The following is a 57671-nucleotide window of genomic DNA, read 5'->3' as shown; positions in this document are numbered from 1 at the left end:
TCACAGCGATGAATGCCTATGATTATGATAAGTATACAGAGAAGGATGTCCGCAGAGCACTGGAACATGACAATCGGACGGTTGAGGACTTCCAGGCACTTCTTTCTCCTGCGGCACTTCCACTTCTGGAAGAGATCGCGCAGGCGGCGAGAGTGGAGACAAGAAAACATTTTGGAAACAGTGTATATATGTTTACACCAATCTATATCGCAAACTACTGTGAAAATTACTGCATCTACTGCGGTTTTAACTGCCACAATAAAATTCGCCGTGCACAGCTGAATGCAGAGGAAATTGACAAAGAGATGGCAGCAATCGCAAAGACCGGCCTCCAGGAAATTCTGATTCTTACCGGAGAGAGCCGTGTAAAGTCCGATGTGAGATATATTGGTGAGGCGTGTAAGATCGCAAGAAAATATTTCAAAGTGATCGGGCTGGAAGTTTATCCGATGAATTCGGATGAATATCATTATCTGCATGAATGTGGAGCCGATTATGTGACTGTTTTCCAGGAAACTTACAATTCAGATAAGTATGAAACACTTCATCTGGCCGGACATAAACGAATTTTTCCATATCGCCTGAATGCACAGGAACGTGCATTGAAAGGTGGTATGCGCGGTGTTGGTTTTGCTGCACTTCTGGGACTGGATGATTTCCGTAAAGATGCCTTTGCTACCGGTTATCATGCCTGGCTTCTTCAGAGAAAATATCCACATGCTGAGATTGCATTTTCCTGCCCGAGACTGCGTCCAATCATTAATAATGACCGGATCAATCCGATGGATGTGCATGAACCTCAGCTTCTGCAGGTAGTCTGTGCATATCGGCTGTTTATGCCATTTGCCAGTATTACGGTTTCCACCAGAGAGTGCGAAAGAGTTCGTGATAATCTGGTTAATATTGCGGCAACCAAAATTTCCGCCGGGGTTAGTACAGGTATTGGAAGCCATGTAGAGGATATCGAAGACAAGGGAGATGACCAGTTTGAAATTTCAGACGGAAGATCTGTGGATGAAGTATATCAGGCCCTTTTGAATCATGATCTTCAGCCGGTCATGAACGATTATGTTTATCTGTAAAGAAAAAAATGGTGCCAGAAATGAAAATGCTGGTGCTGCAGAATATAGAAATATAATAGCAGTAACGAACCGAAAACTCTGTGAAAGACCTTTTCTTGAACAGGTGGAGAGAATCTGCCAGATGCATCCCAAAGCACTGATCCTGCGGGAAAAAGATCTTTCAGAGTCTGCATATGAAGCAATGGCAGGACAGGTTCTTAAGATCTGTGGCAGATATGATACACCATGTATGCTCCATAGCTTTGGAGAAGTGGCCCGGCGACTGCACCATCCATATATTCATCTGCCTCTTTTTTTACTGGAAGAATATTGTGGAAAACTCAATGATTTCCGAATAGTAGGTTCGTCCATCCATTCTCCGGAGGAAGCGGTCAGGGCACAGAAAGCAGGCGCAGCCTATGTGACGGCGGGCCATGTTTATGTGACAGACTGCAAGAAAGGGCTTCCACCACGTGGACTTGAATTTCTGAAAGAAGTCTGTACAAAGGTAACAATTCCGGTGTATGCTATAGGAGGAATTCATGCAGGAACCGGACAGATACAGGAAGTAATGGACTGTGGGGCATCCGGCGGCTGCATCATGTCGGAGATGATGAAAATTTGATAGAATATGAACTGATACGTTCCAACAGAAAGACATTGACGATTCAGGTAAAACCAGACGGAAGTGTTATCGTACGGGCACCGGTCCGGCTGGCGAAATACAGGATTGCGAAATTTGTAAAAGATCATGAAACGTGGATATTTGCACAGCAGGAGAAACTGGAGAAATATCGTGAGAATATGCATGTGATCACAGACGAAGAGCGTCAGGAAGGAATTTTGCAGGCAAAAAAGATCTTTCCTGAACATACCGCATATTTTGCAGAAAGAATGGGAGTTACTTATAACAGAATCACGATCCGGGAACAGAAAACCCGTTGGGGAAGCTGCAGTTCTGCGGGAAATCTCAACTTCAACTGGAAGCTGGTACTGATGCCATCGGAACTTCTTGATTATGTGGTTGTCCACGAACTGGCACATCGTAAAGAAATGAATCATTCGCCGCGTTTCTGGGCAGTTGTGGAAAAAGAACTGCCGGATTACCGCGAACGAAGGGAAAAATTGAAAAAAATGGGAAAACAGCTGGGATAAAACCCGGCTGTTTTTTTGCCATTCATGCAAAAGTAATGTATAATATAAGGCAAGGAGGCGGAACACGATGAAAAATATGGTCATATATTTAATGGCAGTCAATTTCATTACTTTTCTGTTGTACGGAGACGATAAGAGCAGAGCACGGCGTCATGCCTGGAGGATCCCGGAGAAAGTTCTGATGGGGGCTGCAGTTATAGGCGGAAGCATCGGAGCTTTATTTGGGATGAGTATTTTTCATCACAAAACAAGAAAACCGAAATTTTATATAGGTATTCCGCTGATCATGCTCATAGAATTTGGCCTGGCAGCCTGGGTTTGGTATACAGGTGGACATTTCTGAGCAGACTGTAGAGAACAATAGTGAAAATATGCAAGAAAAGAGGATAAAAACATGCCAGGAACATTGATCTGTTATGGAGATTCCAATACATATGGATATGATCCGCATGATACAAATGAAGGAAGATATCCCAAAGAGGTCCGATGGACAGGAATAATGGATACAGAGACAGCCTGGAAAGTCGAAAATCATGGTGTAAATGGACGAAGCATACCACATACGGTCAGCACTGTAAAATTTGCCTGTCAGCAGGTTCGAGACTGGCATCGAAAGCCGAATTCGGTATGGCTTCTGGTAATGCTCGGAACAAATGATCTTCTGGAAAATCCGGATTTTACAGCAGCGGATGTGGCAAAGAGGATGGAACGCTTTCTGAAGCGAATGATGGAAGAAGCAGGACTTGCAAGCAGAAAGATGCGCCTTCGTCTGATCGCACCGCCGGCAATGCAGGAAGGACAGTGGGTGGACCGTCCGGAACTTCTGACGGAATCTCGCAATCTGGGAAAAGAATATAAAAGGATTGCAAAGCGCCTTGGGATTGCTTTTACAGATGCCAGTGGATGGGAAATCCCGACAATTTACGATGGAGTTCATTTTACGGAAGAAGGACACCGTATTTTTGCAGAAAACATTCGAAAAGAATTAAATATTTAAGAATGATAAGGAAAAAAGACAATGGTAAAGGTAGATTTGATCACGGGCTTTCTTGGCTCTGGTAAGACCACATTTATAAAAAAATATGCCCGTTATCTGATGGAGCAGGGACAGAACATCGGCATCCTTGAAAATGATTTCGGAGCCATCAATGTGGATATGATGCTTCTTCGTGAGCTGGAAGGTGAGAACTGTGAGCTGGAAATGGTAGCCGGTGGCTGCGATAAAGACTGTTACAGAAGACGTTTCAAAACAAAACTGATCGCAATGGGAATGTGTGGTTACGACAGAGTTCTGATCGAACCGTCCGGAATCTTCGATGTAGATGATTTCTTTGATGCACTTCATGAAGAACCACTGGACCGCTGGTACCAGATTGGGAATGTGATCACAGTTGTGGATGCGAGTCTGGAAAAAACACTTTCAAAGGAAGCGGATTACGTGCTGGCTTCGGAAGTTGCCAACGCAGGATGTGTACTCTTAAGCAAAACACAGGATGCATCTGCAGAAGAAATTCGACAGACAGTTGCACATCTGAACCGTGCATTGCAGGAGATTCACTGTTCGAGAGTTTTGAAAGACGAAGTGATCTGCAAGGACTGGGAAGATTTCACAGAAAAAGAATTCAAAAAAATCCTGGAGTCCGGTTATTTGGTCGAGGATTATGAGAAACTGTATGTAGATCAGGACGAAATTTTTCAGACATTATTTTTTATGGATGAGAAGATTGCTGTATCAAAAGCAAAACATGCAGCCAAAAAAATCTTTGAAGATCCTGCCTGCGGTGGAGTTTTGCGTATTAAAGGATTTTTGCAGGATGGAGAAAACTGGCTGGAACTGAATGCAACTCAGCACGAGATAAGCTTAAAACCGATCGGTGCAGGACAGGATGTGCTGATCATCATCGGCGAGAAATTAAACGAGGAGAAAATTAGATATTATTTGGAATGATCTGCTGTGTTAAAGAATACAGCATAGAGGAAGTATGGAGGAACAATACAAAATGTCTGTTGAAACAAGAATACTATTTACGGATCTGGATGGAACTTTACTGAATGATCATAAGGAAGTGACATCGGGAAACCAGGCGGCAATTGATGAAGCTCTGGCATGTGGACATAAGATCGTAGTCTGCACAGGGCGTCCTCTGGCGAGTGCGCGTGTCTGTGCGGCAAAAGCCGGACTGGATAAAGAAGGCTGCTATGTGATCTGCTTTAACGGAGGACAGATCTATGATCCATATCATGAAAAGACCGTTTACGGTAAAACCTTCTCAAAGGAAACTGCGGCAAAGATCATCGGGGAAGCTATGAAGCGTGATCTGCATATTCAGAGTTACTCAGATACACATATTCTTTCTGCCAGGGATACGGAAGAACTTCACAGATATGCAAAGATCAATCAGCTGCCCTACAAGGTTGTAGAATGTGCGGCAGATGTTGTGCCGGAGGATCCGTATAAACTGATCGCGATCACACCGGCAGAACAAAAAGAGAAAAATATTTGTTTTCAAAAAGAAGTGATCTCGCAGTATGCAGGAGAAGTACACAGCTTTTTCTCTAATGACTGTTATCAGGAAATCGTACCAGAGGGAATATCCAAGGGATTTGCGGTTCGATGGTTCTGCGATTATCTGGGAATCCCGATTGAGAATTCTGTAGCTGCCGGAGATGCACAGAACGATGTGGAAATGCTGAAAGCGGCCCATGTGGGAGCTGTCATGTGCAATGCTTTTCCGGGAATTGCGGAATATGGAAACTATGTGACGGAACACGATAATAACCATGACGGAGTGGCGGAGATCATTCATAAATTTATATTGAAAGATGCCTGAGAAATCAAAGTAGAAGATATCATTGCAATTCGGAAATGATCCCCCGGGGGTAACTGTAAGCAGGATATCGGATTTATGGGGATATAGACTTTTTTACACATGTGTGATAAGATTGAATAAGTATGAAATCTAATAAAATAACGAAATGGAGAACTATAGAGAAATGAAACTTGGAATTGTAGGACTGCCAAATGTAGGAAAAAGTACACTGTTTAATTCACTGACAAAAGCCGGAGCAGAATCTGCCAATTATCCGTTCTGTACCATTGATCCGAATGTTGGGGTTGTTACTGTACCGGATGAGAGACTGAAACTTCTGGGAGATTTTTATCACTCAAAGAAAGTAACACCGGCGGTGATCGAATTCGTTGATATCGCCGGACTTGTAAAGGGCGCTTCCAAAGGTGAGGGACTTGGAAACCAGTTCCTGGCAAACATTCGTGAGGTAGACGCGATCGTACATGTTGTACGCTGTTTTGAAGATCCGAATGTCATTCATGTAGACGGAAGCATTGATCCGCTCAGAGACATTGAGACGATCAATCTGGAACTGATCTTTTCTGATATTGAGATCCTGGAACGTCGAATCGCCAAAGTTACCAAAACAGCCCGTATGGACAAAGAGGCTGCAAAAGAACTGGATTTCCTTCAGAGAGTGAAGAAACATCTGGAAGACGGCAATATGGCAATCACTATGGAACTTGAAAATGAAGATGAAGAAGCATGGATGGGAACCTATAATCTGCTTACCTGGAAACCAGTCATTTATGCTGCCAATGTAAGTGAGGACGATCTTGCAGATGACGGAGAATCCAATGCTCATGTACAGGCGGTACGTAAATATGCAGCAGAGCAGAAGAGTGAAGTATTTGTGATCTGTGCAGAAATTGAGGAAGAAATTTCTGAACTTGATGATGATGAGAAAAAAATGTTCCTCGAAGATCTGGGGCTGAAAGAGTCCGGTCTTGAGAAACTGGTAAGGGCAAGCTACAGACTTCTGGGCTTGATGAGCTTTCTGACATCAGGAGAAGATGAGACTCGTGCATGGACGATCAAAATCGGAACAAAGGCGCCACAGGCAGCCGGTAAGATTCATACAGACTTTGAAAGAGGATTTATCAAAGCAGAGGTTGTGAATTATCAGGATCTTCTGGACTGTGGTTCTTATGCAGGTGCAAGAGAAAAAGGACTTGTCCGTATGGAAGGTAAAGAATACATCGTACAGGATGGAGATGTGATCCTGTTCAGATTCAATGTATAAAAATCGATAGCCTTAAAGGTATATCGGTTTCTGTACAACATATCCGATAATACGAAGTATATGATAAAGGGGTTTTATGGAGATAACAGTAAGATTTCCGAATCTGGGGTTTTTGTTTGAATATGAGGACAGAACTTTTTCTGTTCTTGGATTTGATATCACAATATACGGGATACTGATGGCTGTAAGTCTGCTTATTGGGCTGGGGATGATTCTTCTCTGCGCCAGATGGCAGAAATTGAATCTGAATCTCTGCCTGGGGGCGTCAATCTCGGCACTGGTCGGTGGAGTGATCGGAGGCAGGCTTTATTACATTGCTTTTTCATGGAGTCAGTTCAGTGGTAAATCCTGGAAGATCCTGTGTGATATACGCAGTGGCGGTATCTCTATTTATGGAGCAATTCTGGGGGGCGTGCTTGTGGCAGCTCTCTTCTGCCGGCTCAGTAGAACGTCATTCTGGAAAATGGCAGATATTGTATGTATGGGACTGCTCAGCGGACAGATAATAGGTGTATGGGGAAACTTTTTTAATAGAGAGGCTTTTGGCGAGTACACAGACAGTCTGTTTGCAATGGGACTTCCGATGGATTCCGTACAGAAGAGCGCAGTGACAAAGCTGATGAAACAGCATCTGGTAACTTTCAGAGATATGGATTACATTCAGGTACATCCACTGTTTTTCTATGAAAGTATCTGGTGTCTGCTGCTGCTTCTGATTTTGCTGCTTTATACCTGGAGAAAAAAATTTGAAGGTGAGATCTTTCTCAGATATCTTGCAGGATACGGGCTGGGCAAGTGCGTGATTGAATGGCTTCGCACGGATAAACTGTATATTCCGAAGACAAAGATACCGGTTTCCCTGCTTGTGTCTGCTGCACTTTTCCTGATCTGTGGCATTGTTGCGACAGTGCGAAGGATTCTTTCAAAGAAAAGAGAGAAGGTCAGCAGACGCAGGAGAGAGGAGCGTAATGCCGCAGAAGAGAAAAATGATGGCAGCAGACTGGAAGACATTCATAACTTTGAGAATGTACAGGATGAGTTCAGAGACATTCTTGAAGAACTGGATAGAGCGGGAAAGATGGTGGCTGAAGAAGATACGGAATCAAATGAGTCGGAAGATTCAAAATCCGCAGAAACTGCTGAAACGACAGAAACGGAAGTTTCAGAGTCTGTCGAAGATGCGGAAGCGGCAGAAGCTCCGGCGTCTGCAGAAACTGTTGAATCAGAGAATAAGGGAACGGAGGGATCTGCCGAATCAGCTGAGGCTGAGCCAGAGGCTGGACCGGATGATCGCGAAGATGTATAAATAATAAACGGGTAACATGAAAATAGACATGTGACAGAGTTAAAGGGGGTTCTCCAAAGGGAGGACCCCCTTCGCTTTTTAAACAACTTTGAAAATTAGAAAATCTTCTGTAATACTCTCGTAAAATATGGCAATTTTCCGCTTAAAATGTATAAAATTGTTCAGAAAAAAACTACGATTCCCACTTGTATTTTCAAGGTAAATAGGTTAGAATGACTTTATAAGTGGTAGAAAGTGGTGAATAGTGGTGGTGAATGGAGGGAATGTGGCATATTTATCCATTTCCGCCGGCAGATACGAAGGGGAGAATCGTATCTCACGAGAGTAGGTGAGTTTATATGTTCATGGGCGAATACAATCATACAATCGACGCGAAGGGGCGTCTGATCATCCCTTCCAAATTCAGAGAACTCCTGGGAGAGGAGTTTGTTCTGACAAAGGGACTTGATGGTTGTCTCTCTATTTATCCTATGGATGAATGGAATGCCTTTGAAGAAAAACTCAGAGCCTTACCACTTACAAACAAAAATGCCAGAACCTTCACACGTTTCTTTGTAGCAGGTGCGACAAACTGTGAACTGGACAAGCAGGGGAGAATTCTTGTACCGCAGACGTTACGGGAATTCGCTGGTCTGGAAAAAGACGTTGTGCTCACCGGAAACCTCAACAGAATTGAGGTATGGAGCAAAGAGAAGTGGAGCGAGAATTGTGATTATGATGATATGGACAGTATTGCAGAGGGTATGCAGGACATGGGTATCATCATCTAAGCATTACGCCGGAAAGAAATCCAACAGGAGACGGATATGGAATTTAAACACAAATCTGTATTACTGGAAGAAACCATCGATGGTTTAAGGGTAAAACCTGATGGTACTTATGTGGATGGAACTCTGGGAGGAGCAGGGCACGCACAGGAAGTGTGCCGCAGACTTTCTGCCAAGGGGAGATTTATTGGCATAGATCAGGACCAAGATGCAATAGTTGCTGCGAGTGAACGGTTGTCCGCCTATGGTGACAGAGTTCAGATTATTCGCAGCAATTATTGTTACATGGCGAATGAGCTGAAGAACCTGGGAATTCAGAAAGTTGATGGAATTGTTCTGGACCTGGGAGTTTCGTCTTATCAGTTAGACAATGAAGAGCGTGGATTTACCTATCGTGTGGATGCACCGCTGGATATGAGAATGGACCAGAGACAGAGCCGCACAGCTGCGGATATCGTGAATGGTTATGATGAAAGAGAACTGTACCGTATCATTCGTGATTACGGTGAAGATAAATTTGCAAAAAACATTGCAAAACATATTGTGGCTGCGAGAGCCAAAGCACCGATTCAGACAACCGGAGAACTGACCGAGATCATACGACAGTCGATTCCGATGAAAATCCAGGCAACTGGAGGACATCCTGCAAAGAGAACTTTTCAGGCAATCCGAATTGAACTGAACCGGGAACTTGATGTTCTGAGAGAATCACTGGATGGGATGATCGATCTTCTGGATGATGGCGGAAGAATCTGTATTATTACCTTTCATTCTCTTGAGGACAGGATTGTAAAAACAATTTTCCGAAAAAATGAAAATCCATGTACCTGTCCACCGGATTTCCCAGTATGTGTATGTGGCAAGAAATCCAAAGGAAAAGTGATCACGAGAAAACCGATTCTGCCAAGTGAGACAGAAATGGAAGAGAATCCGAGATCTAAGAGTGCAAAACTCAGAATCTTTGAAAGAAGATATCTTTAATTAAGTATAGAAGTAGAAAGTTGTGAGATGTAGATGGAGAGGACGAACAGAGCAGTCACATCCAGAAAAAACAGAACAAATGCCAGAAATGCCCGTGGAATGTATGTGGATGGGAATGCGGTGCGAAGACTGCAGGAAGTTCCTGCGAGACCGTATCAGGCTCCTGGAGTGCAGACCGCGCGGCGAGTTCGTGAAAATATGCCGGAGAGACCGGCAGCTCACCCGAGACAGCTCAGTCGGGAAGCACAGAGAAACAGAGAAAAAGCAAAGAGCATGGGACGCGGTTTTGTGGTGTTCCTTGCAGTGGTAAGTGTTGCCGTACTTTTTTGCTGTGTCAATTATCTTCAGCTGAAATCGGAGCTGACAGGTAAGATAAAAACAGTTGCTTCTCTGGAAACAGAACTGTCACAGATTAAAGAAGACAACAATGCATATGAGAGTCAGGTAACTTCAAATGTGGATCTGAATACGATCAAGAAGCTTGCCATAGGGCGTCTGGGAATGAATTATCCGAAAGATGACCAGAAAAAGACTTATACTATGCCGAGTAACAGTTATGTAAGACAGTATCAGGAAGTTCCTGAGTCCAAGAGGTGATAGATCATTGAGCAATACCAATACGAGGAATCGAAGAAGACCTCAGAAAAAAATTAATCACAAAATGAGAGGAAAGCTAGTAGGACTATTCGCTGTAGTGCTGCTAGCTTTAGTTGGTTTACTGGGCAGAATTACTTATATTAATGCTACCAGTGGCAAAAAATACAAAAAACAGGTTCTGACACAGGCACAGCAGAAGTATCAGAGCAGTACTCTTCCAGCGAAAAGAGGAGATATTTATGACCGTAACGGTAATATTCTGGCGACAAGTCAGAAAGTGTATTCTGTGATCCTTGACTGCAAGACCGTCAACTCTGATGAAAAATATGTAGAACCGACAGTAAGAGCACTGACAGATGTGCTGGGACTTGATGAAGACAAGATTCGGTCGATCCTTTCCGCCGAGGATACGAAGAACAGCCAGTATCAGATCCTGAAGAAGCAGCTCTCCATGGATGAGAAAAAAGCTTTTGAAGATTATGAATCTCCGGCTGAAGACAGCGAGCTGTCAGATGCACAGAAAGCAGAGCGGGCAAATATAAAAGGGGTATGGTTTGAAGAAGATTATCTGAGAAGCTATCCGTTTAATGAGCTTGCAAATGATGCGATTGGATTTACACTTTCCAGAGATACGGCAGACGTAGGGCTGGAGAGTTACTATAACAGTACGTTGATGGGGACGGATGGCCGTCAGTATGGATATATCAATGACAATGCAGATGTGGAACAGACGATCATCGATCCGAAAGACGGACAGAGTATTGTAACAACCTTGGATGTGGGTGTACAGCAGATTGTTGAAAAATATGTTAATGGATTTAAAGAAGCCATGGGAGCAAAAAATATCGGTGTGATCGCAATGAAGCCATCTACCGGTGAGATCATTGCCATGGATGGCGGGGACCGCTATGATCTGAATGATCCGCGAGATCTTTCCAGCAAGTGTTCCGAAGAAGAAATTGCGGCAATGAGTGATGAAGATACAGTGACAGCGTTGAATGCCATGTGGAGTAATTTCTGTGTTACTGAGACATATGAACCGGGATCTGTTGTGAAGCCGATCGTTATGGCAGGAGCATTGGAAAAAGGCAAGATTTCAGAAACAGATACTTTTGTCTGTGATGGTGGACAGACGTTTGGTGCGAATGGTGATACGTATATCAAGTGTGCGGTATGGCCGGATGCGCATGGTACAGAGGCACTGCGGGATGTTATTGCAAATTCCTGTAATGATGCGATGATGCAGATCGCAGCAAAAATGGGAACAGAACAGTTCCTGAAGGCACAGACATTGTTCAACTTTGGAAGCCGCACGGGAATCGATCTTCCAAATGAGGGATCAGGTGTTATTCATACGGCAGATACCATGGGTGAAACAGAACTTGCCTGTTCTGCATTTGGACAGGGATTTACCTGCACGATGCTCCAGGAGATCAATGCAATGTGTTCTGTTATCAATGGAGGCTCCTATTATCAGCCTCATCTGGTAAGTGAGATCAAAGACAGCAGTGGTTCAACTGTAAAGAAATTTGATCCGATTTTTATGAAACAGACAGTTTCTTCAGAGATATCAGCAGATATCCGTTCTTACATGCAGGCCAGCGTGCAGGAAGGTACCAGTGGTACATCCAAGGTACAGGGTTACAGTTCCGGTGGTAAAACAGGTACTGCCGAAAAACTTCCGCGAGGAAATGGTAAATATCTGGTTTCATTTATTACATTTGCTCCGGTAGATGATCCGCAGATTCTGCTCTATGTAGTTGTGGATGAACCGAATACAGAGGACCAGGCCGACAGTAAATATCCGCAGTATATCGCGCAGGGAATTCTGTCAGAACTTCTTCCGTATCTGAATGTTACTCCGGATGAATCTGAAGACGGCAGTGTTCCTGAGACAGAACTCTGGGAAGGATTTAAAGGCCACCTGGTAGATGTATCCGGAAGTAGTGTGGATGAAAAGGGAAATCTGGTGGATGGCAGTGGAAACCGCGTGGATCTTGAAGGAAACCGTATTGATGAAAATGGCTATCTTTTAAATGACAACGGAGAACACAAGCTGGATGATAACGGACAGTATATCATGTCCACATATCTGATTGCGTCTTCTTCGGATTCAGACACTACGTTGAAGGAAGCGATTTCAGATACCAATGTTCCTGCACCACCGGAAGAGGATGAATCGGACACTACAGAAAATAACGATATGGAAAGCGAAGGCATCACAAACGAAGAGGCCGGGCTGGACTAAATAAAGAGTCGTACACATCTCCTCTGGAGAACAGTCATATATTGTTAAGACTGTTTTCCAGAGGATTTTTTTATGAAAAAAAATTATACATTTCATAAAAGGAAAGTGTGGATCGTTTTCTTTTTGTGTCTGCTGATGATCTTGTGTCTGATTGGCAGACTGATCTATCTTATGGGCTTTCGTTCGGATTATTATTATGAAAAAGCGGAGGATCTTCATGAACGGGAAAGAGACATTAAGGCCGCACGTGGTGAAATTGTGGACGCAAAGGGAAAAGTACTTGCTGCAAATAAAACAGTGTGTACGATTTCTGTAATTCACAGTCAGATAAAAGAGCCGGAAAAAGTGATCGCTCTTCTGACAGAAAAACTGGGGATATCTGAGCAGACTGTACGGAAAAAAGTAGAAAAAATTTCTTCCATAGAAAGAATACGTACAAATGTGGAGAAAGAAACAGGAGATGAAATTCGAAATGCAGGATTTGCGGGGATAAAAGTAGATGAAGATTACAGGCGTTACTATCCGATGGGGACACTCGCGTCGAAGGTGCTTGGGTTTACAGGCGGGGATAATCAGGGAATCATTGGACTGGAAGTGGAATATGATGATATTCTAAAGGGAAAACCTGGAAAAATCCTGACAACAACGGATGCGAGAGGGATTGAACTGGACGGAATCGGTGAAAACAGAGAAGAACCACAAAAAGGCTATACACTGAGAATAAGTCTGGATGCAGATATACAGAAATATGTACAGCAGGCGGCACAGAAAGTGATGGAAGAAAAACAGGCCGAAAGGGTTTCCATACTCCTTATGAATCCGCAGAATGGAGAAATTTATGCCTGTGTAAATGTTCCGGAATTTGATCTGAATGAGCCTTTTGAACTGAATTCAGGCATGGATGCAGAAGGGATGAGTGAAGAAAAAAAACAGGATCTTCTGAATCAGATGTGGAGAAATCCGTGTCTGAATGATACATATGAACCAGGATCGACTTTTAAGATCATTACGATGGCAGCCGGCCTTGCGGAAGGAGTAGTATCATTGAACGATTCTTTTTACTGCCCGGGATATAAGCTGGTGGAGGACCGGCGAATCCACTGTGCAAACCGAAGAGGCCATGGAGCACAGAATTTTGTGAAAGGTGCGGAAAATTCCTGCAATCCGGTGTTTATTGAGGTGGGATTACGGCTTGGTGCGGATAAGTACTATCAGTATTTTCGACAGTTTGGACTGATGGAAAAGACCGGGATCGATCTTCCGGGAGAGGCGGGAACGATCATGCATCAGGAAGAAAATATGGGAGAAGTGGAACTTGCGACGGTATCGTTTGGACAGTCTTTTCAGATCACACCGATTCGTCTGGCAGCAACTGTGAGTTCCCTGATCAATGGTGGAACGCTGATCACTCCTCATTTTGGAGTGGCGATTGAGTCATCAGATGGAGAAACAGTAAAGGCGCTGGAATATTCCAATGGCAGAAAGATTCTGGATGGCAAGATCTCTGAAACTGTCCGGTATATCCTGGAGCAGGTAGTTGAGGAGGGATCCGGGCGCAATGCAGCAGTGGAGGGATATCGGATTGGCGGAAAGACTGCAACATCACAGACGCTTCCCAGAAGTGCAAATCGCTATATTTCTTCGTTTCTGGGATTCGCACCGGCAAATGATCCGAAAGTTCTTGCATTGTGTATTATCCATGATCCACAGGGAATTTATTATGGAGGAACGATCGCAGCTCCCGTTGTGAGAAGTATCTTCGAAAATATACTCCCGTATCTGGGAGTTGATAAATCAGACGAAAAGCCTTATAATCAAACGTAATAAAAAACGAAAGAATGATAAGAGGTGTGAGGATGAATATTCAAGTTGTATTCCCGGTACTGATCTCATTTGCGATCAGTGTGATCCTGGGACCAGTCATCATCCCGTTTCTGAGAAAACTCAAGATGGGACAGACAGAACGAGTGGAAGGTGTGCAGTCGCATCTGAAAAAGGCAGGAACTCCGACAATGGGTGGAGTGATCTTTCTGATCGCTGCAGTGGTTACTTCTCTGTTCTATGTAAAAGACTATCCGGCAATTATTCCAGTACTGTTTCTGACACTTGGATTTGGAATCATCGGTTTTCTGGATGATTATCTGAAAGTTGTACTGAAACGTTCAGACGGACTGCTGGCATGGCAGAAATTTGGACTGCAGGTCGTTGTGACCGGTATTTTTGTTTTTTATATCCTGAACTATACAAATATTGATCTTGCAATGCGTATCCCATTCTGGCCGGATCATTATCTGAACCTTGGATGGCTTGCGATTCCGGTGCTGTTTTTTGCTGTGATCGGTACTGTAAACGGTGTGAACTTTACAGATGGCCTGGATGGACTGGCTTCCAGCGTGACTTTGATCGTAGCGGTATTTTTTACCGTAGTTTCCATTGGAACAAAGAGCGGGATCGAACCTGTGACAGGAGCCGTTGTCGGTGGACTGATGGGATTCCTTCTGTTTAATGTATATCCGGCAAAAGTGTTTATGGGAGATACCGGTTCTCTGGCACTGGGCGGATTTGTGGCAGGTGCTGCATATATGATGCAGATGCCGCTGTTTATTTTGCTGATCGGTCTGATTTATCTGGTAGAAGTACTTTCTGTCATGATTCAGGTAACTTATTTTAAAGCCACTCATGGCAAACGTATCTTTAAAATGGCGCCAATCCATCATCATTTTGAACTGTGTGGATGGTCAGAAACAAGAGTTGTAGCAGTATTTTCTGTAATTACTGCTGTTATGTGCCTGATCGCACTTCTGGCGTTATAAGATGTCCGGACAAAAAGGTCAAAATCCACATGAGCTTGCTCATAGGTAATAAGGAGGAAATTAAAATGAATTTACAGGGGAAAAAAGTGCTTGTATTTGGTTCCGGAAAAAGTGGAATCGGTGCAGCAGAGCTTCTGGCGAAAGTAGGGGCGCAACCTGTCATTTATGATGGAAATAAAGATCTTGATAAAGAGACTGTAATAAAAAAAGTTCCAGATTGCAACAATATTGAAGTATATGCAGGAGAACTTCCAGAAGAAGTGCAGAAGAGACTGGATCTGGCAGTGTTGAGTCCTGGTGTACCGACGGATATTCCGCTTGTAAAGAGCTTTTATGAACAGGGACTTCCGGTATGGGGTGAGGTAGAACTTGCGTATCGTACCGGCAAGGGAAGAGTACTGGCAATTACAGGAACAAATGGCAAAACAACTACAACAGCTCTTCTGGGAAAGATTATGAGTGATGCAGAAGATTCTGTTTTTGTAGTAGGAAATATTGGAACTCCATATACATCAAAGGCACTGGAAATGAAAGATAGCTCCACAACAGTGGCCGAGATCAGCAGTTTCCAGCTGGAAACGATCGAAGAGTTTGCACCGAAGGTAAGTGCAATCCTGAATATTACGGAAGACCATCTGAACAGACACCATACGATGGAAGAATATATCCGCGTCAAAGAACTGATCGTCAAAAATCAGACAGCAGAGGATTACTGTATCCTGAACTATGAAGATGAAGTGCTTCGTGAGTTTGGCAGACACATTGTTCCGAAAACTGTGTATTTTTCAAGCGTGAGAAAACTGGACGAGGGTATTTATCTGGATGGAGATCTGATCGTACTGAAAACAGCAGACGAAGAAATCCCTCTGGTACATACAGGAGAACTGAAACTTCTCGGACAGCACAATTTTGAGAATGTTATGGCGGCATCTGCAATGGCATATTATGCAGGTGTGTCTGTGGAAAATATCCGTAAGAGCATCTGTGCGTTCACAGCAGTAGAACACCGCATTGAATATGTCATGGAGAAAAATGGTGTTGCATATTATAATGATTCCAAGGGAACCAATCCTGATGCAGCAATAAAAGGAATCCAGGCAATGAACCGTCCGACGCTCCTGATCGGTGGTGGTTACGACAAAGGTTCCAGTTATGATGAGTGGCTGAATTCTTTTGACGGGAAGGTAAGATATCTGGTGCTGATCGGCCAGACGCGTGACAAGATCAAAGAGGCGGCAGAACGTCTTGGTGTCTGCCCATGCATTCTCTGTGAAAATCTTGAGGAGGCAGTAAAGATATGTGCCGAAAAAGCCAATCCTGGTGATGCGGTACTTCTTTCACCGGCATGTGCAAGCTGGGGACAGTTTGATAATTATGAACAGCGTGGAGACATGTTCAAAGAATATGTAAGAGCATTGTAATATAAGACCAGACTTCTGTGACGGAAGTCTGGTCTTTGCATATATTAACTGTAAGAGACTCTGTGGGAGTGGATCATTTGGATGAAATTCACGTGATTGGGGGAAACTGTCTTAAGGGCAGCATAACTGTGCAGGGATCAAAAAATACAGTACTTCCGATCATGGCTGCATCACTGCTTCAGAGGGAAATCTGTGTTCTGAGAGGCTGTCCGCGTATTCTTGATGTCTGTTATATGGAAGAAATCCTTCACATTCTGGGAGTCGTTACCTGGTGGAAGGGCCATGATCTGTATCTTGACTGCAGCAAAGTCTGTGGAATGGAAATTGCCTCGGAATATACAGGAAGAATGCGTTGTTCTGTGATTCTGCTGGGAGCACTTCTCGGCAGAAACCAAAGAGGTGTGATCGGTTATCCGGGCGGCTGCGTGATCGGAAAACGTCCGATAGATCTTCATCTGTATGCGCTGAAAAGTCTGGGTGCGATAATTTCAGAAAAAAACGGAAAAATTCAGGCAGATTGCAAAAAGCTGAAAGGGCAGGAGATAAATTTTCCTGACAGAAGTGTAGGGGCCACGGAACAGGCACTGCTTGCAGCTGTTCTGGCTGAAGGAGAAACCGTACTCAGAAATTGTGCAAGAGAACCTGAGATTACATGGCTTTGCAGATTTCTGCAAAAGATGGGAGCACGGATCTGCCATGAGAAAGAAGGGTGCATCCGGGTTCAGGGAGTGACCTCTCTTCACGGGACAGAGATGCTGATACCGGCAGACCGGATCGTTACAGGAACATATCTTTGCGCGGCTGCAGCTTCGCGTGGATCAGTGACTGTGGAGAATGCACCTGAGGGAGAAATGGAGGCGTTCCTTGAAGTATATCGGAAAATGGGTGGACAATATGAATGGAAGAGTGGTAAACTAATAGCGAATGGAGCCGGAATACAATTTTCGGTTCCGTTTCTGGAAACAGAAGCTTATCCGGGATTCCCGACAGATCTTCAGTCACCACTGCTGGCAGTACTGACTACAGTTCCGGGAATAAGCCGCATAAGGGAGAATATATTTGAGAACCGGTTTAAGATATGCAGTGAACTTACAAAAATGGGGGCACACATAGAAGTCAGGGGAAGCGAAGTAAAAATTTGTGGAAGCAGATTAAAGGGATGCAGGCTGCGGGCAGAGGAACTGAGAGGTGGAGCAGCGCTAGTGATTGCGGCTCTTGCAGCAGATGGAGAATCTGTGATAGAGGGTGTTCCTTTTATCCGAAGAGGGTATGAAGACATTTGCAGAGATTTGAGGTACCTTCAGGCAGAAATCTATATGGAGGATATCTTATCGGTTTGAGTTAATATGAGTTCAGAGGATACAGGTATTAGTTTTTTATGAGAACATCCAATTACAGGAAATTTAAAATAACAAAAAAACAGGCGAAACTGGTCGGAGGAGCTGCTGCTGTTGCTGTTCTGGCCGGGATTATTTTTTTCTTTGCTTTTTTTCATGTGTCAAAGGTGGAAGTGATGGAAAGTAACCACTATACAAAAGAAGAACTGAAGGAAATGGTTCTTACAGGAGCTTTTTCTTCTAATTCTGTTCTGGCACCGATCACGTGTTCAAAAAATAATGTGCAGGGTGTGCCATATATTGAAGGATATTCCGTCAGCAGATCCGGTCGGAACTCGATCGTGATCAGTGTCCGTGAGAAAAGTGTAGTGGGTTGTATCCCATATCTTGACAGCTATGTGTATTTTGATCGAAATGGAATGTTTGTAGAAGGCGACAAGACCAGGGATGAGTCTGTCCCCTATTTTGAGGGTATTCAGGTAAAAAAAGTTGTTATGAACGAAAAACTTCCGATTAAGGATGCTGTTCTAAATACTGCGGTTGCACTTTCTACGATTTTTGCAAAAAATGATCTCCAGCCAGATTATATCCAGCTGGAGGATGATTCCACCATAGACCTTATTTATGGAGACATCACGGTAAAACTTGGAAAAGATAAATATCTGGAAGATAAAATGTCCAGAATGGTTGCGATTCTTCCACAGATTACGGGTGAGAAGGGGATCCTTCATATGGAGAATATCACAGAAAGTTCTAAAACAGTGACTTTTGAAAAAGAGGAAGAGGAAGTAACTGCAGAGAACTGGACCGGAGGTTATGATGAAAATGGTGATTATACCGGTGATGGTGAATACGATGAAAATGGCAATTATGTAGGAGCAAAACCAAAGACGGCACTTGATTATGCAAAAGAAAACTGGGTAGGCGGTTATGACGAAGAAGGCGATTATACAGGTTCCGGTGAATATGATGAAAATCTGAACTATGTTGGATCGGAGCCGACGCAGGAACTTCTGGACAGCTTTGGAGACTGGACAGGCGGATATAATGAATCCGGTGGCTTTGATGGTGTTAGCGAGTATGACAAAGATGGCAACTACGTGGGACCTATGCCGGATAATGACGGCACTTCTTCAGGTGATACTTCGGAGGAAGATTCAGAAGAAGACAGTTCTGATACGAATACAGATTCCTCGGATGAAGATACTGAGAGCTACAGTGATGAAGAGTCGGATGGCTGGGATCAGGGAGATACAGATGAGGAATCTTATGAGTGATGGAAATGGCGAATAATAGTGAAAAAAGTATAAAAAAACAAAAATAGTAGTTGATTAATTCGAAAAAAAAATATATGATATATCTATATGCAGCCTGATACGCTGATATCAGGTAAATAAAGGAGGAAGTACATTGTTAGAGATTATGTCAAATGAAGCTGAGTCCTCTGCAAAGATTATTGTAATCGGTGTAGGCGGGGCTGGTAATAATGCAGTTAACAGAATGGTGGAAGAAGCCATCGGAGGAGTTGAGTTTGTTGGTGTAAATACTGATAAACAGGCCCTGACACTTTGCAAAGCTCCAACAGTACTTCAGATTGGTGAAAAGATTACAAAAGGCCTTGGCGCCGGTGCACAGCCGGAAGTTGGTCAGAAGGCCGCTGAAGAGAGCATAGAAGAAGTAAAACAGTTGATCGAAGGTGCTGACATGGTATTTGTTACCTGTGGAATGGGTGGTGGTACCGGTACAGGTGCAGCTCCTGTTATTGCAGCAGCAGCTAAGGAAATGGGAATCCTGACCGTTGGCGTTGTAACAAAACCTTTCCGTTTTGAAGCAAAAACACGTATGAACAATGCTCTTACAGGAATCGAGAATCTGAAGAAAGCTGTTGATACATTGATCGTTATCCCGAACGATAAACTGCTCGAGATCGTAGACCGTCGTACAACTATGCCGGAAGCACTTCGCAAAGCTGACGAGGTTCTGCAGCAGGCTGTCCAGGGAATTACAGACCTGATCAATCTGCCGGCACTGATCAACCTTGACTTCGCGGATGTTCAGACAGTTATGACAGATAAAGGAATCGCACATATCGGTATTGGTGAGGCCAGAGGAGATGACAAGGCTATGGAAGCTGTTCAGCAGGCTGTATCCTCTCCGCTGCTTGAGACAACCATCAAAGGTGCTACTCATGTGATCATCAATATTTCCGGAGATATTTCTCTTATGGATGCAAATGATGCAGCAAGCTATGTACAGGAGCTGACAGGTGAAGATACAAACATCATCTTTGGCGCTATGTATGATGATTCTGTTGCAGACTATGCTAAGATCACAGTTATTGCAACCGGATTATCCGATACAGCTGCAAAGACCACTCCATTTGGTACAAGAAGCAATACAACACCATTTGGTGTACGTAAACCGGCAGCAGGTACATCTGCACCGTCTTCCAGTACAATGTCCATGCCAAGCTTCAGTCTGCCGACTATGAACAATGGTTCTTATACAGGCAAAGTTCCGACCAGCACAGTACAGAAGAAAGATATCCAGATTCCGGATTTCCTGAGAAACAGATAGGAAGCGACAGGATTAGAAACTGAATGATTCAGACATAAAAAAGACGCTGTTTGATGCAGCGTCTTTTTGAGCGTCAGGATCAGCATTTGCAGGAGAAGGTATTACATTTTGTTTCGTTACATCCGTCTGTGCTGCATCCGGCCACATCAATGGCAGAAGCCGTACATTTGCGCTGATCGTTATAGGTACATTCCTGAGCTTTACAGTCGATGTTGATTTTTTCACAGCCGCAGTGATGAGCTTTGCTGTTTGTCATACCGGCAGTCGCGCGGTCACGAAAACTTCCACAGTTTGTTTCATCTGCACGATGAGCATTATCTCCTGTAATCTCAATATCGCCTCTGGAACAGAGCTCATTTTCATTGTAAAGACATTTTGTGGCACTACATTTCAGAATTGTCATAATAGAAGCCTCCTTCTTATATAATGATATGATTATGCATAACAGCAAACGTCATGCAGGAATAGTATGCGCTGAAAAAATAAAAATATGTATAAAAAATAACTTGACATTATATAAAAGACATGATATCTTTTTAAAGTACGTGGAAAACAAAGCAGAGTTTCACTCTCACCTCAGCGCATATAATGCGGCTCGGGTTGATATATCGTAGCAGGCTGATCTACAGAGATCAGGGAATGCACAGAGATAAAAATGAAAAAGAGGTTTCATTTGGTTATCCCTGGATATAGCAGAGTGTGGAAACTGTCCATACTCTTTTTTGTTTTCATAAGACAGGGTGGAGTTACTGTTCCTATACAGTAGCTGAGAGATTCAGGTTTATCATTTATTTAAATGTATGGAGGTGTACTACAATTAGCAATTTAATGATTAACGAACAGATCAGAGACAAAGAGGTACGTTTGATCGGACCGGATGGAGCACAGCTTGGAATCGTTTCTTCAAGAGAAGCATTTGCAAAGGCTCAGGAAGCCGGACTTGATCTTGTTAAAATCGCACCGCAGGCAAAGCCGCCGGTTTGTAAAATTATCGACTACGGCAAGTATCGTTATGAGCTCTCCCGTAAGGAAAAAGAAGCTAAGAAAAAACAGAAGACAATTGACATCAAGGAAGTACGTCTTTCTCCAAACATTGATACCAATGACCTGAAGACGAAGGTCAATGCAGCAAGAAAATTTCTTTCTAAAGGAGACCGTGTTAAGGTTACATTACGTTTCCGTGGAAGAGAAATGGCACATATGGCAAGCAGCAAACATGTACTTGATGATTTTGCAGAACATCTTGCAGATGTGGCAGTTGTTGAGAAAGCCCCTAAGATTGAAGGCAGAAGCATGACAATGTTTCTCAGCGAAAAGCGTTAAGCAGTTATCACAGACAGCGTGTTTTGGCACGTGTTCTTGATAATAAGAAATAAAAAACAGTACCACGAATTAAGGAGGAAATAATTATGCCTAAGATTAAAACTTGTAGAGCAGCAGCAAAACGTTTCAAAAAAACCGGAACCGGAAAAATCATGAGAAATAAAGCTTATAAGAGCCATATCTTAACAAAGAAATCTCAGAAGAGAAAGAGAAATCTGAGAAAAGCTACTGTTGTTGATTCTACAAACCTTAAGAACATTAAGAAAGCACTGCCTTATTTATAATAATAAGCAGCAGATGATATTGGAAGACGAACAGGAGGAAATAAGAAATGGCAAGAATTAAAGGCGGATTAAACGCAAAGAAAAGACATAACCGTACATTAAAACTGGCAAAGGGCTACAGAGGAGCTCGTTCCAAACAGTATAGAGTAGCAAAACAGTCTGTAATGAGAGCACTTGCAAGCTCCTATGCAGGACGTAAACAGAAAAAACGTCAGTTCAGACAGCTTTGGATCGCTCGTATCAACGCAGCTGCAAGAATGAATGGACTTTCCTACAGCAAAATGATGCATGGTCTGAAAGTTGCAAACATCGACATCAACAGAAAGATGCTTGCTGAACTTGCAGTAAACGACGCAGAAGGATTTGCAGCACTTGCTGAAATCGCTAAAAAAGCAGTAGCATAAGTTGTAAAATTATGGAGACCGTGGAGTTCTTTATTGAACTACGGTCTTTTTTTGAACCTAATGTCCGTTTGAGGACAACAAGAGTTCTCGAGAAAAACACAAAATATTAAATAAATCTAAAATTTCTGCTTGCAATCGTGATAAGTGAATGCTATAATCAACTACATTAAAGCTTTAGCAAATGAAAGTAAAGCTAGCTGAAGTATAAGATAGGAGGATCTTATTATGAAAAATATGAAAAAAGTACTTGCTGTAACAGCAGCAGTAGCTATGACAGCAGCAATGATGCCGACGGCTGTATTTGCGGATGATGCGGAGACATTCAAGATCGGTGTAATCGGACCTATGACAGGTGACAACGCACAGTATGGTCTTGGTGTATACCACGCAGCACAGGTTGCAGCAGAAGAAATCAACGCAAACGGTGGATTCAACGGATACAACGTAGAAATTCTTGACGCAGGTGATGATCAGGCTGACCCGGAGAAGGCAGTAAATGCATACAATGACCTTCTTGACAAAGGAATGCAGATGCTTTGCGGAACTGTAACATCCGGTTCCTGTATTGCAGTCGGAGCAGAAGCAGCAGAAAGCACATTCATGTTTACACCATCTGCAACAGCAGTGGACAGTATCACAGCAGGAAGCAACGAATTCCGTATGTGCTTCACAGACCCTGCACAGGGAACAAAATCTGCACAGTACATCGGTGAGCATAGTCTTGCTACAAAGGTAGCAGTTCTCTATGATTCATCCGCAGACTACAACTCAGGTATCAACGATGCGTTCGTTGCAGCAGCAGAAGAAAACGGTCTGGAAATTGTAGCTGATGAAGCATACACAGCAGACAGCAACACAGACTTCTCTGTACAGCTTAAGAAAATCAAAGACAGCGGCGCAGAACTTCTGTTCCTTCCTAACTACTATGCAGACAATGCTCTGATTCTTCAGCAGGCACATGATGCAGGTATGGACGACGTTAAGAAATTCGGTGTAGACGGTATGGACGGTATTCTTGGAGTAGAAAACTTCGATACATCTCTTGCAGAAGGCGTTATGCTTCTGACACCATTCTCTGCTACATCAGAAGATGAGAAATCTCAGGCATTCGTTAAAGCATACGAAGATGCTAACAAAGATGAGGTTCCGAACCAGTTCGCAGCAGATACATATGATGTAATCTATGCAATGAAAGCAGCAGCAGATGCAGCTGAGATCACACCGGATATGTCCAACGAAGACATCAGCGCAGCTATGTCTGAGGCAATGCTGAGTGTAGAGCTTGATGGTCTTACAGGTAAAGCAAAATGGACAGAAGACGGCGAGTGCGATAAAGAGCCAAAAGCTTTCGAAATCCAGGACGGCGCTTACGTAGAAATGGAATAATCAGATTAAAATAATGTAATCAGAGGACGGGGGACGGTTGCCTGTTATCACAGGGCCGTTCCCCTTTCTTGAGCTAATATGACAACTATTTAAAGAGGTGCATTATGAGTTTTTTATCCTATTTAAAAGATGGAATCAGCCTGGGCAGTATCTATGCGATCATTGCCCTGGGGTATACAATGGTATACGGTATCGCTAAAATGCTGAACTTCGCTCATGGTGATGTCATCATGGTCGGTGCATATGTGATCCTTACCGCTGTTACCAGAGGAGGCATGTCTCCGGTGCTGGCTGTTGCACTTTCTGTAATCTTCTGTACCGTTCTTGGTATGGTGATCGAGAAAGTAGCGTACAGCCCGCTTCGTAAGGCGTCATCCAACCTGGCTGTACTGATCACAGCGATTGGTGTCAGCTATTTGCTTCAGAATCTGGCACTTTTGATTTTCGGTGCAGATGCCAAGAGTTTTGTAACTGTTATTGATGTACCGTCGGTGTCTTTATTTGACGGACAGCTTGTTATTAAGGGAATTACGATCGTAACAATCCTGAGTTGTATTGTGATTATGGCCGGTCTGATGCTTTTTGTACAGAAGACAAAACCAGGACGTGCCATGCAGGCCGTTTCTGAAGACCGTGACGCAGCACAGCTCATGGGTGTCAATGTCAATGCGACAATTTCGATGACATTTGCAATCGGTTCCGGACTTGCAGCAATTGCCGGACTTCTTCTCTGTCAGACCTACCCGACACTGACTCCATATACAGGCGCCATGCCTGGTATTAAGGCATTCGTAGCAGCCGTATTTGGTGGTATCGGATCCATTCCGGGAGCCATGGTCGGCGGTATTCTTCTCGGCGTGATCGAGATCTTCGGTAAAGCCTATATCTCTTCTCAGGTTGCAGATGCGATCTGTTTTGCGGTTCTGATCGTGGTACTTCTTGTAAAACCTACCGGACTGTTCGGAAAGAACATCCAGGAGAAAGTATAAGGGGTGGTCAGAATGAAAAAAACAATGAACAAAACAACAAAAAACAATTTTATCAACTATGGAATTGTAATCGCAATTTTTGTGATCGTAGAGATCCTTTCCGGAACAGGAAACCTCTCAAGACTTCTTACAGGTCTGCTGGTTCCGCTTTGCGTTTATACGATTGCGGCAATCTCTCTGAACCTGGTTGTAGGTTTTTCCGGTGAGCTGAGCCTTGGCCATGCAGGATTCATGTGCGTTGGTGCATATTCCAGTGCATTATTTTCTCACATTGCAAGTGATATCCCGCAGGTGCCGAGATTTATCCTTGCAATTCTGATCGGTGCAGCAGTAGCAGCAGTGTTTGGTGTGATCATCGGTATCCCGGTACTTCGCCTTCGTGGTGACTACCTCGCAATCGTAACGCTGGCATTCGGCGAGATTATCAAAAACCTGATCAATATCCTGTATGTCGGTTTTGATGAAAACGGACTTCATGTTGCAACAAGTTCTGCAAATCTCAAGCTTGCAGCAGGCGGCAAACAGATCCTCAAAGGTGCACTTGGTATTTCAGGAACAGGTGCTCTTTATAAAGACGTAAAGCATTATTTCTTCCCGATCGGAATCATTCTGGTATTGCTTACGCTGTTTATCGTACAGAACCTGGTAAACTCTAGAAGCGGACGTGCGATCATGGCAACCAGAGATAACCGTATTGCGGCAGAATCTGTAGGTATTGATGTGACGAAGTTCAAACTTCTTGCATTTACTATTTCAGCAGCTCTTGCAGGTGTTGCAGGCGTACTGTATGCACATAACCTTTCTATGTTAAAGGTATCCGGATTTGACTACAATATGTCTATCCTGATTCTGGTATATGTCGTGCTTGGTGGAATCGGAAACTTAAGAGGTTCTATGATCGCAACGATCATTCTCTATGCACTTCCGGAACTTCTCCGTGGATTTGCAAACTACCGTATGCTGATCTATGCGATTGTCCTGATCGTTATGATGCTCTTTAACTGGGCTCCTGCAGCAAGAAACTGGAGAGCACGAGTAGTTGAAAAATTTAAAGGAACAGCAAAGAAAAAGGAGGCAGCTTAACTATGGCAATGTTAGAGGTAAATCATCTGGCTATTCAGTTCGGCGGTCTTCGCGCAGTTGACGGATTTAATGTATCTATCGAAAAGGGCCAGCTGTATGGCCTGATCGGACCGAATGGTGCAGGAAAAACAACAATTTTCAACCTTCTTACAGGTGTTTACAAACCAACAGAAGGTATTATCAAACTCGACGGACAGGATATCACAGGAAAGAGTACAATAGAGATCAACAAGGCCGGTATTGCGAGAACTTTCCAGAATATCCGTTTGTTTAAAGAAATGACGGTTCTTGACAACGTTAAAGTAGGACTGCACAATCATCATCCCTATTCCACACTGACCGGAATCCTGAGATTTCCGAAGTATCATAAAGTCGAGAAGGAAATGAATGAAGAAGCAATGGAGATTCTGAAAGTATTTGATCTTGACAAGGAAGCTCAGACACTTGCAGGAAACCTTCCATATGGTAAGCAGCGTAAACTTGAGATCGCCAGGGCACTGGCTACAGATCCGAAGCTCCTTCTTCTTGATGAGCCGGCAGCCGGTATGAATCCAAACGAAACACAGGAACTGATGGATACGATCCGTTTTGTGCAGAAACATTTTGATATGACCACTCTTCTGATCGAACATGATATGAAGCTGGTTGGCGGTATCTGTGAAGAGCTGACTGTACTGAACTTCGGACAGGTGCTTGCACAGGGTGAGACATCCAAAGTTCTGAAGGATCCGGCTGTTATCACCGCATATCTGGGAGAATAAGGAGGAAGATCAAATGTCAATGTTGGAAGTAAAAGATCTCCAGGTTTATTATGGCGTGATTCAGGCATTGAAGGGAATTTCCTTTCATGTAGAACAGGGAGAAGTTATTGCACTGATCGGTGCAAACGGTGCTGGTAAGACCACGACCTTACAGACACTGACCGGAATCATCCCGGCAAAAGCAGGAAGTATTATTTACGAAGGTAAAAATCTTACCAAAACACCGGCACATAAGATCGTTGAGATGGGTATGGCCCATGTGCCGGAAGGAAGACGAGTATTTGCAGATATGTCTGTATATGAGAATCTTCTGATGGGTGCTTATACAAGAAAAGACAAGAACGAGATCGCTCAGAGCCTGGAAATGGTATACAAAAGATTTCCTCGTCTGAAAGAACGTACAGGACAGCGTGCAGGTACACTCTCCGGTGGAGAGCAGCAGATGCTCGCAATGGGGCGTGCGCTGATGAGCAAACCGAAGATCATTCTGATGGATGAGCCTTCGATGGGGCTGTCACCGATCTTTGTAAATGAGATTTTTGATATTATCAAAGAAGTAAGTGAGAGTGGAACAACGGTTCTGCTTGTTGAGCAGAATGCGAAGAAAGCCCTTTCTATTGCTGACAGAGCGTATGTCCTTGAAACAGGAAGCATCACTCTGGAAGGCAAAGCAGATGATCTGCTTCATGATGAATCTGTCCAGAAAGCATATCTGGGAGAATAAGGAGGAAATCGGTATGGATCAGGTTGTAATCACAATCGCAAGACAGTATGGAAGTGGCGGTCGCACCGTTGGTAAAATGCTGGCAGAGCGTCTGGGAATCTCTTTTTATGATAAGCAGATTATCCAGATGGCGTCTGATGAGAGCGGAATTGATGTAAAACTTTTCGGTAAAGTAGAAGAGGGAGATAAGGTAAAGGGTTCTCTTTTTGGAAATAAAGAAAGCATTTACAAAGGAAATCTGCATCAGCCGGGAAGTAAGGAATTCATTTCAGATGAAAATCTTTTCAACTATCAGGCAAAAGTGGTCAATGATCTTGCAGAGAAAGAATCCTATGTAATTGTCGGACGATGTGTCAATTATGTTTTCAAGGACAGACCGAATACATTGCGTGTATTCATTCATGCACCATGGGAGTTCCGTGTAGAGCAGGCATCTCAGAAGATCTCCGGATCAAGAGAGGATGTCGAGAAATTCCTTCTCAAAGATGATAAGCGTAAACAGGATTATTATCGTAAATTTGCAGGTGGTCAGTGGAGTGATGCCACGAATTATGATCTCTGTCTGAACAGTGGAAAACTCGGATTTGACAAATGTGTGGATGCAATTGAAACACAGCTGAAGATCATGCTTGGTAAATAAAATACAGGACCATTACAGAGCACTGAGGGCTTTTTGCGAGCCCTGGTGCTTTTTTTCTGCCACATTTCATATACTGAACAGAAGGATAGTTATGTCTGGGATTTGAAACCGGAATATGAAAAAAAGAAAAGCAGGAATTGGGATATTTGTGATCGTACTGATCATAACTGCGGTGCGAGTAAAAAGTATGGACTCGCACCGTATTTCAGGCAGAATCCTGGCTGAAAATATAGCAGGTCCGGGGATGATGCGGCTGGTGGAGCAATCCATGCAGGCCCAGGCACAAAAAACATCAGTTACGGAAATAGCTGTGAAAGAATGGAAGCATCCGCAGGCGGCACTGACATTTGACGACGGACCGGATATCAGATATACACCACTTCTTCTGGATGGTCTGAAAGAGCGGAATGTCAGAGCTTCTTTTTTTCTTCTTGGAGAGAAGGTTGAACAGTATCCGGAACTTGTAGAACGGATGCAGAAAGAAGGGCATCTGGTAGGAAACCATACCTATCATCATGTACAGCTGGATAAACTGAATGAGACGAAGGCAAGGGAAGAAATCCTGAAAACAAATAATCTGATCTATGAGACAACAGGTGTTTATCCACTGTACCTGCGCCCGCCGTTTGGTGCCTGGAAGAAAAATCTGGAACTATGTGTGGAGATGCTTCCTGTATTCTGGACGATCGATACACTGGACTGGAAGGTGCAGAATACAGAAAAAATCGTTCGTACAGTGCAGGAACAGATAGAGGATGGCGCGATCATTCTGATGCATGATGAATATGATACTTCTGTTGAAGCGGCGCTGCAGGTTGTCGATGAACTGAAAAATCAGGGATATGAACTTGTAACAGTAGATCAGCTGATCCTGCCATAAAATCCAGAACAGAATGCTGCACATAGTAACACATAAGAAAACAACCGTTTGGGTTTTGATTGCTTTTTTTCAGGAATTTCGTTATACTGTAAAGCAGAGACAGGCATAAGCCGGAGAAGAAGAAAGAGACAAAGGAGCTGTGCATATGGGACGTTTTTTCAGTATGGACAATAAGTTTTTTACATTTATGAATAAGGTGGCAGATCTTTGTATCCTGAATATTATCTGTCTGGTCTGCTGTATTCCGATCGTTACTGCCGGAGCATCTATTACGGCTATGTATTATGTGACACTGAAGATGGTCCGGAATGAGGAAGCTTATATTGTTCGGAGCTTTTTTAAATCTTTTAAAGATAATTTCAAACAGGCGACAATTATTAATCTGATCATGATCGCCGTTGGTGCGGTTCTTTATCTGGATCTGAATGTTGCCAAAAATATGCCTGGAAGTGCCGGTCAGATTTTTCATGTGATCTTTATGGCATTTGTGATCATATATTATGTACTGTTTTTATATGTTTATCCGGTTCTTGCCAGGTTTTACAATACGATCCGTAATACGATCAAAAATGCACTGTTCATGGCAATCCGCCATCTTCCGTATACAGTTGTCATGGTACTGATCGGACTTTGTCCGCTGCTGTTGTTATTTATAGGCTCTTATCAGATACAGTCCACGTTGTTTGCTCTGTTTCTGGTCATGGGATTCGGAGTGATCGCGTACTGTAATTCCTTCTTCCTTGTAAAAATATTTGATCATTATATGCCGAAGGAAGAAAATGAAGAACAGAAAAGCGAAGGCACAGAAGTATGAATACAGATGCGGTGACACAGCAGAAGAACTGGAATGGAAAGCCGTATCATTCGCTGGATCATATGCTTAGGGAAAGGTTCGGAGAAAAAGTTTATAAGGTGACTCTGAACGGAGGAATGTCCTGTCCCAACCGGGATGGTAAGCTTGGCAGCAGAGGCTGTATTTTCTGCAGTGCCGGTGGAAGCGGGGATTTTGCTGCAGATGCAGAGCTGTCGGTAACAGAACAGATCGACAGTCAGATCGCATTGCTTTCTGCAAAGCGGCCGATCCATAAATATATTGCTTATTTTCAGGCATATACCAATACGTATGCACCGGTGGAATACCTGCGGAAAATCTTTACAGAAGCGCTTGCGCATCCGTCGGTGGTCGCATTATCCATCGGAACGAGACCGGATTGTCTTGGTGAGGATGTATTGGAGCTCCTGAATGAACTGAACCAGAGGAAACCGGTATGGGTAGAACTTGGACTTCAGACGATGCATGAGCGTACCGCTGCCTATATTCGACGAGGATATCCGCTTTCCTGTTTTGAAGATGCAGTACAGAATTTGCGGATGCGCCAGATTGAGGTGATCGTGCATACGATACTGGGACTGCCGGGAGAATCAGAAAAAGACATTCTGGAGACAATGCAGTATCTGAATGGACAGGATATTCAGGGAATTAAATTGCAGCTTCTGCATGTGTTGAAGGGAACCGATCTGGCAGAGGATTACCTGGCCGGGAAATTCCGAGTCTACGAAAGAGAAGAATATCTGAATTTACTGATAGATTGTCTGGAATATCTGGATCCGTCAATCGTTATTCACAGAATGACGGGAGATGGACCGGAGAAGCTGCTTATCGCACCATTGTGGGCAAGCCGGAAGCGGGAAGTTCTGAATCTTCTTCATCACGAAATGAAGGTTCGTAACAGCTGGCAGGGCAAACAGCTGCAATAAGAAGCGAGAAGCCTGACTTGTGTGAGAAAGAGGTGATTGAAATGGCAGAACCATTTACAACTTATAAACTGATCGTTTTATATATGGCGAAACATTCAAAAGAAACACTGACAAATTCTCAGATTTCAGAATTTATACTGGACAGAGATTACACAGATTATTTTCAGCTTCAGAAAGTACTTTCTGAACTGGTAGAAACAGAGCTTCTGAGAAAGCGAACAATTTCCAACAGTTCCTATTATGAGATTACGGAAGAGGGAAAAAAGACACTTTCTTATTTTGAAAAAGAACTGTCGGGTGAGATTAAGAACGAAGTAAAAGATTATCTGCAGACGCATGGCGGACAGGTGCAGGAACGCATCCTGACACCGGCAGATTATTATACGACACCACAGGGAAATTATGCAGTGCGCTGCCAGATCATTGAAAAAGATACGACAGTGCTGGATCTGACACTGGCAGCACCAAGCAGGGAAGCTGCACAGGCGATGTGCCACAGTTGGGCTAAGAAATCACAGGATATTTATGGAATGCTGATGGGAGAACTGATTTAATCAGTTCTCCCTTTTATCTTTTGTAGATATTCTTTTATCGTTTTTTCGTAGCCAAGATCACCTGGTTCATAGAAATGAGAACCTTCAATCTCAGAAGGAAGATATTGCTGATCAACATAATGATCTGGATAGTCATGAGCATATTTATATCCAATTCCCTTGCCGAGCTTTTCATGACCGCCGTAGTGAGCATCCTGCAGGTGAACCGGAACAGTTGTCTGTGTGTGTTTCACAGAATCCATGGCGGCAAAAATGGCATTGACGGAGGCATTACTCTTTGGAGCACAGGCCATATAAGTGACTGCCTGAGAAAGGATGATCTGTGATTCCGGCATGCCGACACGTTCAACAGCCTGTGCGGCAGCAACGGCGACCTGCAATGCCTGTGGATCTGCATTTCCGATATCCTCTGAGGCGAGGATCATGATACGTCGGGCGATGAATTTGACATCTTCTCCGGCGTAGAGCATCTTGGCAAGATAGTAGACTGCTGCATCAGGATCGGAACCACGCATACTTTTGATAAAGGCGGATATGATATCGTAGTGATTGTCGCCTTTTTTGTCGTACTTGATGACTCGTTTCTGAATACATTCAGACGCAACATCCAGTGTCAGATGAATAGAACCATCTTCGCTTTTGGGGGTAGTAAGGATACCAAGTTCTACCGCATTCAGGGCACTGCGGGCATCACCGCCTGCCATATCAGCCAGAAATTCCAGGGCATCGTCATCAATTACGGCGCCATAATTTCCCATGCCTTTATCGCAGTCATTTACGGCTCTGAGGATCAGCGTGCGGATATTTTCATTACTGAGAGGTTTCAGTTCAAAAATGATGGAGCGGGAAAGGAGAGCTCCATTTACTTCGAAATAAGGATTTTCAGTAGTTGCACCGATCAGAATGATCGTACCGTCCTCCACAAATGGAAGCAGGTAATCCTGCTGGCCTTTGTTGAAACGGTGAATCTCATCAATGAAAAGAATCGTTTTTTTGCCGTACATGCCAAGACGGTCCTGTGCCTCTTTTACGACTTCTTCCATGTCTTTCTTACCGGCGACTGTCGCATTGATCTGGGTAAAACTTGCACTGGTAGTATTTGCGATTACCTTGGCAAGGGTAGTCTTTCCGGTTCCGGGAGGTCCATAGAAAATAACAGAAGTCAGCTTGTCAGCTTTGATCGCACGGTACAGTAATTTATCTTTGCCAACGATGTGCTCCTGCCCAACGACTTCATCCAGCGTAGTAGGACGAAGCCGGGAAGCCAGTGGAGATTCGCGGTCAAGTGTTTTTGATTTGGCATATTCAAATAAATCCATAGCAGATGCTCCATTCTGAATCAAAAATTATAAAACACGTACATTTGTTCTTAAGTATACTTGATTCATCAGAAAAAAACAACTACAATTAATGCGTCAAAATAGTCCTTGTTTTTTGCATGTTAAAGTGTTAAAATACCATGTATATGAAACAGTACAAACAATGTAACTAAAGGAGCAGGGATTATGGGTAAAAAAATCAGAACAGAAGAGGTTGATCATTTATTTGAAGCAATCCTTTGTCTGAAGAATAAAGAAGAATGTTATACATTTTTTGAGGATGTATGTACGATCAATGAACTTCTTTCTCTGTCACAGCGTTTTGAAGTTGCAAAGATGCTGACAGACAAACGCACATATCTGGATATTTCAGAGAAGACCGGTGCTTCCACCGCGACGATCAGCCGTGTGAACCGTTCTCTCAACTACGGAAATGACGGATATGAGATGGTCTTTTCCAGAATGAAAGAAAAAGAAACCGCAGGAAAGACAGAAGAATAAAGAATAAAGAAATACAGGGAAAAGGAACAGGCAATGGAATAATCCAAAGGTCTGTTCCTTTTTTGTTGCTGTGAGAAATTACTTTTGTTTTGTGGTCATATATGTATAGACATCCGCAGAGATTTTTTTGATCGTATTCTGTGCACTGGAATTATTCTTAATATTATTGGAAAGTACACAGAGCACATATGGATGCTTTTTATCAAAGACAATGGCAATATCGTTTTCGACAACACCGAGTTTTCCGGAATCTGCAAGTTCTCCGGTTTTGTTGGCAGTTGCGGTGCCGGAAGGAACACCTGCCGGAATCTTGGCTGTCTTTGTCTGGCTTGTAAGGAGCGCAAGCATTTCGGCAGATGCTTCTGCGTTTACCAGAGAACTGTTGTAAATATCAGAGAGCAGTCGGCAGCAGTCGGAAGCACTTGTGTAATTGTCATCGGTTGGATCAGAAGCCAGGAACTCGCGGCCAAGATGCGTGGAGGTGTAGTTCCGCTCCTGACAGAACTCATTGACAATAGCAGCTCCTGTCTGAAAATCGCCTCCACCGAGCTTGCGGACCAGTTCGTTGGCAGAGTCATTGTCACTGACTGTGATCATACTGGTGAGGAGAGGTTTCAGAGTACTTTCATAATCGGATGAAATCGTAGTTCCTTCATCTGGATATATCAGTTTGTCATAAACAGCGGCCATGATAAATGCTTTGATAACACTGGCAGACTGCATGGACTGTTCGGCATTGACTGTGCTGTAGGCCTGCGTCTTCAGATCCATAGCTGCGATTGCCCAGAGTTCTCCCTGTTGTTCAAGCGGATCCGTATAGTTCTTTTCCAGCTGTGAGGTGAGATCGGCGAGGTGTTCTCCGACAGTAGTAATAGCCGGTTCGACAGTATTGAAATATGCATCGATTCCATCGGCAATTCCCCTTGCCATAGTTTCGTGATTTGCGGAATTGGTAATGTAAAGATCATCATTCTGGTTACTCATAAATCCCATTTCGAGGATGGCAACCGGAACTGTACTCCAGTTGGTACCAGTCATATTGTCGGCAGAGATGACGCCTTTGTTTGCAAGTCCGGTGGCATTGCAGTAACTGTCGATGATACAGGATGCAAGCGCATTACTTTTTTCGATGAGTTCCTTGTCCAGATACTGATTGGAACTGGTTGGGGCCATGGTAAGAGCACCGGCAGCAGAAGCACTGTTGTCACTGTTTGCATGAATGCGGACCGTGATATCGGCGCCGGATTCTGTGGCGAATTCTGCACGTTCTTTGTTGCTGATGGCCTTGTCGTTATCCTCGCGGGTCATGACAACCTTGTACCCACGAGAAGTCAGTTCTTTTTCAAGGACAAGAGAAACTTCAAGGTTGACTTCATATTCCGGAACCTTGGAGTAGTTACCGGCAGTACCGGTCGTAGCTTTATTTTTGGTCTGAGATGAACCTGGAGCCATAGGTTCCTGTGCACTCATGTCTACCCAGCTTCCCTGATGTCCCGGATCAATACAGACGGTAAACTGCCTGGAAGCGGAAGACGGAGTTGAAGCCGTGTTTGCGGCAGACCAGTCCATGCCTGAGGAAGAACCGGAAGGACTCAAAGTACCTTCGGAGTCATCTGAAGAATCGACATCGGCTTCAGTATTGGCAGAAGCATTTGGAGAAGCCGAAGATGGAGCCTTGATCATGGCCTGTCCCTGTTCGCTTTCATAGGTGGTTTCCGCAGAAGCCCAGATCGTGGCAGGAAGCAGTAAAAGCAGACATCCGGCAAGAAAAACAGATAATAGTTTGCGCATGAATATATATCCTCCCGAGAAATTTTATTTTACAAAAAGTTGTTTCCTATATGATAAACTATAATAAAAAATTTGGCAAGAACGGTTCGGTGTCGTATTTACTCGAAGACTTGTCACGGGGAGCAAAAACTAAATACAAAGGAGGGCAACATTATGAAGAAGAGATTTTCCACAATGCAGAGGTCAGGAGTCCTGAAACGTATTTTCGCATGTGTGATCGCACTTGCACTTGTTATGCCGATGACGGTGCAGACAGGATGGGCGGCCACCACTTCCTACACAGTTACAGTAGCGGATGGCTATCTGGCTCTCCGAAATGCCAAGGCATATGATGATAAGAATGAAATTGGTAAGCTTTATACAGGTGATACCGTTGATGTGACAGATTCCAGTGGAAGCACCTACTGGTATGTATATGCATCACGACTCAAGAAATCCGGATATGTAAATCGCAGATATCTGGCGAATTCTTCAAGTGAACGTTATGTAAGTGTCAAGAGTGGATATCTGGCGCTTCGTAATGCCAAGGCGTTTAAATCGTCCAATGAAGTTGCAGAACTTTATACAGGAGATAAGGTACAGATTGCGGATGCCAGTGACAGTACCTACTGGCTGGTATATGTACCGGGACTTGGAAAGGGCGGATATGTAAATAAAGATTATCTGGTAAAAAATAAAGACAATACAGCATCTGCGGTTGTTACAAAGACAGTGAAAGTCAAGAGTGGCTATCTGGCACTTCGTAATGCAAAAGCGTATGATGATGCAAATGAGATCGGACAGTTGAATAACGGCGATACCGTTCAGGTCCAGGATTCCAGTGGAAGTACTTACTGGTATGTATATTCTTCCAGACTTGGAAAGAGCGGCTATGTAAATAAAAATTACCTGCAGTGATGCAGGTAATTTTTACGTAATACAGGATCAGTACTTCTGATGCTGTATTATTTTTTCTTATGTTTTGTGTCTGTATCCGTGGAAGCACGGAGTTCGTCGATCATCTGCTCGATCAGCATTTTTTTTACATAAACATCAAAGCTGAGAAGACAGATGAAAGAAAATAATTTCAGGAAATCCCTGTCTTCTTCCGGTGCATTCTCAAAAGTTCCCTGAGCAATTTCATAGCGCTCCAGAAGCTCCTTCTGAAGAGATTCGATCTGTCCTTTTTCCATACTGAATACTTCGTTGTAGATAGCAGTGAGATCCATATCATCCATAGATCTGAAATATTTATCGGTCAGTGGTCCGAGCAGAGTCTGAATATCGCTGATCGATAAAATATTTTTGAAATAGTAGATAAAGATCAGAACCAGCAGGTGTTCTTTTGAATAGCGCTTCTTCTCAGGAGAAGGAAGCAGATTATTCTTGGCATAATTATTGATCATGGTCTTTGTAAGAATCTTGTCATCTTCATAGCGTTTGGAATGAGCAAGCTGTGCTTCCATAAAAGTAGTGACCTGATCCATATAAAGATCTATATTGGGAATATCCTCTGGTTTTACATAACCGATTCTGGAAACACGATCCAGAATATTCCGGATCATGGAGTCTGTATTAACTGACATAAATTCATCTCCTTTGCCTGAAATAAAGGCAGAATGGTATTTCTAATACCTGCACGCTCTATTATATAGTTTTAAATACTACTTGTAAATGGTTTTTGTAAATGATTTTAAAATTCCTTTACCCCATACCAGGTTTCATGTATAATTAAAAAGATAGCAAGAAAACATCAGTTCGAAATAAGTAACCACAAAGAAACAGGAGATAATTGATGAATACAATTTATGATACATTGAATGACCGACAGAAAGAAGCTGTTCTGCATACGGATGGACCACTTCTGATTCTTGCAGGAGCCGGCTCAGGAAAGACCAGAGTACTGACACACAGGATTGCTTATCTGATCGCAGAAAAGGGTGTGAATCCGTGGAATATTCTGGCAATCACATTTACCAACAAAGCGGCTCACGAGATGAGAGAACGTGTGGACAAGATCGCAGGAAGCGAAGGGGGAAGTGTATGGGTATCAACTTTTCACTCGACATGTGTGCGGATCCTACGACGCCATATAGACCGTCTCGGTTATGATAATAATTTTACGATTTACGATGCGGACGACCAGAAGATACTAATCAAAGAAATCTGTCGCAAAATGAATATCGATACCAAGAAAGTGAAGGAACGTGCACTACTGGCTCAGATTTCACATGCAAAAGATGAGCTGCTGACTCCGGATGAAATGGAAATGAATGCAGGTGCTGATTTTAACCAGAAAAGAGCAGCGCAGGTTTATCGTGAATATCAGGCAGCACTGCGTCGGAATAATGCGCTGGATTTTGATGACCTCATATGCAAGACAGTGGAACTGTTCCAGAATTGTGGCGATGTTCTGCAGAGTTATCAGGAACGTTTCCGCTATATTATGGTAGATGAATATCAGGATACCAATACGGCACAGTTTAAGTTTGTAAGTCTTCTGGCATCCAGATATGAGAATCTGTGTGTAGTCGGTGATGATGACCAGTCCATTTACAGATTCCGTGGAGCCAATATTGGAAATATCCTGGGATTTGAGCGGGTATTCCCGGATGCTAAAGTTATTCGTCTGGAGCAGAATTATCGTTCTACGCAGAATATCTTAAATGCAGCGAATGGTGTGATCGCAAATAATACAGAGCGTAAAGAAAAAACACTCTGGACAGAGAACCCGGAGGGAGAGAAAATTCATTTCCGACAGTTTATGAATGGATATGAGGAAGCTGAATTTGTTGTAGGGGACATTGCCCGACGACACAGAGAAGGGACAGCAGAGTATCATAACTGCGCAGTACTTTATCGAACAAATGCACAGTCCCGTCTTTTTGAAGAGAAGTGTCTGCTTGCAAACATTCCTTACAAGATCGTAGGGGGAGTGAACTTCTATGCACGTAAAGAAATCAAAGATCTGCTCTGCTATCTGAAAACGGTAGACAATGCAGCGGATGATCTTGCGGTACGTAGAATCCTGAATGTACCAAAGCGTGGAATCGGAGCAACAACGGTCGGCAGAATCCAGGATTATGCCGACATGATGAATATCAGTTTTTATGATGCACTCCGTGTGGCAGAGGAAGTGCCGTCGATCGGACGCAGTCTTTCAAAAGTGGATGGATTTGTTACATTTATCCAGTCACTTAAGAGCAAAGCACAGGCATATTCTGTATCGGAGCTTCTGGAGGAAATCATAGATCTGACCGGTTATGTGGATGAATTGAAAGCAGAAGATACAGAAGAATCCAGAGCCAGGGTGGAGAATATCGATGAGCTGATATCCAAAACGGTTTCTTATGAAGAGACAATGAAGGCTGAGAACAGAGAGGCAACATTATCTGGATTCCTGGAAGAAATTGCGCTGATCGCGGATATTGATTCTGTAGATGAGAATCAGGATTATGTAGTATTGATGACTTTGCACAGTGCAAAGGGACTGGAATTTCCATATGTATACCTTGCCGGAATGGAAGATGGCATGTTCCCGAGCAGTATGTGCATCTTTTCCGGTGACCAGTCGGAGCTGGAAGAGGAGCGCAGGCTTTGTTATGTGGGAATCACCAGAGCCATGAAAGAACTGACTATGACCAGTGCGCAGCAGCGTATGGTGCGTGGGGAAACGCAGTATAATCGCGTTTCCAGATTTGTGAGAGAGATTCCACGGGAACTGGTGGATCTTGGACATACTGTTCAGGAACACAAACCAAAGATCCCGGAGACAAAATCTCCGCTCAACAGCTATCTGCAGATGAAGAAAAGCTTCCATACGAAGGCATTTCAGCCACAGAATTTTAAGGTAACGAAAGCGGATTCCCTGGATTACGGTGTTGGGGATACGGTCCGTCACATTAAATTTGGTGTTGGCATCGTTAAGGATATCGTAGAAGGCGGCAGAGATTATGAGGTTACTGTAGATTTTGACAAAGTCGGAGTTAAAAAAATGTTCGCTGCCTTTGCAAAACTTAAGAAAATATAACTTTTTATAATTTTCTTAAGAAATCTTAAAGTTTCTGTACTTTAGTTGTTTTACCTTTTAATGAATGATATACTGGATACATGAAAATTCGAAGGGAGTACAGAATGAAAAAAATTTTAAAAGGTCTCACGAGGATACTCCCTGCATATGGAATTTTCCCGGTTATTTTTTCGTTTGTATTTAATTGTCTTGTTTATTCAGGTTCCAGAATGATCGCAGGTGGATGGTACCACCACAATATAGAAACTGCTGTGGACAGGAGCCTTCCTTTTGTCCCACAGTTTCTGATTATCTATTTTGGATGCTATCTTTTCTGGATCGTCAATTACATTCTGATTGCCAGGCAGGATCGACACAGTGTGTACCAGTTTTTTACAGGAGATTTTATATCAAGATGTATCTGCCTTGGTTTCTTTCTTTTGTATCCCACAACGAATACTAGACCAGTGATAACAGATGGAGGATTATGGAATCAGCTTGCTTTGTGGCTGTACTCTATTGATGCAGCAGATAATCTGTTTCCGTCTATTCATTGTCTGGTCAGCTGGTTCTGCTATCTGGGTATCCGCGGAAGAAAAGAAATTCCGGTATGGTACCAGAGAGTGTCGGCAGTGCTGGCAATTCTTGTGTTTGTCTCTACATTGCTGACGAAACAGCATGTTCTGGTGGACGTGGCAGGAGGAATCCTTCTTGCAGAACTGTGTTTCTGTATCGGAAGAAACACAAATTTGTACAAAATTTACGAAAGATTTGGCAGCAGGATCGAGAAAAAGATTCTGAAATCTACAGAAGGGTGAGCTGCTTATGAAAAAAAATAGAAGAGTGATCTTTAATGGAGCTTTCCTGATCATTGTCTTTGTGCTCACAATTTATGGAGTGTTTCATGGAGAAGATCTCGGAGCTATGATGGATGCCATTCGGAGTGCGGATAAACGATGGCTCGTGCCCGGGCTTGCACTGGTGGCATTCTTTATCTGGGGTGAGTCGATCATCATATGGTATATGATGCGGTCCTATGGAATAAAACTGAAAAAAAGGACCTGTTTTCTCTTTTCATCGGTAGGATTCTTTTTCAGCTGTATTACACCATCTGCGAGTGGTGGACAGCCAATGCAGGCATATTATATGAAAAAGAAAAACATATCTATTCCAGTTTCTGCGGTTATTCTGATGATCATTACGATCACCTATAAGCTGGTGCTGGTGGTGGTTGGTATCGGAGTGGCTGTGTTTGGAAGAGGATTCCTGCATCAGTATCTGGAAGGAATTCTTCCTGTTTTCTATCTGGGATTGGGACTGAATATTTTCTGTGTGACTTTTATGACGATTCTGGTATTTCATCCACTGCTTGCCAGATCATTTCTTGTATGGGGACTTTCGATTCTTGAGAAATTCCGTATTCTTCGTCACAAAGAAGGAAGGCTGAAAAAACTGGAAGATTCCATGGATACTTACAGAGATACAGCTGCTTATCTGAAGACACATCCGAGAGTGATCGTGAATATCATTGCGATCACATTTGTACAGAGAATGGCAATGTTTGCAGTAACATGGTTTGTATATAAAGCATTTTCACTGTCAGGAACAGGATTCTGGACGGTGCTGTTTCTTCAGGCAGTGATCTCGGTTTCCGTAGATATGCTTCCGCTTCCGGGAGGTATGGGAATCAGTGAGACACTGTTCCTGACAATATTCACCCCGGTATTTGGCACATTACTTCTGCCGGGGATGGTTCTCAGCAGAGGACTTGGTTATTATGGGGAGCTTTTGATCAGTGCACTTTTTACGATTGTGGCACAGCTTACGATCGGACAGGGGCATGGCAAAGAAAATAAGGAGAGTTACGAATGATAGGATTTTATGATTATACAGTAGTTGTTACATATATCAGTCTTGTTTCATCCATCCTGGGTATGTTTTGTGCGATTGACGGGAAGCTTACGCTGGCAGTATCCTGTCTGGCTTTTTCCGGACTGTGTGATATGTTTGATGGAAAGATAGCCCGGACAAAGAAGAACAGAACCGATGATGAGAAATCCTTTGGTATTCAGATCGATTCTCTCTGTGACATTGTCTGTTTTGGGATTTTTCCAATCATTCTGGGCTACAAACTTGGAATGTGTAAAGCATACAGCATTGCGATCCTTGCATTTTACGGGATGGCAGGAGTGATCCGTCTTGCATATTTTAATGTGATGGAGGCAAAACGCCAGAGCGAGACATCTGAGAACCGCAAGTACTATCAGGGACTTCCGATCACATCTATGGCTGTGATCATGCCGCTTCTGTTTGTGGCATCGGTATTTTTTCCGGGATTTCGTTATTTTGTGGGATTGCTTCATGCAGCGATGCTGATCGTAGGATTCTTGTTTATTTTTAATTTCCGTTTCCGCAAGCCGACCAATCAGGAATTGGTGGTACTGGTTGCAGTTGTGGCAGTGGCAGTACTGTTTATTCTTTTTTACAAAGAAGGATGGTGGGCTCATTACCATACGATCAGGAAACTGAAAGGAGCAGCAGCATGACAACATATACGGCAGACCGAAAAGGTCATGTAACTGAAAATGATTCGTTTCAGGACAGATTCCTGGAAAAAATGTATGGCTCTGCAATTGGCAGGGCTTTACTTAAACCGCTTGTAAATCCTGTACTTTCAGAGATTGGGGGCAGAATTCTGGACTCCAGAGTATCTGCACTGGCGGTTCCGGCATTTATAAGACATGCAGGAATTGATATGAGAGATTATGAACCGAAAAAGTATTGGTCGTACAATGATTTTTTTACCAGACAGATTCGAGAGGGTGCCAGAGAAATCGATATGGTACCGGAAGCTTTTGTCAGTCCCTGCGACAGCAGGGTGAGTGTTTATCCGATCAGTGAGAACTGTCATGTAAAAATCAAACATACATCCTATACAGTTGCTGAACTTCTGAAGAATCCGGTTCTGGCGAAACGATACGAAGGCGGACTTCTCTGGGTGTTCCGTTTATGTGTGGACGATTATCACAGATATATCTATATAGATGATGGATTTGAATCCCGGAGAGTGCATATTCCGGGTGAACTGCATACGGTCAATCCGGTCGCCAATGATGTGTATCCAATTTACAAAGAAAATACAAGAGAATATGCGTTGTTGAAGACTGTGAATTTTGGAACGGTTCTGATGATGGAAGTCGGAGCGTTGATGGTCGGCAGGATTGAGAATGTACCACTTCGTGGCCGTGTAAAACGGGGAAAAGAAAAAGGAAATTTCGCATTTGGTGGTTCGACGGTTATACTGATGACACAGAAGGAACGGGTACTGCCTGATCCAGACATCTTTATGAATTCCGAAAAGGGAATTGAGACAAGAGTAAAACTTGGGGAGCGGATTGGTGTATCAGAAGTTCTGGATGGATAAGGTGCAGAAACATAATCGAAAATTTGCGAGAAAATATGGTAAAATGGATGGATTAGTGGTATACTATGACCTATAAATGAGTGAGAGGAAGGTGCCCGTCATGAATCTGAATAATTTAAACCTGAACGAGAAAATTGAGGATTTACTTGCTGCTTTAAAGAAAAAAGAAGACGAAAAAGAAAAAAATACAGTCCTCTGGGTACTGGCTATCATAGGCGCAGTTGCAGCAGTTGCAGGAATCGCATTTGCAGTATATCGCTTCTTTGCTCCGGATTATCTGGAAGATTTTGAAGAAGATTTCGATGATGATTTTGATGATTACTTCGAGGATGAAGAAGAGTAAGATGACTGCTTGCAGAGAGAATGGCAACAGAGTAAGCGTAGCATGAAGTTCAAACAGCTCCGGCAGATAACCGGGGCTGTTTTACTGCTCTGTCAAAGACAAAAGAGTGAGGGTTACGAAGAGACAGCTGGATGCAAGTGTTTCAAATATATAAATGAGGAATAGAAAGCATGAAAAAAGGTGAAATTTACGAAGGTGTAATAGAGAAGGTGGACTTCCCGAATAAGGGATATGTTTTTGTGGAGGATCAGAAGGTTCTGATCAAGAACGGAATTCCGGGACAGAAGGTACGCTTTATGATTCAGAAGAAACGTTCCGGAAGGGCACAGGGACGTATCCTGGAGGTAATGGAAAAATCACCATTGGAGACAAGAGAACCGGTATGCAGCAATTTTCCGGCATGTGGTGGCTGCATGTATCAGACAATGTCCTATGAAGACCAGCTTCATATGAAAGAGACACAGATACGAGAGCTTCTGGAAGAGGCATTGATCCAGGGTGGTCAGATAGATGAGAATGGAAATGCAGCTTTTGAATGGGAGGGTATTCACGGAAGCCCGATCGAATTCGGATACCGCAATAAGATGGAGTTTTCTTTTGGAGATGAGGTCAAAGACGGACCACTGTCCCTTGGCCTGCATAAGAAAGGAAGTACGTATGATATCCTGAATACTGACGACTGTAAGCTGGTGCATAAGGATATGACGGATATCCTGACTTGTGTAAGAGAATTTTTCAGAGAAAAAGGAGCTTCTTATTACAGGAAACTGCAGCACACCGGTTATCTGCGGCACCTGATGTTGAGAAGAGGTGTTACTTCCGGTGAGATTCTGGTGCATCTTGTAACGACCACTCAGGAAGAGTATGATCTGGAACCGCTGAAAGATCAGCTTCTGGCTCTTCCACTGGAGGGCAGGATTGTTGGAATCATGCATATTCTCAATGATTCACTTTCAGATGTAGTTCAGAGCGATGAGACAAGGATACTTTATGGACAGGACTATTTCTATGAGACACTGCTCGGATTGAAATTCCGTATCAGCACGTTTTCTTTCTTCCAGCCGAATTCACTGGCTGCGGAAGTACTGTACAATATTGTGCGTGATTATATCCAGAATACGAGTGGAATGGAAGTGTTCGATCTTTACAGTGGAACCGGAACGATCGCGCAGCTGCTTGCTCCGGTAGCAAAAGAAGTGATCGGTGTGGAAATCGTGGAAGATGCAGTTGCAGCAGCAAGAGAGAATGCGAAGCTGAATGGACTGGATAACTGTAAATTCATTGCCGGTGACGTCCTGAAGGTTCTGGATGATCTGACTGAGAAGCCGGATGTGATCGTCCTGGATCCACCTCGCGATGGAATCCATCCGAAAGCGCTGCCGAAGATCCTTTCCTATGGGGTAAACCGTATTGTGTATGTCTCCTGTAAAGCAACCAGCCTTGCACGTGATCTGGAGGCATTTTTGCAGGCGGGATATCGACTTGAAAAAGCCTGTTGTGTAGACCAGTTCTGCGAGACCGTGTGGACAGAAGCAGTGGCACTGCTGGTGAAGGAATAAAAGAGAGAAAATCCTTTCAGTATATTTTTACAATACTGAGAGGATTTTTTTGTGCATAAATCGTCTGAAAAGTTCTTTAAAATATATTGACATATATGAGGGTAGTGTTATAATACAATCAAACATATGAATGAATGTTCATATGAAAACGTGAATAAAACATATATGAGAAGGAGAATACTACTATGAAGAAATCTTACAAAATTGAAGTTGACTGTGCAAACTGTGCAAATAAAATGGAAGAAGTAGCTAAGAACACAGCAGGTGTTAAAGATGCAAGCGTGAATTTCATGATGCTCAAGATGAAAGTAGAATTTGAAGAAGGACAGGATCCGGACAGCGTAATGAAAGAAGTTCTGAAGAACTGTAAGAAAGTAGAAGACGATTGCGAGATTTATTTATAAGATGAAATGAGAATGCTCTGCTGCGGATGCGGCAGGGCATTTAAATAAATGGCGGGAGGAAAGAGGTTATGAATAAAAAGCAGAAAAAAATGCTGACACGTATCATCATAGCAGCGGTGTTACTGATCGTTTTGCATTTCGTTCCGATTATGGGAATTCCGAGATTTATCTGCTATCTGGCAGTTTATCTGGTTATCGGATATGATATTGTAAAGAAAGCATTTAAAGGAATCAAAAATGGTCAGGTTTTCGATGAAAACTTTTTGATGGCCATTGCAACGATCGGTGCATTTGCGTTGGCAGTTTATGAAAAAAGCGGCGATTATAACGAATCGATCGCGGTTATGCTGTTCTACCAGATTGGTGAACTTTTCCAGAGCTATGCAGTTGGAAAGAGCCGCCGTAACATTACCGAACTGATGGATATCCGCCCGGATTATGCTAATATTGAAAACGATGGTAAGTTAGAAAAAGTAGATCCGGATGAAGTTGAGGTTGGTTCCGTTATCGTCGTACAGCCGGGTGAAAAAGTCCCGATTGATGGCGTGATCGTAGAAGGAAACAGTAGCCTCAACACCAGTGCACTGACCGGTGAGAGCCTTCCGCGCAGTGCAAAAGCGGGAGATGAGATCATCAGCGGATGCATCAATATGACCGGTGTACTGAAGATTAAGACAACAAAAGAATTTGACGAATCGACCGTATCGAAGATTCTGGAACTGATTGAAGAATCCAGTTCCCGTAAATCCAGATCTGAGAATTTTATTTCAAAATTTGCCCATTATTATACACCGGCAGTATGTTATGGAGCACTTGCACTGGCAATCCTGCCGCCGCTTGTAAATCTCGTGCTCCTTCACGATCCTGCAATGTGGGGCCAGTGGATCTACAGAGCCCTGACATTCCTTGTAATCAGCTGCCCTTGTGCTCTGGTCATCAGTATTCCGCTGGGGTTCTTTGCGGGAATCGGTGGAGCCAGCAATGCCGGTGTTCTGGTCAAAGGATCCAACTATCTGGAAACTCTGGCCCGGACAAAATATGTAGTATTTGACAAGACCGGTACCCTGACCAAGGGTGTGTTTGAAGTTGTAGGTGTTCACCATAACACGATGGAAGAAAAAAAGATTCTGGAATATGCAGCACTGGCAGAAAGTTTTTCGTCACATCCGATCAGCCGCAGCCTGAAAACTGCTTACGGTAAGGAAATTGACCAGAAACGTGTCACAGATGTAGAGGAAATCAGCGGAAATGGTGTTACGGCGAAGGTGGACGGAATCTCTGTTGCAGTCGGAAATACAAAACTGATGAAACGTATCGGCGTGGAGGCAGTAGAGTGCCATCAGGTCGGAACGGTCATCCATGTTGCAATCGATGGAGCTTATGCAGGGCATATCCTGATTTCGGATGTCCTGAAACCGACTTCAAAAGAGGCAATTGTAAATCTTAAGAAAAATGGCATTAAAGAGACGGTCATGCTGACGGGCGATATTGATAAGGTTGCACAGCAGGTAGCAGGTGAGCTTGGTGTAGACCGTGTATACAGTGAACTTCTTCCGGCTGATAAAGTAAGTAAGGTAGAAGAACTTCTCGCAAAAAAGACAGAGAAAGAGAAACTTGCCTTTGTTGGGGATGGTATCAATGACGCTCCGGTACTTTCCAGAGCAGATATTGGTATTGCCATGGGAGCACTTGGATCGGATGCGGCTATTGAGGCAGCAGATGTTGTTCTTATGGATGACGATCCGATGAAGATCGTCAAGGCAATCCGTATCGCGAAGAAATGTATGCGTATTGTATATGAAAATATTTATTTTGCAATCGGAATCAAGGTAATCTGTCTGATTCTTGGTGCAGTGGGTATTGCCAATATGTGGGTTGCGATTTTTGCAGATGTCGGAGTTATGATCATTGCAGTACTGAATGCGATCAGAACTTTGTTTGTTAAAAAATTGTAGTTACTTGAACTGAATAGTTTAGAGAGAAAGCGAGAAAAATATGGCAGAAGAGAGAGAAGAAATCATCTGTGATTGCCAGGAGATTCATGAAGATCTTTTAAAGATCGTGAATGAGACCATGCCGGACGAAGAAGAGCTGTATGATCTGGCAGATCTGTTTAAGGTATTTGCGGATTCTACCCGTATCCGTATCCTGTTTGTGCTGTTTGAATCTGAAGTGTGTGTCTGTGATCTGGCAAAGGTCCTGAACATGACCCAGTCCGCAGTGTCCCATCAGCTTCGTATCCTCAAGCAGAATAAACTGGTGAAGGCCCGTAGAGACGGAAAATCTATTTTTTATTCTCTGGCAGATGATCACGTAAGAACTATCATTTCCATGGGAAGAGAGCATATTTTAGAGTAAGAAGAAGTCGGTGTATATCTGAAAGAAACAGATGTGCACCGGCATTTTTATATGGTCAAAAGGAAAAGAATAGGGTAAGATAGAAATCAGGAAAAAAGACAAGGAGAAACATGATGATAAAAGCGGTCATTTTTGACATAGACAATACCGTATACAGTTATGATGAAAATCATATTTATGGAATGGAAGCTTTGGCTGTATACTGCAGGGATTCGTTTGGGATTACAACAGACGAGATGCAGACCTGCTACAGAAAGGCCGGACGAATCATGACAGACCGGATCGGAACAGATACTGCTGCAATCCACAGCCGTATGCTGCGGATGCAGTGTATGCTGGAACTTCTCGAACAGCCACTTTTTCCGCATGCGCGAAATATGTATCATGCCTACTGGGACACATTTATTCAGCATATACAGTCAAATCCGGGAATCCTGGAATTTATGAAAGAGCTGAAAAAAAGAAAAATTCGTATCGGAATCGGGACAGACATGACTGCATACGTTCAGTACAGAAAACTGGAAGCAATTGGTGTGACATCATATATTGATTTTATTGTTACCAGCGAAGAAGCGGGGGTAGAGAAACCACATTATCATTTTTTTGATATCTGTGTGGAAAAGGCGGGAGTTCGCCCGGAAGAATGTGCATTTATCGGTGATAACGTAAAAAAGGATATTGAAGGTGCTTGGGAAAGCGGGCTGAAAGGAATCTGGTATACCCAGGAAAAAGAACCGCCGGAACACAGATATTTCCCGACGATCCGGTCATTCAGAGGAATAGATGTCGATGAATTCCTGAAATAAAATGGCACTTAAGCGTAACTGAGTGGAAAGCATCAATGCTCACAGAGAAAGAAAAGATATAAATTATGGATTATTTATCAAAAAATGTTGCGGCAAATCTGAAAAGAATTCGAAAATCAAAATGTATGAGCCTGGATCAGGCAGCAGAACAGACTGGCGTCAGCAAAAGTATGCTGGCACAGATTGAAAGAGGAACGGCTAATCCATCGCTTGGGGTGCTTGGAAAGATCACCAGCGGTCTTCGAGTCGAATTCCAGGAACTGATCCAGCCGCCGAGAGTAGACTGCTGTCTCGTGACACCGGAAGAACTGCTTCCGACCAAGGAACTGGAAGGACAGTACCGTGTCTGGACCTGCCTGCCGTATGAAGATACACGCCTTATAGAAGTGTATCGGATCGAAGTTGAGCCCGGCGGTATTTATGTGAGTGGAAGTCATGGTGAGAAGACACGCGAGTATCTGGTTGTGACGGAAGGTGTGCTGACTGTAGAATGTCATGGACAGAGCTGTCAGATTCGAAAAGATCAGGTGTTCAAATTTGAGACAGACCAGGATCATATATACCGGAATGAGAGTGGGGAAAAGGCCTGCTGTACCTGCTTTTTCCTTGATTATCACGGAAAACAGTGATAAGGAAGTGGAATGGCAGAACAAACAAAATGTAATAACATACAGAAACAAAATGTACAATATAATGCACAAAAGAAAATTGCATAATATATCTCTAAAATACAAAAAGTCTTTTAAAATCAACAAAAATCTTTTTGGTAAAAAATCTATTGACAAATAATAGTGTCAGTGATATTGTAATGTTGTACAAAATAATACACAGAAAAAACAAAGCAAAGGCGCTTACCGGTAACGGAAATCTGCCTTTGCTTTTTTTTATTATCTTAAAGATATGGGAGGACACAGCAATGAAATTAAAAGACACAGGATTAACTTTTCAGGACATCAAAGACAAAGTAAACAAGTACATGATCGAGACTTATGAACGTTTTGATTTTCTTGCTGAGACAGCAGACGGCATGTATATATACGATGAAAACGGAACACCATATCTTGATTTTTATGCTGGTATTGCAGTAAACAGTGCAGGAAACTGTAACCCGAAAGTTGTAGCTGCTGTCAAAGATCAGGTAGAAGACATCATGCATACCTTTAACTATCCATATACCATTCCACAGGCACTGCTTGCTGAAAAAGTCTGTGAAACGATCGGAATGGACAAGATCTTCTATCAGAACTCCGGTACAGAAGCAAACGAAGCAATGATCAAAATGGCACGTAAATATGGTATTGAAAAATACGGACCGAACCGTTATCATATCGTAACTGCAAAGATGGGATTCCATGGAAGAACTTTCGGCGCCATGTCAGCAACAGGTCAGCCGGCTAACGGATGTCAGGTTGGATTCGGACCAATGACTTATGGATTCTCCTATGCACCGTACAACGATCTGCAGGCATTCAAAGATGCATGTACCGAAAATACGATCGCGATCATGGTCGAACCGGTACAGGGCGAAGGTGGTGTACATCCTGCAACAATGGAATTTATGCAGGGACTTCGTAAATTCTGTGATGAAAACGATATGCTCCTTCTGATCGATGAAGTACAGACAGGATGGTGCAGAACAGGTGCTGTAATGTCTTATATGAATTATGGCATCAAACCGGATATTGTTTCCATGGCTAAAGCACTTGGCGGCGGAATGCCAATCGGTGCAATCTGTGCAACAGCAGAAGTTGCCAAAGCATTTACAGCAGGTTCTCACGGAACAACCTTTGGTGGACATCCGGTAAGCTGTGCAGCAGCACTTGCAGAAGTGAATGAACTTCTTGACAGAGATCTTGCAGGAAATGCAAAGAAAGTCGGCGATTATTTCGCATCCAAACTGGAAAAACTTCCGCATGTAAAAGAAGTAAGACATCAGGGCCTTCTGGTAGGCGTGGAATTTGATGATACCATTGGCGGGGTAGATGTGAAACATGGCTGTCTGGATCGAAAGCTTCTGATCACTGCGATCGGAGCACACATTATCCGTATGATCCCACCGCTTATCGTAACAGAAGAAGAGTGCGATAAAGCAGTTGCTATCATTGAAGATACGATCAAATCTCTGGAAAAATAAATACAGACAAAAGTGACAAGGGCGTCGCGGATCATCAGGGTATGGTTCGCACGCCTTTTTTGTTACAGAATAAAAGTGTGATTAAGAAAAAACGGTAACAAAAATTCGTGTGAGAGGAAATCGATATGAGACATCTGGTTATAACGATTGGCTGTGAATATGGAGCCAAAGGAAATGCCATTGGCAGAAAAATAGCGGAAGACCTCAATATCAAATTTTACAATCGTGATCTTGTCGATGAGATCATTGAAGAGGTCGGAATTCCGAAAGAGATCATGGAAAAAGTAGAGGAGGGCGGAACGATTGCCGGTAAAGGTGCAGAAGGCGATGTACGTGGCTCGTTTTCCAAGTATGCGGATCTGACTGACCGTGCGATCCATGTGCAGAAGCAGATCATACGAAAACTTGCAGAGAAAGAATCCTGCGTGATCATTGGCCGTTCCGCAGATTATATCCTGAAGGATACAAAAGATATTGATCTTTTAAGAGCATTTATTTATGCTCCGGATGAGGTACGTATCCATAATATTATGGAGAGTCACAACCTTTCTGAAAAAGATGCAAAGATCTTATTACTGGAAAAAGATAAAAGATACCATAAACGTCATCTGGCGCTGACAGGCAGCAACCGAGGCGACCGTCATAACCGGGATATTCTTATGAACAGCTCATATCTTGGAATAGAAGGAACTGCAGAATACCTGGAAGAACTGATCAGAAGAAAATTTGGAAGCGAGGAGGAATAAGACTATGGGACAGAAAAAATCAGAATTTGATAAAGTATTCAGTGCATGGGACATTCTTGTAATCGCTTTTGGCGCAATGATCGGCTGGGGCTGGGTTGTATCTTCCGGAACATGGATCGATGCCGGTGGTGTTGTCGGAGCAGCACTTGCCTTTGCAATCGGTGGTGTCATGATCTTCTTTGTTGGTCTTACCTATGCAGAACTTACCGCAGCCATGCCACAGTGTGGTGGTGAGCACGTATTCAGCTATAAGGCAATGGGACCTACCGGTTCCTTTATCTGTACCTGGGCGATCATTCTTGGATATGTAGGAGTTACCTGTTTTGAAGCCTGTGCGTTTCCAACGATCATCACTTATCTGTGGCCGGGATTTCTGAAAGGCTATCTTTATACGGTTGCCGGATTTGATATCTATGCTTCCTGGCTGATCGTTGCAATTATTGTTGCCTTCTTAATCATGATGATCAACATTATGGGAGCAAAAACAGCTGCTGTTCTTCAGACAGTTCTTACATGTATAATCGGTGGTGCAGGAATTCTTCTGATCGTAGCTTCTGTTATAAATGGTAATGTGGATAATCTTCAGGGACAGATGTTTATGGGTGAGACAACTGGTACCATGGCAAAAAATGTACTGAAAGTCGCAGTTATCACACCATTTTTCTTTATTGGTTTTGACGTTATCCCGCAGGCTGCAGAGGAAATCAATGTACCACTCAAAAAGATTGGTAAAATGATGATTCTGTCAGTTGTACTTGCAGTTGTATTTTATTCTTTTGTAATCCTTGCAGTTGGTTATGTTCTGAATCCGGAAGAGATTGCACTTTCGCAGAGTACAACAGGACTGGTAACTGCAGATGCGATGGCAAACGCCTTTGGAACCTCGGTGATGGCAAAGGTTATCATCGTAGGTGGTATGTGCGGTATTGTTACATCCTGGAACTCCTTTATGATCGGTGGTTCCCGTGCATTGTATTCTATGGCAGAATCTTACATGGTTCCGAAAGTATTTGCAAAACTCCATCCAAAGCACAAAACACCGGTCAATGCACTGATCCTGATAGGTATCCTTACGATGATCGCTCCTTTCGCAGGACGTGTCATGATGGTATGGATCTGCGATGCAGGTAACTTTGGCTGCTGTCTTGCATATTGTATGGTTTCACTCTCTTTCCTGATCCTTCGCAAAAAGGAACCGGATATGCCAAGACCTTATCGTGTACCGGCTTACAAATTTGTAGGTACAATGGCAGTGATCCTTTCCGGCTGTATGGTTCTGGTGTATTGTATCCCGGGTTCCGGCGGAACACTTATCATGCAGGAATGGATGATGGTAGGTGCATGGAGTCTCCTTGGTGTTGTATTTTATGCAGTCTGCAAAGTGAAATACAAAGAAAAATTCGGCAGCCTTATTGAGATCATTTCGGATGAAGATGCAGCATCTCTTATGCCGGAGGCTGATGATAAAGAACTGGATCTGGTTATTGATGCGGCAATTGACCGTGTACTTTCCAGAATGACGGCATAAGATCGGAAATATGGAGTTTTGAATGATATGATATAGTTATATAGAAGAAAAGAGGCTGATTAGTTATGGAAGCATTTGAATTTTTTATTCCACAGAATATTATGGTAGGTGCAGGAACGATGGCAAAACTTCCGGAATGTGCAAAAAAACTGGGTGGTTCCCATGCCATGCTGATTTCCGGCCCTACACTGCGAAAAATGGGAATTGTGGACAAAGCGGCTGATTATCTGAAAGAAGCTGGTATGAAAGTGGATATCTTTACGGATGTAGAGGCCAACCCGTCCGTGACGACTGTTGAAAAGGCTACAGAGGCATTTAAAGAAGCCGGAGCAGATTTTATCGTGGCACTTGGTGGAGGATCTCCGATGGATGTTGCCAAAGCAGTTGGTGTGACAGCAAAATTTGGCGGCAGTATCACAGAGTATGAAGGGGCACATAAAGTACCGGGCAAGATCATTCCGCTGATCGCGATTCCGACTACCGCAGGTACCGGATCAGAGGTGACTGCATTTTCTGTTATTACGGATCATAGCAGGGATTATAAGCTGACAGTATTCAGTTATGAACTTCTTCCATCATATGCAATCCTTGATCCGGAGCTTCTGACATCTGCACCGGCTTCTGTGGCAGCGGCATGTGGAATTGATGCATTTATCCATGCGGAAGAGGCATATGTTTCTACCGCTGCATCACCATTCTCCGATGCCATGGCAGAAAAAGCCATGGAACTGATTGGAAAAAATATTCGCAGATTTGTTGCAAGACGTACAGATCTGGAAGCAGCAGAGGCCATGCTGACAGGGTCACTTTTTGCAGGAATTGCCTTTTCTTTTGCAAGACTTGGAAATGTGCATGCGATGAGTCATCCGGTGAGTGCATTTTTTGATGTAGCACATGGAGTAGCAAATGCAGTGCTGCTCCCGGTGATTGCTGAATATAATGCCCTGGCAGACCATGGAAGATATCTGACAATCTATAATTACATCAGTCCGATTCTGGCATTTGAAGATGAGTTCGAGCCATTGATGCTGGTTGACGCAATACGTGAACTGAATGAAGATATCGGAATTCCGGCAGATCTGACAACAGCTATCCGCCAGGCGGCCAAAGGAAAAGAAGTATCAGAGGATGAGATTGAAAGTAAAATCGATGCGATGGCAGATGATGCCATGAAGAGTGGAAATATTGCTGTAAACCCACGTTCTTCGCGAAAACAGGATATTGTTGCGCTGTATTACAAGGCATTATAAAAGATAAATATGCCGAAGATAAACGTTTTGTAAAAGTAAGACGTACAGATGTAGTCCATATGTGGAAACATCGGTATGTCTTCTTTTATTTACAGAGAATTGCTATACAACTGTCCTGTGACATGCTATACTTTGGAGCAGATAAAACAGCCGAAGATCCGCAGGAGGGATAAGATGAAGCTTTTTGAATTATATAATGTACTGAAAGACGGACAGAAGGGAAGAAATAATTTTCTGGTGACCGTGATACAGGGAAATGGGACTGGAAGCAGATATTTCCTGGCGGACGGAGAAGTGAAAGCACAATGCGGCAGCGGAGACATAGAGACAGAACGGCTGCGGGAACTGGTGCAGCCGGGGGAGAGTGGTATTGCAGAAGCAGATGGGAGAAGATTATTTGTGGAATCACTGAAACAGCCGGCACATCTGGCAATCTGTGGAGCGGGACATGTGGCACAGCAGGTGATCCTTCTGGCAGGAAAAGTTGGATTTACGGTGACTGTTCTGGAGGACCGTGTGAGTTTTGCAGGAGAAGCACTACGTGCAGGAGCGGATCAGGTGATCTGTGACAGTTTTGAAAATGCACTGAAGCAGATTCCGGGAAGTGAAGATACGTATTTTCTGGTAGTGACCAGAGGGCATCGTTATGATCGGGTATGTCTGGAGGAAATTTTGAAGAAACCCTATGCTTATGTCGGAATGATGGCAAGCAGAGGAAGATCGGCTCTTCTGAAAAAACAGATGGAGGAAGATGGTTTTGACAGAAAGGTTCTGGATGAGATACATACACCGGTAGGACTTGATATCCATGCAGAAACACCGGAGGAAATTGCAGTCTCCATTGTTTCAGAACTGATCAAAGAGAAAAACAGTGTGCGTAAGACGAGTGGTTATGACGCAGAACTGCTGGACTATCTGACTGGTGAGAAGGAGCCGGACACAAAGAAGGCACTTGCGACGATCGTTGCAAGAAGAGGTTCAGCACCCAGAGGCATTGGAACAAAGATGCTGGTCCTTGAAGATGGAAGAATCATAGGAACGATCGGAGGCGGATGCATGGAAAGTGAAGTACAGCATCTCTGTTTGCGAATGCTTCATGAAGAGAGTGCACAGGGGCAGATTTTTACAGTAGATATGACTGCTTCACAGGCAGAAGAGGAAGGACTCGTATGTGGCGGTACGATCCAGGTATTTATGGAAGTAATATGATATCTGAAAATTGTTTCGTGCTGTACATGCCCATGATTCTGTCTGGTATCAGAAAATAAAAAATACAATTATGGCAGAATGTATGTTATAATACTGGATATTAAAAAGAAGATGTAATTGCCGGTCGGAAGATACTCGGATTTTCTGTCGGCGTGAACAATGGAGGATGAAGATATGAAGAAAAGAAGCGTTATCGTTGCAATGCTCTGCAGTATGTGTCTGGCAGTCAGCACACCGATTCCTGCAATGGCAGATGCGTCAAAGGTAGTTACACTTGGAGCGGATCTTACTGACGAACAGAAAAATACAATGATGAATTATTTCAAGGCAGATGCGAGCCAGGTGCAGGTTATCAGTGTTACCAACCAGGATGAGCATGATCTGCTTGGCAAATATATTCCAAGTGAACAGATTGGAACGAGAACACTGAGCTGTGCCTATGTAAAACCTACACAGTCCGGCGGCATCAAGGTGCGTACAGCCAATCTGAATTATGTAACATGTAATATGATCGCAACAGCACTTTCTACAGCAGGAGTAACGAACTGTGAAGTTGTTGCCGCATGCCCGTATGAAGTATCCGGTACTGGTGCACTTACCGGTGTCATGAAAGCATACGAGTCTGCAAGTGGACAGGAACTGGATTCTACCAAGAAAGACCTTGCAGCCAAAGAAGTTGTAGTTACAGGTGATGTGGCTCAGCAGGTTGGACAGGATAATGCAACCAATATCATCAACCAGGCAAAGATGCAGATCATTGGTGACAATATTCAGAATGCAGATGAAATCTACAATATTGTATATAATATCGCTGAGCAGAATGGTGTAAGCTTAAGTCAGGATGAGATCGACACGATCGTATCACTGCTTCAGCAGATCGCACAGCAGAATTATGATATTCAGGAAATGAAACAGACTCTTGCAAATATTCAGCAGAATCTGGAACAGAGCAAAGCAGAAGCAGAAGGGCAGCCTACACCAACTCCGATCGAGAGCGACGTTGCTGATGAAGGTACCGGTGAAGATATTACAACGAATGTAGACAGTGGCGCGCTTGGCGGAAATGTCAAAGAGACATCTACAGAGGATCCGGGACTTGCAGAGCAGACAGGTGCAGATACAAACAATGCAGGTGAGAGCAGTGACAGTTCTGACAGTTCCACAGGAATTCCGGATGCGACAGAAGACGGAACCGTAAATACAGATGGAAGTTCAGATGGAACTACAGAAGACACACCTCAGGAAAGCACAGACAGCAGTACAGATAACAGCAGCAGTGAAGAAATCCCAGCAGCAACAGAGAATGGAAGCACTGAAAATACAGATACTTCTGCAGATGGAACAACAGAAAATGCAGATGGTTCCACAGAAGGAACAGACGAAAACACAGATGCTTCTACAGAAGATACTCTGAATACAGAAACACTGACAGAAGAAGGCAAAGCAAAATTTGAGCAGGCACAGCAGTTCTGTAAGGGAGAATATGAGGGAGATCTTGCTGTACTTCAGAGCATTGTACCGAATGTGACAGAACTTCCGGTAACACTTGATCAGGATGTGGCTTCCAAACTCAGCAAAAAAGTTCTGGAAACCTATATCAAAGTATTAAATGATGCAGGGGCTTCTTATGTACCGGCAGACACAGACAAATATTTCTCAGCTGAGCTGAACGTACTGGATAAAGAGATGAAGACAGTCTTCAGTATTGATACAGAAATTGCAGATGATGATCTGCTTGTAAATGTAGATGCTGAAGTAAGACAGAAACTGTATGATGATACAATGAAGTTCTTTGCAAACCTTTATGGAGAAACTACATCTGAAGATACTTCCACAGATACCGCAGAAGCCGGAACTGACGAAAATACAGAAGCAAATTCTGAAGATGGAACTACAGAAGAAACTTACTAAAGATAAAAAACAGCGATGCAAGATGAGGATGTCTCCTTTGGGGAGGCATCCTTTTTGTCCCTTTAGAGGAAACTGTGCTGTGAAGAGATTGTGAAAAGCTGGAAATCCATATCTTTCTGTGCTAAAATAAAAAGAGTTTTTTATCTCAGATATAACTTTGAAAACCAAAAGAGAAGGATCCGAAAGGAGAAAAACTATGAGTCTTGCAGTGGTTACACTGAAAAAGGGAGAGGGCCGTCTTCTGAAATCAGGCGGAATGTGGATATTTGATAATGAAATTGCAACGATCATGGGCAGTTTTGTAAATGGAGATATTGTATTGATTCATGACTTTGACGGATATCCGCTGGGAAGAGGATTTATCAATACGAATTCTAAGATTACAGTCAGATTGCTGACAAGAGATGAAAATCAGAAAATTGATGAAGAATTTCTTGAGAAACGAGTGCGCGATGCATGGGAGTACAGAAAAAAAGTAACAGATACATCCAGCTGCCGCCTGATCTTCGGAGAGGCAGATTTTTTGCCGGGACTTGTTGTAGACAAATTTGAAGATGTTCTGGTCGTACAGTCACTGGCACTGGGAATTGACCGTCTGAAGAATACGATTCTGGAACTGCTCAAAAAAGTTCTGGCAGAAGACGGAATCCAGATTCGCGGTATTTATGAAAGAAGTGATGCAAAGGTCCGCAAACAGGAAGGAATGGAACTGTATAAAGGCTTTATCGGACCGGAATTTCCTACACTGGTTGAAATTGTGGAAAATGGTGTAAAATATCAGGTAGATATCAAAGACGGACAGAAAACAGGATTTTTCCTTGATCAAAAATACAACCGTCTTGCAATCCAGAAACTCTGCAAAGATGCAAGAGTACTGGACTGTTTCACACATACAGGTTCGTTTGCCCTGAATGCGGGAATCGCCGGAGCGAAAGAAGTTACAGGTGTGGATGCATCGCAGCTTGCTGTGGATCAGGCAACAGAAAATGCAAAATTAAACGGGCTGGATGACAAAGTAAAATTTATTTGCGAAGACGTATTTGAACTGCTCCCGAAACTGGAAGAAGAGGGAGAAAAATATGACGTGGTGATTCTGGATCCACCGGCATTTACCAAATCACGTAGTTCTGTCAAAAATGCAGTCAAGGGATACCGGGAAATCAATCTTCGCGGACTGAAACTGGTAAAGGACGGAGGATTCCTTGCGACCTGTTCCTGTTCCCATTTTATGGAATATGAACTGTTTACCAAAACGATCG

At 43.3% G+C, this 57671-nt stretch carries 57 protein-coding genes (2 of these 57 running past the window's edge); 53 read left to right on the top strand and 4 right to left on the bottom strand.

The window, feature by feature from the left end:
• The 19 genes from thiH to ftsZ all read left to right on the top strand — a co-directional run.
• Positions 1-1082, top strand: the 3' portion of a protein-coding gene (gene thiH, locus LI112_RS00780; protein WP_022389191.1) for a 2-iminoacetate synthase ThiH. It extends 154 nt beyond the left edge of the window; 1082 of the gene's 1236 nt are visible here — the last part of the coding sequence; its start codon lies beyond the left edge, outside the window; the stop codon is at positions 1080-1082.
• Positions 1069-1686, top strand: coding sequence for a thiamine phosphate synthase (locus LI112_RS00775; protein ID WP_227190083.1), 618 nt, complete (start codon positions 1069-1071; stop codon positions 1684-1686). The genes thiH and LI112_RS00775 overlap by 14 nt, the downstream gene beginning before the upstream one ends.
• Positions 1683-2216, top strand: a complete 534-nt coding sequence (locus tag LI112_RS00770) for a M48 family metallopeptidase (protein ID WP_227190082.1) — start codon at positions 1683-1685, stop codon at positions 2214-2216. Before LI112_RS00775 ends, LI112_RS00770 begins: the two co-directional genes overlap by 4 nt.
• A 67-nt stretch (positions 2217-2283) precedes the next feature.
• Positions 2284-2559 (top strand): DUF1294 domain-containing protein, encoded by a 276-nt coding sequence (locus LI112_RS00765; protein ID WP_173908645.1) that lies wholly within the window; start codon positions 2284-2286, stop codon positions 2557-2559.
• Positions 2560-2610: 51 nt separating this feature from the next.
• Positions 2611-3213, top strand: coding sequence for a GDSL-type esterase/lipase family protein (locus LI112_RS00760; RefSeq protein ID WP_227190081.1), 603 nt, complete (start codon positions 2611-2613; stop codon positions 3211-3213).
• 21 nt (positions 3214-3234) lie between these two features.
• The gene (locus LI112_RS00755) at positions 3235-4164 is read left to right on the top strand and encodes a GTP-binding protein (protein WP_117753486.1); all 930 of its coding nucleotides are present in this window, start codon (positions 3235-3237) and stop codon (positions 4162-4164) included.
• Positions 4165-4216: 52 nt separating this feature from the next.
• On the top strand, positions 4217-5047 hold the full coding sequence (locus tag LI112_RS00750) for a Cof-type HAD-IIB family hydrolase (RefSeq protein WP_227190080.1): 831 nt from the start codon (positions 4217-4219) through the stop codon (positions 5045-5047).
• 163 nt (positions 5048-5210) lie between these two features.
• Positions 5211-6308 carry a redox-regulated ATPase YchF gene (gene ychF, locus LI112_RS00745; protein WP_022389198.1) on the top strand — a complete coding sequence of 366 codons (1098 nt, stop codon included), beginning with the start codon at positions 5211-5213 and terminating at the stop codon, positions 6306-6308.
• 76 nt (positions 6309-6384) lie between these two features.
• Entirely contained in the window at positions 6385-7614 is a 1230-nt protein-coding gene (gene lgt / locus LI112_RS00740; RefSeq protein WP_118235595.1) for a prolipoprotein diacylglyceryl transferase, read from the top strand.
• Positions 7615-7952: 338 nt separating this feature from the next.
• On the top strand, positions 7953-8384 hold the full coding sequence (gene mraZ, locus LI112_RS00735) for a division/cell wall cluster transcriptional repressor MraZ (protein WP_005427905.1): 432 nt from the start codon (positions 7953-7955) through the stop codon (positions 8382-8384).
• A gap of 36 nt (positions 8385-8420) precedes the next feature.
• On the top strand, positions 8421-9362 hold the full coding sequence (gene rsmH / locus LI112_RS00730) for a 16S rRNA (cytosine(1402)-N(4))-methyltransferase RsmH (RefSeq protein ID WP_005427903.1): 942 nt from the start codon (positions 8421-8423) through the stop codon (positions 9360-9362).
• 33 nt (positions 9363-9395) lie between these two features.
• Positions 9396-9959, top strand: a complete 564-nt coding sequence (locus LI112_RS00725) for a hypothetical protein (protein ID WP_173898806.1) — start codon at positions 9396-9398, stop codon at positions 9957-9959.
• Between the two features lie 7 nt (positions 9960-9966).
• Positions 9967-12207: a penicillin-binding transpeptidase domain-containing protein gene (locus tag LI112_RS00720; RefSeq protein ID WP_022389201.1), complete on the top strand. Its 2241-nt coding sequence runs from the start codon at positions 9967-9969 to the stop codon at positions 12205-12207.
• 72 nt (positions 12208-12279) lie between these two features.
• On the top strand, positions 12280-14031 hold the full coding sequence (locus LI112_RS00715) for a penicillin-binding protein 2 (protein WP_022389202.1): 1752 nt from the start codon (positions 12280-12282) through the stop codon (positions 14029-14031).
• A gap of 32 nt (positions 14032-14063) precedes the next feature.
• Positions 14064-15020 carry a phospho-N-acetylmuramoyl-pentapeptide-transferase gene (gene mraY / locus LI112_RS00710; RefSeq protein WP_022389203.1) on the top strand — a complete coding sequence of 319 codons (957 nt, stop codon included), beginning with the start codon at positions 14064-14066 and terminating at the stop codon, positions 15018-15020.
• 65 nt (positions 15021-15085) lie between these two features.
• Positions 15086-16441: a UDP-N-acetylmuramoyl-L-alanine--D-glutamate ligase gene (gene murD / locus LI112_RS00705; RefSeq protein WP_044926212.1), complete on the top strand. Its 1356-nt coding sequence runs from the start codon at positions 15086-15088 to the stop codon at positions 16439-16441.
• A 68-nt stretch (positions 16442-16509) separates the two neighbouring features.
• Positions 16510-17781, top strand: coding sequence for a UDP-N-acetylglucosamine 1-carboxyvinyltransferase (gene murA, locus LI112_RS00700; protein ID WP_319638624.1), 1272 nt, complete (start codon positions 16510-16512; stop codon positions 17779-17781).
• Between the two features lie 38 nt (positions 17782-17819).
• A complete protein-coding gene (locus LI112_RS00695) occupies positions 17820-19055 on the top strand; it encodes a cell division protein FtsQ/DivIB (protein WP_022389206.1) in 1236 nt (411 codons plus the stop codon).
• A gap of 145 nt (positions 19056-19200) precedes the next feature.
• On the top strand, positions 19201-20355 hold the full coding sequence (gene ftsZ, locus LI112_RS00690) for a cell division protein FtsZ (protein ID WP_055055440.1): 1155 nt from the start codon (positions 19201-19203) through the stop codon (positions 20353-20355).
• 79 nt (positions 20356-20434) lie between these two features.
• Here ftsZ and LI112_RS00685 read toward each other — a convergent pair whose 3' ends face one another.
• Positions 20435-20758: a DUF1540 domain-containing protein gene (locus tag LI112_RS00685; RefSeq protein ID WP_022389208.1), complete on the bottom strand. Its 324-nt coding sequence runs from the start codon at positions 20756-20758 to the stop codon at positions 20435-20437.
• A 425-nt stretch (positions 20759-21183) separates the two neighbouring features.
• Here LI112_RS00685 and infC point away from each other — a divergent pair, with 425 nt between their 5' ends.
• From infC to LI112_RS00620, 13 genes are all read left to right on the top strand, one after another.
• Positions 21184-21678 (top strand): translation initiation factor IF-3, encoded by a 495-nt coding sequence (gene infC, locus LI112_RS00680; RefSeq protein WP_022389209.1) that lies wholly within the window; start codon positions 21184-21186, stop codon positions 21676-21678.
• An 86-nt stretch (positions 21679-21764) separates the two neighbouring features.
• Positions 21765-21962, top strand: a complete 198-nt coding sequence (rpmI, locus tag LI112_RS00675) for a 50S ribosomal protein L35 (protein ID WP_015541985.1) — start codon at positions 21765-21767, stop codon at positions 21960-21962.
• A gap of 47 nt (positions 21963-22009) precedes the next feature.
• Entirely contained in the window at positions 22010-22366 is a 357-nt protein-coding gene (gene rplT, locus LI112_RS00670) for a 50S ribosomal protein L20 (RefSeq protein WP_005427881.1), read from the top strand.
• 225 nt (positions 22367-22591) lie between these two features.
• Positions 22592-23752 (top strand): ABC transporter substrate-binding protein, encoded by a 1161-nt coding sequence (locus LI112_RS00665; RefSeq protein ID WP_022389210.1) that lies wholly within the window; start codon positions 22592-22594, stop codon positions 23750-23752.
• 104 nt (positions 23753-23856) lie between these two features.
• The gene (locus LI112_RS00660) at positions 23857-24741 is read left to right on the top strand and encodes a branched-chain amino acid ABC transporter permease (protein ID WP_015541988.1); all 885 of its coding nucleotides are present in this window, start codon (positions 23857-23859) and stop codon (positions 24739-24741) included.
• Positions 24742-24753: 12 nt separating this feature from the next.
• Positions 24754-25824, top strand: coding sequence for a branched-chain amino acid ABC transporter permease (locus tag LI112_RS00655; RefSeq protein ID WP_227190079.1), 1071 nt, complete (start codon positions 24754-24756; stop codon positions 25822-25824).
• A gap of 2 nt (positions 25825-25826) precedes the next feature.
• The gene (locus LI112_RS00650; RefSeq protein WP_227190078.1) at positions 25827-26585 is read left to right on the top strand and encodes an ABC transporter ATP-binding protein; all 759 of its coding nucleotides are present in this window, start codon (positions 25827-25829) and stop codon (positions 26583-26585) included.
• Between the two features lie 13 nt (positions 26586-26598).
• Positions 26599-27309, top strand: coding sequence for an ABC transporter ATP-binding protein (locus LI112_RS00645; protein WP_022389213.1), 711 nt, complete (start codon positions 26599-26601; stop codon positions 27307-27309).
• 13 nt (positions 27310-27322) lie between these two features.
• Entirely contained in the window at positions 27323-27949 is a 627-nt protein-coding gene (locus LI112_RS00640) for an AAA family ATPase (protein WP_117627655.1), read from the top strand.
• Positions 27950-28064: 115 nt separating this feature from the next.
• On the top strand, positions 28065-28829 hold the full coding sequence (locus LI112_RS00635) for a polysaccharide deacetylase family protein (protein ID WP_227190077.1): 765 nt from the start codon (positions 28065-28067) through the stop codon (positions 28827-28829).
• A gap of 145 nt (positions 28830-28974) precedes the next feature.
• Positions 28975-29643: a YesL family protein gene (locus tag LI112_RS00630; RefSeq protein ID WP_055065796.1), complete on the top strand. Its 669-nt coding sequence runs from the start codon at positions 28975-28977 to the stop codon at positions 29641-29643.
• The gene (locus LI112_RS00625; protein ID WP_117753493.1) at positions 29640-30587 is read left to right on the top strand and encodes a TIGR01212 family radical SAM protein; all 948 of its coding nucleotides are present in this window, start codon (positions 29640-29642) and stop codon (positions 30585-30587) included. Before LI112_RS00630 ends, LI112_RS00625 begins: the two co-directional genes overlap by 4 nt.
• Positions 30588-30628: 41 nt before the next feature.
• Complete coding sequence (locus LI112_RS00620; protein WP_005427862.1) at positions 30629-31141, top strand: DUF4364 family protein; 513 nt, start codon at positions 30629-30631, stop codon at positions 31139-31141.
• Here the strand turns inward: LI112_RS00620 and LI112_RS00615 are convergent.
• Positions 31138-32460, bottom strand: a complete 1323-nt coding sequence (locus LI112_RS00615; RefSeq protein ID WP_117627579.1) for a replication-associated recombination protein A — start codon at positions 32458-32460, stop codon at positions 31138-31140. The genes LI112_RS00620 and LI112_RS00615 overlap by 4 nt on opposite strands.
• 186 nt (positions 32461-32646) lie before the next feature.
• Between LI112_RS00615 and LI112_RS00610 the strand changes: the two genes are divergently transcribed.
• On the top strand, positions 32647-32961 hold the full coding sequence (locus LI112_RS00610) for a YerC/YecD family TrpR-related protein (protein WP_005427856.1): 315 nt from the start codon (positions 32647-32649) through the stop codon (positions 32959-32961).
• 78 nt (positions 32962-33039) lie between these two features.
• On the opposite strand, the gene LI112_RS00605 is transcribed toward LI112_RS00610, so the two are convergent.
• Entirely contained in the window at positions 33040-34752 is a 1713-nt protein-coding gene (locus LI112_RS00605; RefSeq protein WP_227190076.1) for an N-acetylmuramoyl-L-alanine amidase, read from the bottom strand.
• Positions 34753-34905: 153 nt separating this feature from the next.
• Between LI112_RS00605 and LI112_RS00600 the strand changes: the two genes are divergently transcribed.
• Positions 34906-35649 (top strand): SH3 domain-containing protein, encoded by a 744-nt coding sequence (locus LI112_RS00600; protein ID WP_144368859.1) that lies wholly within the window; start codon positions 34906-34908, stop codon positions 35647-35649.
• 47 nt (positions 35650-35696) lie between these two features.
• Here the strand turns inward: LI112_RS00600 and LI112_RS00595 are convergent, their stop codons facing one another.
• The gene (locus tag LI112_RS00595; RefSeq protein ID WP_227190075.1) at positions 35697-36317 is read right to left on the bottom strand and encodes a DUF1836 domain-containing protein; all 621 of its coding nucleotides are present in this window, start codon (positions 36315-36317) and stop codon (positions 35697-35699) included.
• 209 nt (positions 36318-36526) lie between these two features.
• On the opposite strand from LI112_RS00595, the gene pcrA reads away from it, so the two are divergent.
• From pcrA to LI112_RS00500, 19 genes are all read left to right on the top strand, one after another.
• Positions 36527-38761 carry a DNA helicase PcrA gene (gene pcrA / locus LI112_RS00590; RefSeq protein ID WP_117627589.1) on the top strand — a complete coding sequence of 745 codons (2235 nt, stop codon included), beginning with the start codon at positions 36527-36529 and terminating at the stop codon, positions 38759-38761.
• A gap of 104 nt (positions 38762-38865) precedes the next feature.
• Positions 38866-39558, top strand: coding sequence for a phosphatase PAP2 family protein (locus LI112_RS00585; RefSeq protein WP_022389222.1), 693 nt, complete (start codon positions 38866-38868; stop codon positions 39556-39558).
• Positions 39559-39565: 7 nt separating this feature from the next.
• The gene (locus LI112_RS00580; protein ID WP_227190074.1) at positions 39566-40612 is read left to right on the top strand and encodes a lysylphosphatidylglycerol synthase transmembrane domain-containing protein; all 1047 of its coding nucleotides are present in this window, start codon (positions 39566-39568) and stop codon (positions 40610-40612) included.
• Positions 40609-41286: a phosphatidylcholine/phosphatidylserine synthase gene (locus tag LI112_RS00575; protein WP_005427830.1), complete on the top strand. Its 678-nt coding sequence runs from the start codon at positions 40609-40611 to the stop codon at positions 41284-41286. Before LI112_RS00580 ends, LI112_RS00575 begins: the two co-directional genes overlap by 4 nt.
• Complete coding sequence (locus tag LI112_RS00570) at positions 41283-42164, top strand: phosphatidylserine decarboxylase (RefSeq protein WP_117592426.1); 882 nt, start codon at positions 41283-41285, stop codon at positions 42162-42164. The genes LI112_RS00575 and LI112_RS00570 overlap by 4 nt, the downstream gene beginning before the upstream one ends.
• A 100-nt stretch (positions 42165-42264) precedes the next feature.
• Positions 42265-42507 (top strand): hypothetical protein, encoded by a 243-nt coding sequence (locus LI112_RS00565; RefSeq protein WP_005427824.1) that lies wholly within the window; start codon positions 42265-42267, stop codon positions 42505-42507.
• 170 nt (positions 42508-42677) lie between these two features.
• Positions 42678-44066, top strand: a complete 1389-nt coding sequence (gene rlmD / locus LI112_RS00560; protein ID WP_117753510.1) for a 23S rRNA (uracil(1939)-C(5))-methyltransferase RlmD — start codon at positions 42678-42680, stop codon at positions 44064-44066.
• Positions 44067-44251: 185 nt separating this feature from the next.
• Entirely contained in the window at positions 44252-44470 is a 219-nt protein-coding gene (locus LI112_RS00555) for a cation transporter (RefSeq protein ID WP_227190073.1), read from the top strand.
• A 68-nt stretch (positions 44471-44538) separates the two neighbouring features.
• Positions 44539-46425, top strand: coding sequence for a heavy metal translocating P-type ATPase (locus tag LI112_RS00550; RefSeq protein WP_227190072.1), 1887 nt, complete (start codon positions 44539-44541; stop codon positions 46423-46425).
• A 40-nt stretch (positions 46426-46465) separates the two neighbouring features.
• Positions 46466-46828 (top strand): helix-turn-helix transcriptional regulator, encoded by a 363-nt coding sequence (locus LI112_RS00545; protein WP_022389228.1) that lies wholly within the window; start codon positions 46466-46468, stop codon positions 46826-46828.
• A 110-nt stretch (positions 46829-46938) separates the two neighbouring features.
• Complete coding sequence (locus LI112_RS00540; protein ID WP_227190071.1) at positions 46939-47634, top strand: HAD family hydrolase; 696 nt, start codon at positions 46939-46941, stop codon at positions 47632-47634.
• 65 nt (positions 47635-47699) lie between these two features.
• Positions 47700-48263, top strand: coding sequence for a helix-turn-helix domain-containing protein (locus LI112_RS00535; protein WP_055056025.1), 564 nt, complete (start codon positions 47700-47702; stop codon positions 48261-48263).
• A gap of 287 nt (positions 48264-48550) precedes the next feature.
• Entirely contained in the window at positions 48551-49768 is a 1218-nt protein-coding gene (locus LI112_RS00530) for an aspartate aminotransferase family protein (protein WP_117997103.1), read from the top strand.
• Between the two features lie 125 nt (positions 49769-49893).
• Positions 49894-50514, top strand: coding sequence for a cytidylate kinase-like family protein (locus LI112_RS00525; RefSeq protein WP_055056023.1), 621 nt, complete (start codon positions 49894-49896; stop codon positions 50512-50514).
• Positions 50515-50518: 4 nt separating this feature from the next.
• Positions 50519-52042 (top strand): APC family permease, encoded by a 1524-nt coding sequence (locus LI112_RS00520; protein WP_227190070.1) that lies wholly within the window; start codon positions 50519-50521, stop codon positions 52040-52042.
• A gap of 65 nt (positions 52043-52107) precedes the next feature.
• On the top strand, positions 52108-53292 hold the full coding sequence (locus LI112_RS00515) for an iron-containing alcohol dehydrogenase (protein WP_129795510.1): 1185 nt from the start codon (positions 52108-52110) through the stop codon (positions 53290-53292).
• Between the two features lie 174 nt (positions 53293-53466).
• A complete protein-coding gene (locus LI112_RS00510) occupies positions 53467-54501 on the top strand; it encodes an XdhC/CoxI family protein (RefSeq protein WP_129795511.1) in 1035 nt (344 codons plus the stop codon).
• A 174-nt stretch (positions 54502-54675) separates the two neighbouring features.
• Complete coding sequence (locus LI112_RS00505; RefSeq protein WP_227190069.1) at positions 54676-56412, top strand: DUF1002 domain-containing protein; 1737 nt, start codon at positions 54676-54678, stop codon at positions 56410-56412.
• 196 nt (positions 56413-56608) lie between these two features.
• A protein-coding gene (locus tag LI112_RS00500; protein WP_005427803.1) for a class I SAM-dependent rRNA methyltransferase crosses the window boundary here: on the top strand, positions 56609-57671 show its 5' portion. Its footprint extends 140 nt past the window's final position; 1063 of the gene's 1203 nt are visible here — the first part of the coding sequence; its start codon is at positions 56609-56611; its stop codon lies beyond the right edge, outside the window.

The sequence above is a fragment of the Blautia sp. 210820-DFI.6.14 genome, from assembly GCF_020558815.1.
GTDB lineage: Bacteria > Bacillota > Clostridia > Lachnospirales > Lachnospiraceae > Blautia_A > Blautia_A obeum.
The sequence above is the reverse complement of the archived record's forward strand: the minus strand, read 5'-3'. Positions and strand labels throughout refer to the sequence as shown.

Excerpts from the sequence above, each read along its gene's own strand:
- LI112_RS00775 (WP_227190083.1), top strand. The coding sequence starts at position 1,069 with ATGTTTATCTGTAAAGAAAAAAATGGTGCCAGAAATGAAAATGCTGGT.
- LI112_RS00765 (WP_173908645.1), top strand. The coding sequence starts at position 2,284 with ATGAAAAATATGGTCATATATTTAATGGCAGTCAATTTCATTACTTTT.
- LI112_RS00760 (WP_227190081.1), top strand. The coding sequence starts at position 2,611 with ATGCCAGGAACATTGATCTGTTATGGAGATTCCAATACATATGGATAT.
- LI112_RS00755 (WP_117753486.1), top strand. The coding sequence starts at position 3,235 with ATGGTAAAGGTAGATTTGATCACGGGCTTTCTTGGCTCTGGTAAGACC.
- LI112_RS00750 (WP_227190080.1), top strand. The coding sequence starts at position 4,217 with ATGTCTGTTGAAACAAGAATACTATTTACGGATCTGGATGGAACTTTA.
- ychF (WP_022389198.1), top strand. The coding sequence starts at position 5,211 with ATGAAACTTGGAATTGTAGGACTGCCAAATGTAGGAAAAAGTACACTG.
- lgt (WP_118235595.1), top strand. The coding sequence starts at position 6,385 with ATGGAGATAACAGTAAGATTTCCGAATCTGGGGTTTTTGTTTGAATAT.
- mraZ (WP_005427905.1), top strand. The coding sequence starts at position 7,953 with ATGTTCATGGGCGAATACAATCATACAATCGACGCGAAGGGGCGTCTG.
- rsmH (WP_005427903.1), top strand. The coding sequence starts at position 8,421 with ATGGAATTTAAACACAAATCTGTATTACTGGAAGAAACCATCGATGGT.
- LI112_RS00725 (WP_173898806.1), top strand. The coding sequence starts at position 9,396 with ATGGAGAGGACGAACAGAGCAGTCACATCCAGAAAAAACAGAACAAAT.
- LI112_RS00715 (WP_022389202.1), top strand. The coding sequence starts at position 12,280 with ATGAAAAAAAATTATACATTTCATAAAAGGAAAGTGTGGATCGTTTTC.
- mraY (WP_022389203.1), top strand. The coding sequence starts at position 14,064 with ATGAATATTCAAGTTGTATTCCCGGTACTGATCTCATTTGCGATCAGT.
- murD (WP_044926212.1), top strand. The coding sequence starts at position 15,086 with ATGAATTTACAGGGGAAAAAAGTGCTTGTATTTGGTTCCGGAAAAAGT.
- LI112_RS00695 (WP_022389206.1), top strand. The coding sequence starts at position 17,820 with ATGAGAACATCCAATTACAGGAAATTTAAAATAACAAAAAAACAGGCG.
- ftsZ (WP_055055440.1), top strand. The coding sequence starts at position 19,201 with ATGTCAAATGAAGCTGAGTCCTCTGCAAAGATTATTGTAATCGGTGTA.
- LI112_RS00685 (WP_022389208.1), bottom strand. The coding sequence starts at position 20,758 with ATGACAATTCTGAAATGTAGTGCCACAAAATGTCTTTACAATGAAAAT.
- infC (WP_022389209.1), top strand. The coding sequence starts at position 21,184 with ATGATTAACGAACAGATCAGAGACAAAGAGGTACGTTTGATCGGACCG.
- rpmI (WP_015541985.1), top strand. The coding sequence starts at position 21,765 with ATGCCTAAGATTAAAACTTGTAGAGCAGCAGCAAAACGTTTCAAAAAA.
- rplT (WP_005427881.1), top strand. The coding sequence starts at position 22,010 with ATGGCAAGAATTAAAGGCGGATTAAACGCAAAGAAAAGACATAACCGT.
- LI112_RS00665 (WP_022389210.1), top strand. The coding sequence starts at position 22,592 with ATGAAAAATATGAAAAAAGTACTTGCTGTAACAGCAGCAGTAGCTATG.
- LI112_RS00660 (WP_015541988.1), top strand. The coding sequence starts at position 23,857 with ATGAGTTTTTTATCCTATTTAAAAGATGGAATCAGCCTGGGCAGTATC.
- LI112_RS00655 (WP_227190079.1), top strand. The coding sequence starts at position 24,754 with ATGAAAAAAACAATGAACAAAACAACAAAAAACAATTTTATCAACTAT.
- LI112_RS00650 (WP_227190078.1), top strand. The coding sequence starts at position 25,827 with ATGGCAATGTTAGAGGTAAATCATCTGGCTATTCAGTTCGGCGGTCTT.
- LI112_RS00645 (WP_022389213.1), top strand. The coding sequence starts at position 26,599 with ATGTCAATGTTGGAAGTAAAAGATCTCCAGGTTTATTATGGCGTGATT.
- LI112_RS00640 (WP_117627655.1), top strand. The coding sequence starts at position 27,323 with ATGGATCAGGTTGTAATCACAATCGCAAGACAGTATGGAAGTGGCGGT.
- LI112_RS00635 (WP_227190077.1), top strand. The coding sequence starts at position 28,065 with ATGAAAAAAAGAAAAGCAGGAATTGGGATATTTGTGATCGTACTGATC.
- LI112_RS00630 (WP_055065796.1), top strand. The coding sequence starts at position 28,975 with ATGGGACGTTTTTTCAGTATGGACAATAAGTTTTTTACATTTATGAAT.
- LI112_RS00625 (WP_117753493.1), top strand. The coding sequence starts at position 29,640 with ATGAATACAGATGCGGTGACACAGCAGAAGAACTGGAATGGAAAGCCG.
- LI112_RS00620 (WP_005427862.1), top strand. The coding sequence starts at position 30,629 with ATGGCAGAACCATTTACAACTTATAAACTGATCGTTTTATATATGGCG.
- LI112_RS00615 (WP_117627579.1), bottom strand. The coding sequence starts at position 32,460 with ATGGATTTATTTGAATATGCCAAATCAAAAACACTTGACCGCGAATCT.
- LI112_RS00610 (WP_005427856.1), top strand. The coding sequence starts at position 32,647 with ATGGGTAAAAAAATCAGAACAGAAGAGGTTGATCATTTATTTGAAGCA.
- LI112_RS00605 (WP_227190076.1), bottom strand. The coding sequence starts at position 34,752 with ATGCGCAAACTATTATCTGTTTTTCTTGCCGGATGTCTGCTTTTACTG.
- LI112_RS00600 (WP_144368859.1), top strand. The coding sequence starts at position 34,906 with ATGAAGAAGAGATTTTCCACAATGCAGAGGTCAGGAGTCCTGAAACGT.
- LI112_RS00595 (WP_227190075.1), bottom strand. The coding sequence starts at position 36,317 with ATGTCAGTTAATACAGACTCCATGATCCGGAATATTCTGGATCGTGTT.
- pcrA (WP_117627589.1), top strand. The coding sequence starts at position 36,527 with ATGAATACAATTTATGATACATTGAATGACCGACAGAAAGAAGCTGTT.
- LI112_RS00585 (WP_022389222.1), top strand. The coding sequence starts at position 38,866 with ATGAAAAAAATTTTAAAAGGTCTCACGAGGATACTCCCTGCATATGGA.
- LI112_RS00580 (WP_227190074.1), top strand. The coding sequence starts at position 39,566 with ATGAAAAAAAATAGAAGAGTGATCTTTAATGGAGCTTTCCTGATCATT.
- LI112_RS00575 (WP_005427830.1), top strand. The coding sequence starts at position 40,609 with ATGATAGGATTTTATGATTATACAGTAGTTGTTACATATATCAGTCTT.
- LI112_RS00570 (WP_117592426.1), top strand. The coding sequence starts at position 41,283 with ATGACAACATATACGGCAGACCGAAAAGGTCATGTAACTGAAAATGAT.
- LI112_RS00565 (WP_005427824.1), top strand. The coding sequence starts at position 42,265 with ATGAATCTGAATAATTTAAACCTGAACGAGAAAATTGAGGATTTACTT.
- rlmD (WP_117753510.1), top strand. The coding sequence starts at position 42,678 with ATGAAAAAAGGTGAAATTTACGAAGGTGTAATAGAGAAGGTGGACTTC.
- LI112_RS00555 (WP_227190073.1), top strand. The coding sequence starts at position 44,252 with ATGAAGAAATCTTACAAAATTGAAGTTGACTGTGCAAACTGTGCAAAT.
- LI112_RS00550 (WP_227190072.1), top strand. The coding sequence starts at position 44,539 with ATGAATAAAAAGCAGAAAAAAATGCTGACACGTATCATCATAGCAGCG.
- LI112_RS00545 (WP_022389228.1), top strand. The coding sequence starts at position 46,466 with ATGGCAGAAGAGAGAGAAGAAATCATCTGTGATTGCCAGGAGATTCAT.
- LI112_RS00540 (WP_227190071.1), top strand. The coding sequence starts at position 46,939 with ATGATGATAAAAGCGGTCATTTTTGACATAGACAATACCGTATACAGT.
- LI112_RS00535 (WP_055056025.1), top strand. The coding sequence starts at position 47,700 with ATGGATTATTTATCAAAAAATGTTGCGGCAAATCTGAAAAGAATTCGA.
- LI112_RS00530 (WP_117997103.1), top strand. The coding sequence starts at position 48,551 with ATGAAATTAAAAGACACAGGATTAACTTTTCAGGACATCAAAGACAAA.
- LI112_RS00525 (WP_055056023.1), top strand. The coding sequence starts at position 49,894 with ATGAGACATCTGGTTATAACGATTGGCTGTGAATATGGAGCCAAAGGA.
- LI112_RS00520 (WP_227190070.1), top strand. The coding sequence starts at position 50,519 with ATGGGACAGAAAAAATCAGAATTTGATAAAGTATTCAGTGCATGGGAC.
- LI112_RS00515 (WP_129795510.1), top strand. The coding sequence starts at position 52,108 with ATGGAAGCATTTGAATTTTTTATTCCACAGAATATTATGGTAGGTGCA.
- LI112_RS00510 (WP_129795511.1), top strand. The coding sequence starts at position 53,467 with ATGAAGCTTTTTGAATTATATAATGTACTGAAAGACGGACAGAAGGGA.
- LI112_RS00505 (WP_227190069.1), top strand. The coding sequence starts at position 54,676 with ATGAAGAAAAGAAGCGTTATCGTTGCAATGCTCTGCAGTATGTGTCTG.